51 protein-coding genes, 1 tRNA gene and 1 pseudogene are annotated in these 42,120 nt (G+C 57.6%); 16 read left to right on the forward strand and 37 right to left on the reverse strand.

Features of this window, described 5'->3' with window-relative positions; genetic code table 11:
- The 5 genes and pseudogenes from P1U71_RS04110 to P1U71_RS04130 all read right to left on the reverse strand — a co-directional run.
- A pseudogene (locus tag P1U71_RS04110) lies at positions 1 to 242 on the reverse strand (single-stranded-DNA-specific exonuclease RecJ); the annotation flags it as partial.
- 11 nt (positions 243 to 253) lie between these two features.
- The gene (gene glpX / locus P1U71_RS04115) at positions 254 to 1,213 is read right to left on the reverse strand and encodes a class II fructose-bisphosphatase (protein WP_301104285.1); all 960 of its coding nucleotides are present in this window, start codon (positions 1,211 to 1,213) and stop codon (positions 254 to 256) included.
- 38 nt (positions 1,214 to 1,251) lie between these two features.
- Positions 1,252 to 2,544, reverse strand: coding sequence for a homoserine dehydrogenase (locus tag P1U71_RS04120; protein ID WP_301104286.1), 1,293 nt, complete (start codon positions 2,542 to 2,544; stop codon positions 1,252 to 1,254).
- 2 nt (positions 2,545 to 2,546) lie between these two features.
- Positions 2,547 to 3,755: an LL-diaminopimelate aminotransferase gene (locus P1U71_RS04125; RefSeq protein WP_301104287.1), complete on the reverse strand. Its 1,209-nt coding sequence runs from the start codon at positions 3,753 to 3,755 to the stop codon at positions 2,547 to 2,549.
- A gap of 101 nt (positions 3,756 to 3,856) precedes the next feature.
- On the reverse strand, positions 3,857 to 5,020 hold the full coding sequence (locus P1U71_RS04130; RefSeq protein ID WP_301104288.1) for an OmpA family protein: 1,164 nt from the start codon (positions 5,018 to 5,020) through the stop codon (positions 3,857 to 3,859).
- A gap of 217 nt (positions 5,021 to 5,237) precedes the next feature.
- On the opposite strand from P1U71_RS04130, the gene P1U71_RS04135 reads away from it, so the two are divergent.
- Entirely contained in the window at positions 5,238 to 7,085 is a 1,848-nt protein-coding gene (locus P1U71_RS04135; RefSeq protein WP_301104289.1) for a class I poly(R)-hydroxyalkanoic acid synthase, read from the forward strand.
- Positions 7,086 to 7,112: 27 nt separating this feature from the next.
- Here the strand turns inward: P1U71_RS04135 and P1U71_RS04140 are convergent, their stop codons facing one another.
- The 4 genes from P1U71_RS04140 to P1U71_RS04155 all read right to left on the reverse strand — a co-directional run bounded on the left by P1U71_RS04140 (position 7,113) and on the right by P1U71_RS04155 (position 9,481).
- Positions 7,113 to 7,652 carry a DapH/DapD/GlmU-related protein gene (locus P1U71_RS04140; protein ID WP_301104290.1) on the reverse strand — a complete coding sequence of 180 codons (540 nt, stop codon included), beginning with the start codon at positions 7,650 to 7,652 and terminating at the stop codon, positions 7,113 to 7,115.
- A gap of 25 nt (positions 7,653 to 7,677) precedes the next feature.
- Positions 7,678 to 8,739 carry an N-acetyl-gamma-glutamyl-phosphate reductase gene (gene argC, locus P1U71_RS04145; RefSeq protein WP_301104291.1) on the reverse strand — a complete coding sequence of 354 codons (1,062 nt, stop codon included), beginning with the start codon at positions 8,737 to 8,739 and terminating at the stop codon, positions 7,678 to 7,680.
- A gap of 43 nt (positions 8,740 to 8,782) precedes the next feature.
- Positions 8,783 to 9,115 carry a hypothetical protein gene (locus P1U71_RS04150; protein ID WP_301104292.1) on the reverse strand — a complete coding sequence of 111 codons (333 nt, stop codon included), beginning with the start codon at positions 9,113 to 9,115 and terminating at the stop codon, positions 8,783 to 8,785.
- Positions 9,116 to 9,271: 156 nt separating this feature from the next.
- Positions 9,272 to 9,481, reverse strand: a complete 210-nt coding sequence (locus tag P1U71_RS04155; protein WP_227950108.1) for a cold-shock protein — start codon at positions 9,479 to 9,481, stop codon at positions 9,272 to 9,274.
- Between the two features lie 397 nt (positions 9,482 to 9,878).
- On the opposite strand from P1U71_RS04155, the gene P1U71_RS04160 reads away from it, so the two are divergent.
- From P1U71_RS04160 to P1U71_RS04175, 4 genes are all read left to right on the forward strand, one after another.
- Positions 9,879 to 10,298: a GFA family protein gene (locus P1U71_RS04160; protein ID WP_301104293.1), complete on the forward strand. Its 420-nt coding sequence runs from the start codon at positions 9,879 to 9,881 to the stop codon at positions 10,296 to 10,298.
- A gap of 30 nt (positions 10,299 to 10,328) precedes the next feature.
- Positions 10,329 to 10,805, forward strand: a complete 477-nt coding sequence (locus P1U71_RS04165) for a GFA family protein (RefSeq protein ID WP_301104294.1) — start codon at positions 10,329 to 10,331, stop codon at positions 10,803 to 10,805.
- Positions 10,806 to 10,891: 86 nt separating this feature from the next.
- Complete coding sequence (locus tag P1U71_RS04170; RefSeq protein ID WP_301104295.1) at positions 10,892 to 11,431, forward strand: histidine phosphatase family protein; 540 nt, start codon at positions 10,892 to 10,894, stop codon at positions 11,429 to 11,431.
- Positions 11,432 to 11,433: 2 nt separating this feature from the next.
- Positions 11,434 to 12,075 carry a chloramphenicol acetyltransferase gene (locus P1U71_RS04175; RefSeq protein ID WP_301104296.1) on the forward strand — a complete coding sequence of 214 codons (642 nt, stop codon included), beginning with the start codon at positions 11,434 to 11,436 and terminating at the stop codon, positions 12,073 to 12,075.
- On the opposite strand, the gene P1U71_RS04180 is transcribed toward P1U71_RS04175, so the two are convergent.
- Both P1U71_RS04180 and P1U71_RS04185 read right to left on the reverse strand, forming a co-directional pair.
- On the reverse strand, positions 12,060 to 12,593 hold the full coding sequence (locus tag P1U71_RS04180) for a PAS domain-containing protein (RefSeq protein ID WP_301104297.1): 534 nt from the start codon (positions 12,591 to 12,593) through the stop codon (positions 12,060 to 12,062). The genes P1U71_RS04175 and P1U71_RS04180 overlap by 16 nt on opposite strands.
- Before the next feature lie 198 nt (positions 12,594 to 12,791).
- Complete coding sequence (locus P1U71_RS04185; RefSeq protein ID WP_301104298.1) at positions 12,792 to 13,577, reverse strand: DUF169 domain-containing protein; 786 nt, start codon at positions 13,575 to 13,577, stop codon at positions 12,792 to 12,794.
- 295 nt (positions 13,578 to 13,872) lie between these two features.
- Here P1U71_RS04185 and P1U71_RS04190 point away from each other — a divergent pair, with 295 nt between their 5' ends.
- Complete coding sequence (locus P1U71_RS04190; RefSeq protein ID WP_301104299.1) at positions 13,873 to 14,853, forward strand: MBL fold metallo-hydrolase; 981 nt, start codon at positions 13,873 to 13,875, stop codon at positions 14,851 to 14,853.
- Positions 14,854 to 14,855: 2 nt separating this feature from the next.
- Here P1U71_RS04190 and P1U71_RS04195 read toward each other — a convergent pair whose 3' ends face one another.
- Positions 14,856 to 15,749 (reverse strand): fatty acid desaturase, encoded by an 894-nt coding sequence (locus P1U71_RS04195; protein WP_301104300.1) that lies wholly within the window; start codon positions 15,747 to 15,749, stop codon positions 14,856 to 14,858.
- Between the two features lie 77 nt (positions 15,750 to 15,826).
- Here P1U71_RS04195 and P1U71_RS04200 point away from each other — a divergent pair, with 77 nt between their 5' ends.
- A complete protein-coding gene (locus P1U71_RS04200; protein ID WP_301104301.1) occupies positions 15,827 to 16,177 on the forward strand; it encodes a type II toxin-antitoxin system RelE/ParE family toxin in 351 nt (116 codons plus the stop codon).
- A gap of 4 nt (positions 16,178 to 16,181) precedes the next feature.
- On the forward strand, positions 16,182 to 16,547 hold the full coding sequence (locus tag P1U71_RS04205; RefSeq protein ID WP_301104302.1) for an XRE family transcriptional regulator: 366 nt from the start codon (positions 16,182 to 16,184) through the stop codon (positions 16,545 to 16,547).
- Positions 16,548 to 16,632: 85 nt separating this feature from the next.
- On the opposite strand, the gene rpsI is transcribed toward P1U71_RS04205, so the two are convergent.
- From rpsI to P1U71_RS04220, 3 genes are all read right to left on the reverse strand, one after another.
- Positions 16,633 to 17,172 carry a 30S ribosomal protein S9 gene (gene rpsI / locus P1U71_RS04210; protein ID WP_367281119.1) on the reverse strand — a complete coding sequence of 180 codons (540 nt, stop codon included), beginning with the start codon at positions 17,170 to 17,172 and terminating at the stop codon, positions 16,633 to 16,635.
- A gap of 2 nt (positions 17,173 to 17,174) precedes the next feature.
- Entirely contained in the window at positions 17,175 to 17,639 is a 465-nt protein-coding gene (gene rplM, locus P1U71_RS04215) for a 50S ribosomal protein L13 (protein WP_301104303.1), read from the reverse strand.
- 188 nt (positions 17,640 to 17,827) lie between these two features.
- Positions 17,828 to 18,247, reverse strand: coding sequence for a PaaI family thioesterase (locus P1U71_RS04220; RefSeq protein WP_301104304.1), 420 nt, complete (start codon positions 18,245 to 18,247; stop codon positions 17,828 to 17,830).
- Between the two features lie 159 nt (positions 18,248 to 18,406).
- Between P1U71_RS04220 and P1U71_RS04225 the strand changes: the two genes are divergently transcribed.
- Genes P1U71_RS04225 through P1U71_RS04235 form a run of 3 tightly spaced genes read left to right on the forward strand, consistent with a single transcriptional unit; the run spans position 18,407 to position 20,989 of the window.
- Positions 18,407 to 19,213 (forward strand): enoyl-CoA hydratase, encoded by an 807-nt coding sequence (locus P1U71_RS04225; RefSeq protein ID WP_301104305.1) that lies wholly within the window; start codon positions 18,407 to 18,409, stop codon positions 19,211 to 19,213.
- Between the two features lie 5 nt (positions 19,214 to 19,218).
- The gene (locus tag P1U71_RS04230; RefSeq protein ID WP_301104306.1) at positions 19,219 to 19,710 is read left to right on the forward strand and encodes a CoA-binding protein; all 492 of its coding nucleotides are present in this window, start codon (positions 19,219 to 19,221) and stop codon (positions 19,708 to 19,710) included.
- A gap of 1 nt (position 19,711) precedes the next feature.
- Positions 19,712 to 20,989, forward strand: coding sequence for an O-acetylhomoserine aminocarboxypropyltransferase (locus P1U71_RS04235; protein WP_301104307.1), 1,278 nt, complete (start codon positions 19,712 to 19,714; stop codon positions 20,987 to 20,989).
- A gap of 3 nt (positions 20,990 to 20,992) precedes the next feature.
- Here the strand turns inward: P1U71_RS04235 and P1U71_RS04240 are convergent, their stop codons facing one another.
- Positions 20,993 to 21,373 (reverse strand): VOC family protein, encoded by a 381-nt coding sequence (locus tag P1U71_RS04240; protein ID WP_301104308.1) that lies wholly within the window; start codon positions 21,371 to 21,373, stop codon positions 20,993 to 20,995.
- A 90-nt stretch (positions 21,374 to 21,463) separates the two neighbouring features.
- On the opposite strand from P1U71_RS04240, the gene P1U71_RS04245 reads away from it, so the two are divergent.
- The 3 genes from P1U71_RS04245 to P1U71_RS04255 all read left to right on the forward strand — a co-directional run bounded on the left by P1U71_RS04245 (position 21,464) and on the right by P1U71_RS04255 (position 23,367).
- Positions 21,464 to 21,892, forward strand: coding sequence for a hypothetical protein (locus tag P1U71_RS04245; protein ID WP_301104309.1), 429 nt, complete (start codon positions 21,464 to 21,466; stop codon positions 21,890 to 21,892).
- On the forward strand, positions 21,876 to 22,664 hold the full coding sequence (locus tag P1U71_RS04250; protein WP_301104310.1) for a CsgG/HfaB family protein: 789 nt from the start codon (positions 21,876 to 21,878) through the stop codon (positions 22,662 to 22,664). Before P1U71_RS04245 ends, P1U71_RS04250 begins: the two co-directional genes overlap by 17 nt.
- Before the next feature lie 73 nt (positions 22,665 to 22,737).
- A complete protein-coding gene (locus P1U71_RS04255) occupies positions 22,738 to 23,367 on the forward strand; it encodes a hypothetical protein (protein WP_301104311.1) in 630 nt (209 codons plus the stop codon).
- Positions 23,368 to 23,443: 76 nt separating this feature from the next.
- Here the strand turns inward: P1U71_RS04255 and P1U71_RS04260 are convergent, their stop codons facing one another.
- From P1U71_RS04260 to P1U71_RS04310, 11 genes are all read right to left on the reverse strand, one after another.
- Positions 23,444 to 24,511, reverse strand: coding sequence for a COX15/CtaA family protein (locus P1U71_RS04260; RefSeq protein ID WP_301104312.1), 1,068 nt, complete (start codon positions 24,509 to 24,511; stop codon positions 23,444 to 23,446).
- Between the two features lie 187 nt (positions 24,512 to 24,698).
- The gene (locus tag P1U71_RS04265; RefSeq protein ID WP_301104313.1) at positions 24,699 to 25,214 is read right to left on the reverse strand and encodes a hypothetical protein; all 516 of its coding nucleotides are present in this window, start codon (positions 25,212 to 25,214) and stop codon (positions 24,699 to 24,701) included.
- Positions 25,214 to 26,341 carry a hypothetical protein gene (locus P1U71_RS04270; protein WP_301104314.1) on the reverse strand — a complete coding sequence of 376 codons (1,128 nt, stop codon included), beginning with the start codon at positions 26,339 to 26,341 and terminating at the stop codon, positions 25,214 to 25,216. Before P1U71_RS04270 ends, P1U71_RS04265 begins: the two co-directional genes overlap by 1 nt.
- Positions 26,342 to 26,500: 159 nt before the next feature.
- Positions 26,501 to 26,577 (reverse strand) — tRNA-Pro (locus P1U71_RS04275).
- 134 nt (positions 26,578 to 26,711) lie between these two features.
- On the reverse strand, positions 26,712 to 27,125 hold the full coding sequence (locus P1U71_RS04280; RefSeq protein WP_367281120.1) for a MerR family transcriptional regulator: 414 nt from the start codon (positions 27,123 to 27,125) through the stop codon (positions 26,712 to 26,714).
- Positions 27,126 to 27,147: 22 nt separating this feature from the next.
- On the reverse strand, positions 27,148 to 27,453 hold the full coding sequence (locus P1U71_RS04285) for an integration host factor subunit alpha (RefSeq protein ID WP_227950059.1): 306 nt from the start codon (positions 27,451 to 27,453) through the stop codon (positions 27,148 to 27,150).
- Between the two features lie 185 nt (positions 27,454 to 27,638).
- Positions 27,639 to 28,610, reverse strand: a complete 972-nt coding sequence (locus P1U71_RS04290; protein ID WP_301104316.1) for a beta-ketoacyl-ACP synthase III — start codon at positions 28,608 to 28,610, stop codon at positions 27,639 to 27,641.
- A 12-nt stretch (positions 28,611 to 28,622) separates the two neighbouring features.
- On the reverse strand, positions 28,623 to 29,768 hold the full coding sequence (gene plsX, locus P1U71_RS04295; protein WP_301104317.1) for a phosphate acyltransferase PlsX: 1,146 nt from the start codon (positions 29,766 to 29,768) through the stop codon (positions 28,623 to 28,625).
- Positions 29,769 to 29,809: 41 nt separating this feature from the next.
- Positions 29,810 to 29,995, reverse strand: a complete 186-nt coding sequence (gene rpmF / locus P1U71_RS04300) for a 50S ribosomal protein L32 (RefSeq protein ID WP_227950053.1) — start codon at positions 29,993 to 29,995, stop codon at positions 29,810 to 29,812.
- 84 nt (positions 29,996 to 30,079) lie between these two features.
- The gene (locus P1U71_RS04305; protein ID WP_301104318.1) at positions 30,080 to 30,637 is read right to left on the reverse strand and encodes a DUF177 domain-containing protein; all 558 of its coding nucleotides are present in this window, start codon (positions 30,635 to 30,637) and stop codon (positions 30,080 to 30,082) included.
- A 182-nt stretch (positions 30,638 to 30,819) separates the two neighbouring features.
- Positions 30,820 to 31,365 (reverse strand): ubiquinol-cytochrome C chaperone family protein, encoded by a 546-nt coding sequence (locus P1U71_RS04310; RefSeq protein WP_301104319.1) that lies wholly within the window; start codon positions 31,363 to 31,365, stop codon positions 30,820 to 30,822.
- Positions 31,366 to 31,528: 163 nt separating this feature from the next.
- On the opposite strand from P1U71_RS04310, the gene P1U71_RS04315 reads away from it, so the two are divergent.
- Complete coding sequence (locus tag P1U71_RS04315; protein ID WP_301104320.1) at positions 31,529 to 31,978, forward strand: outer membrane protein assembly factor BamE; 450 nt, start codon at positions 31,529 to 31,531, stop codon at positions 31,976 to 31,978.
- Positions 31,979 to 32,066: 88 nt separating this feature from the next.
- On the opposite strand, the gene P1U71_RS04320 is transcribed toward P1U71_RS04315, so the two are convergent.
- Positions 32,067 to 34,172 (reverse strand): sodium-translocating pyrophosphatase, encoded by a 2,106-nt coding sequence (locus P1U71_RS04320; protein WP_301104321.1) that lies wholly within the window; start codon positions 34,170 to 34,172, stop codon positions 32,067 to 32,069.
- A gap of 295 nt (positions 34,173 to 34,467) precedes the next feature.
- Between P1U71_RS04320 and ppa the strand changes: the two genes are divergently transcribed.
- On the forward strand, positions 34,468 to 34,983 hold the full coding sequence (gene ppa / locus P1U71_RS04325; RefSeq protein ID WP_301104322.1) for an inorganic diphosphatase: 516 nt from the start codon (positions 34,468 to 34,470) through the stop codon (positions 34,981 to 34,983).
- A 44-nt stretch (positions 34,984 to 35,027) separates the two neighbouring features.
- Here the strand turns inward: ppa and P1U71_RS04330 are convergent, their stop codons facing one another.
- The 9 genes from P1U71_RS04330 to nrdR all read right to left on the reverse strand — a co-directional run.
- Complete coding sequence (locus P1U71_RS04330) at positions 35,028 to 36,221, reverse strand: MFS transporter (RefSeq protein WP_301104323.1); 1,194 nt, start codon at positions 36,219 to 36,221, stop codon at positions 35,028 to 35,030.
- A 40-nt stretch (positions 36,222 to 36,261) separates the two neighbouring features.
- Positions 36,262 to 36,822, reverse strand: coding sequence for a DUF4865 family protein (locus P1U71_RS04335; RefSeq protein ID WP_301104324.1), 561 nt, complete (start codon positions 36,820 to 36,822; stop codon positions 36,262 to 36,264).
- Between the two features lie 106 nt (positions 36,823 to 36,928).
- Positions 36,929 to 37,927 (reverse strand): thiamine-phosphate kinase, encoded by a 999-nt coding sequence (gene thiL / locus P1U71_RS04340; protein ID WP_301104325.1) that lies wholly within the window; start codon positions 37,925 to 37,927, stop codon positions 36,929 to 36,931.
- 1 nt (position 37,928) lies between these two features.
- Positions 37,929 to 38,408: a transcription antitermination factor NusB gene (gene nusB / locus P1U71_RS04345; protein ID WP_301104326.1), complete on the reverse strand. Its 480-nt coding sequence runs from the start codon at positions 38,406 to 38,408 to the stop codon at positions 37,929 to 37,931.
- Positions 38,405 to 38,869: a 6,7-dimethyl-8-ribityllumazine synthase gene (locus tag P1U71_RS04350; protein ID WP_301104327.1), complete on the reverse strand. Its 465-nt coding sequence runs from the start codon at positions 38,867 to 38,869 to the stop codon at positions 38,405 to 38,407. Before P1U71_RS04350 ends, nusB begins: the two co-directional genes overlap by 4 nt.
- Positions 38,870 to 38,872: 3 nt before the next feature.
- Positions 38,873 to 39,985: a 3,4-dihydroxy-2-butanone-4-phosphate synthase gene (ribB, locus tag P1U71_RS04355; RefSeq protein WP_301104328.1), complete on the reverse strand. Its 1,113-nt coding sequence runs from the start codon at positions 39,983 to 39,985 to the stop codon at positions 38,873 to 38,875.
- A complete protein-coding gene (locus P1U71_RS04360) occupies positions 39,982 to 40,578 on the reverse strand; it encodes a riboflavin synthase (RefSeq protein WP_301104329.1) in 597 nt (198 codons plus the stop codon). Before P1U71_RS04360 ends, ribB begins: the two co-directional genes overlap by 4 nt.
- Before the next feature lie 5 nt (positions 40,579 to 40,583).
- Positions 40,584 to 41,699, reverse strand: coding sequence for a bifunctional diaminohydroxyphosphoribosylaminopyrimidine deaminase/5-amino-6-(5-phosphoribosylamino)uracil reductase RibD (gene ribD, locus P1U71_RS04365; protein WP_301104330.1), 1,116 nt, complete (start codon positions 41,697 to 41,699; stop codon positions 40,584 to 40,586).
- 33 nt (positions 41,700 to 41,732) lie between these two features.
- The coding region (nrdR, locus tag P1U71_RS04370) for a transcriptional regulator NrdR (protein ID WP_301104331.1) at positions 41,733 to 42,120 on the reverse strand (388 nt) is incomplete at its 5' end.

The following is a 42,120-nucleotide window of genomic DNA, read 5'->3' on the forward strand; positions in this document are numbered from 1 at the left end:
GCCGCGCCCGCATCCATATCCTTGAAGCTGGACGGATCGGGCAGCAGATGGCGAAGCTGCGGGGTGAGATATTGCTCCGCCTCCTCCAGCGGAACGCCGCGCCCGGCCATGACCCGGCCAACGATTTCCGGCACGTCGAGACGCTGCGCGATGGCGAGGCCGAGACGCTCATTCTCGGAGCGCAGCCGCCAGCGCCGGGACGTCAGCGAATTTTCAACATCCAGAAAGGCCGGCGCATCCATATCGGGTCTGCCTATTTGACTTTGTGATCGCCCCGGATATAGCGCACGGTGCCGGAATAGGACCGCATCACGATGGTTTCCGTATAGACCCGGTCGCCCTTCTGGCGCACGCCTTTCAGCATGGAGCCGTCGGTCACGCCGGTGGCGGCGAAGATGACTTCCCCGGCGGCGAGTTCCTCAAGGTTATAGACACGGGAGAGGTCGGTGATGCCCCATTTGGCGGCGCGCGCCCTCTCGTCATCATTGCGGAAGACAAGACGGCCTTGCATCTGCCCGCCGATACAACGGAGCGCGGCCGCGGCGAGAACGCCTTCCGGTGCGCCGCCGGTGCCGACATACATGTCGATCCCGGTATCGGGGTTTGCCGTCGCCATCACACCGGCGACGTCACCGTCGGAGATCAGCTGGATACGGGCGCCGGTTTTACGGATATCGGCGATGATGTCCGCATGGCGCGGCCGATCAAGAACGCAGGCCATGGTCTGGTTGACTGGCACGCCCTTGGCTTTGGCAATCGCGCGGAGATTTTCGCCCGCCCCCTTGTTGATATCGATAATCCCGTCCGGATAGCCACCGCCGACGGCGATCTTTTCCATATAGGTGTCCGGGGCGTTCAGGAAGTTACCGGATTCGGCGAAGGCAATCACGGCCAGCGCATTCGGCCCGCCCTTCGCGGTGAGTGTCGTGCCTTCCAGCGGATCGAGCGCGATATCGATCTTCGGGCCCTTGCCCGTGCCGACTTCCTCGCCGATATAGAGCATCGGGGCCTCGTCCCGCTCCCCTTCGCCGATGACGATCCGGCCCTCGATATTGAGCAGGTTGAGCGCGGTGCGCATGGCGTCCACGGCGGCCTGATCGGCGGCCTTCTCATCACCGAGGCCGACCAGGTTACAGGCGGCGCGCGCGGCGGCTTCGGTCACACGGACGATTTCGAGGGTGAGATTTCTATCCAGACGTGAGGATTTAGTCATGTTTTCTCTTCCATTACTTTAATAAAGCTTACTGTTTTTTAAAGCGAGACGATGCGAATCATACGCGGTTTCGCCACACTATGGGTGAATTTTTCGATTTTTCCAAGGGCGCGCAGCAGGGCCGCCTCCTGCACCTCATGGGTGACGAGGATGACGGAAACCGCCTCCTGCCGGGAGCGGCCGCGCTGCAGCAGGCTCTCGATGGAAATATTCTCATCGCGGAACACCGCCGACACATCGGCGATCACGCCGGGTTCATCATAGACCGTCAGGCAGACATAATAGGCGCCCACATGATCGGCGACGGGGACTTTCGGAATCTCCGTCATTTTCGAGACCGGGATGCCGAAGGTCGGCGTATGGCGACCGAGCGCGATATCGACGATATCGGCAACCACGGCGGAGGCCGTCGGCCCCTCGCCCGCGCCGCGCCCGACATAGGACGTCTCATCGACAAAATCACCATCGACGACAACCGCGTTAAAAACGCCGTTCACATTGGCGATAGTGGTATCGCGCCGGACCATGCAGGGATGGACCCGCTGCTCAATGCCCTTCTCGGTCCGCCGGGCCACGCCGAGCAGACGAATACGATAGCCAAGCTCGCTCGCCGCCTTGATATCGGCGGCGGTCACGTTGCGGATGCCCTCAATATAGACGCTGGCGAAATCAACCGGGGTGCCGAAGGCGACACTGGTCAGGATGGCGAGCTTATGCGCCGCATCGACGCCATCGATATCGAAACCGGGATCAGCCTCGGCATAGCCAAGGTCTTGCGCGTCCTTCAGGATCGCCTCGAACTCGCCGCCGGTCTCCTCCATCTCGGTGAGGATATAGTTGCAGGTGCCGTTCAAGATGCCATAGACGCGGGAGATCGCATTGCCCGCCAGCCCTTCGCGGAGCGCCTTGATAATCGGGATACCGCCGGCAACTGCCGCCTCATAGGCAAGCTGGGCGTTGTTTTCCTCGGCGAGTTTGGCAAGCGCGTTGCCATGCTCGGCCAGCAGCGCCTTGTTCGCGGTCACGACCGGCTTGCCGTTCAGGAGGGATTTCACGCAGAGGTCCTTCGCGACGCCATCGCTCCCGCCGATAAGTTCGAGCACGATATCCACATCCGGATCATCGGCGAGGCTGCGCGCGTCGTCATGCCATGTCAGCCCCTCAAGCGAGACACCCCGGTCTTTGGATTTATCGCGCCCGGAAACGGCGGTGACAGTCAGATGCGCGCCGGAGCGCGCCTCCAGCAGATCGCCATGCTCCCGGATAATCTTCAATACGCCCGCGCCGACAGTGCCCAGCCCGGCAATCCCTATTTTCACGTTGGTACTCACTTTCAGGACGCCTCTTTCCGTCCGAGATGCGCCTCGGCATTGGACATGAATTTCTTGATATTGCGGCTTGCCTGACGGATCCGCTGCTCATTCTCAACCATGGCGACACGGACGAAATCGTCCCCATGCTCCCCAAAGCCAAGGCCCGGCGCAACAGCGACTTTCGCTTCCTGCAGGAGGAGTTTGGAGAATTCCAGACTGCCCAGATGCCTGAAGGGTTCCGGGATCGGCGCCCAGGCGAACATGGTCGCATCCGGTGACGGCACGTCCCAGCCCGCCGCGGCAAAGCCGGAGATCAGCACATCGCGGCGCTGTTTATAAAGCTGGCGGAATTCCTCAACGCAATCCTGCGGACCGTTCAAGGCCGCCGTCGCCGCCACCTGGATCGGCGTGAAGGCCCCGTAATCGAGATAGGACTTGATCCGCGCGAGCGCGCCGACAAGCCGCTTGTTCCCCGTCGCAAAGCCCATGCGCCAGCCGGGCATGGAATAGGTTTTCGAGAGCGAGGTGAACTCGACCGCGATATCGCGCGCGCCCTCCACCTGCAGGATCGACGGCGGCTTCACATCACCGAAGTAAATCTCCGCATAGGCAAGATCGGAGAGGATATACATCCCGTGATCCTTGGCGAATTTCACGACCTCCTTATAGAAATCGAGATCGACCGTCATCGCCGTCGGGTTGGACGGGAAGTTGAGGATCAGGCAGGTCGGCGTCGGGATGCAATGGCGCACCGCGCGTTCCAGACCGGCGAAGAAATCAATGCCGGGCCCGACCTCAAAATGGCGGACGACCGCGCCCGCGATGATAAAACCGTACGGGTGGATCGGGTAGCTCGGGTTCGGCGACAGGATCACATCGCCCGGCGTGGTGATCGCCATGGCGAGGTTGGCAAGCCCCTCTTTCGAGCCCAAGGTCGCGATGGTTTCCGTCTCCGGGTCGATCTCGACATCGAAGCGGCGCTTGTAATAGGCGGCGTTGGCGCGGCGCAGGCCCGGGATGCCCCGGCTGGTCGAATAACGATGGGTGCGGCCGTCGCGGGCGGTTTCCACCAGCTTATCGACAATATGCTGCGGCGTCGGGCTGTCCGGGTTGCCCATGCCGAGATCGATGATATCCTCTCCGGCCGCTCGCGCCGCTGCCTTCATCCGATTGACTTCTTCGAAGACATAGGGTGGCAAGCGTTTTATGCGGTGAAAATCCGGATCCATCGGCCTCTTCCTGTTACGTTAATAGGGCGGCTCCCGGCGCGCATTTCGGGCGATCCGGGTTCCTGGGTTAAATTCTATGCGGGTATTTAAACGACTTTTGGTTAATTTAGAAGAAAGATTTCGGCGCGGCGATTCTTTGCTTCCGCGCTCGGCATCGGCTCGGTGATCATCGGCTTCGTATCGCTGACGGATTCAACCAGCAGATTGGAGGGCTCCACCCCCGCCTTGATGAAATACTCCGCAATCGTCGAGGCCCGCGCCTGCGAGGCATTGAGATTGACGATCATATGCTTTTCCTCCGCCATCTGCCGTGTCCGGCTGGAGGCATGGCCCACGATTTTAAGCGTCCCGCCCGCCGCCATCTGGGTCCGGGCGATGCGGTCGAGCTTGGCTTTATCCGCGGCATTGATCCGGTGGGACCCTTGCGCGAAATAAATTGTCTCGATCGGCGAGCTGCCGTCGGAGGCGGCGTAATTCGGAATGACGCGCCCGCCATCATCGGACGGCGGCGTCAGGGTGACCGACCCGTTCGAAGAAGCGGAGGCGGAGGAAGAAGATGAGGGGGACGGCGCGGCGGTGTCCGTCGCACTGCCTGAAGATCCGCCCGAACTCATCGTATCCGGCAGACGGGTCGCGCTGGAGGCGGCGAGCTGCTGCTCAAACACGCTTTCAATTGCGGGCTTCCGGGCGGCCTCCCCGCTGATAACCTGTTCGCGGAGGGGGGCTGGCGCCGGCGTTGTGTCCGGTGCGGCCTCGGCGACAGACGGCGCGGGCAGCGGCGTTTCCGTCACCTCTTCCTGCGCCACCGTGGCAACGACGGGGGCCTCTGCCTCCGCGGTCTTTTCTTCAACAACTTCCGTGACAGTCTCGGTAACGGTTTCAGACCCCTCTGCCGTCGCCGTTTCGGTCACTTCGGTGACAGTCTCGGTCTTGACTTCGGTCACTTCCTCGGCCACCGGTTTTGGCGGCGCGGGGAGCGGCGGCTGCAAGGAGGTATCGGCGCGCAGGGTTTCATCGGTATAGCGGGCATTGTCGCGATCGGCGCGCAACCCTTCCTCGATCTTCTCCGCCTCCGCCAGTGTCGCGACCGTTTCCGGCGCCTCCGGCAGCTTGTTCACATTCGGATATTCCGCCGCCTCCTGTTCCTCGGTGTTATCCGTGGAGCAGGCGGTTCCCGCCAGCAGCGCGACCAGAAGAACACCTCCCAACAGAAGTCGGGCACCCTTTAAGAACCGATTTTCGAAAGCGTTTATCGTCATGGTCATTGAACTGTCCGTTAAGCCCCGTCCCTCCGCCGGCCGGAGCCCTGCGTTGAGATTGGCAAGTTTTTGATATACTCTTATAAAAACAACGCTATCATTAAACATATGAGGGAGATTTTCGCAATGTTTTCTGACGATTTCAAGGCATTTGGGGGGAACTGTACCGCCTGAAATCCGTTGGTTGGCAGAGAAGACAACAACTCAGGGAGAAGAAGCCGATATGTCGAATAAGGAGCCGCTTGACAGCAGCCAGGAAGCCCTTGAGGCCTCCAAGGAGTTCGCCGAGAATTTCGCCAAGATTGCGGCGCAAAGCCAGGAGCTTGTCACCGAATTCCTGAACAGCCAGCAGCAGGCCCATATAGACCCGGACCCGGCCCATGTTGGCAAAACCTTCATGGACTTGATGAACAAGATGATGGCCGATCCCGGCAAGATCATCGAGGCGCAGGCTGCGCTGTGGAAGAATTACATGGATCTCTGGCAGAACGCGGCGCTGCGCGCGCGCGGGGAGGAGACGAAGCCGCTGGTCACGCCGGAATCAGGCGACAAGCGCTTCAAGTCCGAAGAATGGAGCCAGAACCAGATCTTCGACTACATCAAACAATCCTACCTGATGACCGCCAAATGGATCCAGGACACCGTCTCCGATGTCGAGGGGCTGGATAAGCAAACCCAGAAAAAGGCGGATTTCTACACCAAGCTTTATGTCGATGCGCTCTCGCCAACGAATTTTTTCTGGTCGAACCCGGATGTGCTGAAAAAAACCATGGAGAGCAAGGGCGAGAATCTTGTCCACGGGCTTGAGAACATGCTCGACGACCTCAAACATGGCAAGGGCCAACTCACCCCGAAAATGACGGACGACACCGCCTTCGAGGTCGGTCGTAATATTGGCGTGACGCCGGGGAAGGTGATTTTCGAGAATGACCTGATGCAGCTCCTGCAATATGAACCGACCACCGAGATGGTTTATAAAAAGCCGCTGCTGATCACCCCGCCCTGGATCAACAAATTCTATATCCTCGACCTGAAGTCGGAAAACTCCTTCATCAAATGGTGCACCGAGAAGGGCTATACCGTCTTCGTTATTTCCTGGGTTAACCCCGATGAGCGCCATGTCGACAAGACATTCGAGAGTTATATGTCCGAGGGGGTCCTCGCGGCCCTTGACGCCATCGAGAACACCACCGGCGAGAAAGAAGTGACGGCGATCGGCTATTGCATCGGTGGGACACTGATGGCCTCCACCCTCGCCTATCTCGCCGCCATTGGCGAAAAGCGGGTCACCGCCTGCACCTTCTTCGCCGCGCAACTCGATTTCACGGAGGCTGGCGATTTGCTCGTCTTTACCGACGAGGACCATATCAAAATGGTCGAGGAGAAGATGAAGGACAGCGGCTATCTTGAAGGCAAGGAGATGGCAAATACGTTTAACCTTCTGCGCTCCAACGACCTGATCTGGTCGTTCGTGATCAATAACTACCTGCTCGGCAAGTCGCCTTTCCCGTTCGATCTCCTGTACTGGAATTCCGACGCGACCAACATGCCGCACAAGATGCACAGCTTTTACTTACGCAACATGTACCAGAAGAACCTGCTGCGGCAGCCGGGCGCCCTCACTTTCGGCGGCCAGCCCATTGATCTTTCCAAAATCGATATCCCGGTTTTTATCCAGGCAAGCAAGGAAGACCATATTGCGCCATACAAGTCAGTGTTCAAAAACACCGAGTTATTCAGCGGCCCGATCGAATTTATGCTGGCGGGCTCGGGCCATATCGCCGGGGTGATCAACCATCCGGCGGCGAAAAAGTACCAGCACTGGACGAACACGAAGAAAAAGAAATATGCAACGGCGGAGGAATGGCTTGCCGATGCAACCGAGCATGCAGGCTCCTGGTGGCCCCATTGGGACAAGTGGCTCTCCAAAAAATCCGGCCCCAAGGTCCCGGCGCGCGATCCGGCAAAAGGCAAACTCAAACCGATCGAGGATGCCCCGGGCAGCTACGTAAAGATCAAGGCCAAGCCCTATGTCAACGGAAATGGCAAGAACGGCAGCGGCGACAAATAAATTCTCTTGAATGAAGGCGCGCGACGGTTAGTCGTCGCGATCCCTCCCGCTTTCCGCGCGGTAGACTTGCGCAAGCTCGGCATAGTGATCTGCTCCGCCCGTGAGATCCGCCTGCTGTTCGTCGGTCAGCTTGCGAAGGCATTTCGCGGGCGCACCGCCCCAGAGTTCGCCTGACGGCACGCGCTTGCCCGGCGTGACCAGCGCCCCGGCGGCAACCATCGCGCCCGTTTCCACCACCACGCCGTCCAGAATGGTCGCGCCCATGCCAACGAAACTGCCATCTTCCAGCGTGCAGCCATGGATCAGACAGTTATGCCCGACCAGCACATCATCGCCGATCACCGTCGGATGGGTGCCGCCCGAGATATGGATAACCGTGCCGTCCTGAATATTGCTGCGCTTGCCGATCCGGATCGGACCGACATCGCCGCGGACGACGCAGTTAAACCAGATGCTCGATTTCTCCCCGATCCGGACATCGCCGATCACATCGGCGGAGGGGGCGATAAAGGCATCGTCGGCAATCTCGGGCATGGCGCCCTTAAAGGAAATAATATTTTTGGTCATGATTTTCCGTTTCTTTTTGTTGTTGTTACGGGAACAGCGGCGCCTGTTCGAGGCCGAGGGTTTCCTCAAATCCGAACATCAGGTTCATGTTCTGAACCGCCTGCCCGCTGGAGCCTTTCACCAGATTGTCGATGGCCGCGATTACAGTGGCCCGGCCCTTTATCCGGTCCTCGAACACATTGATCACGCAGTTGTTGGAGCCCCGGACCATCTGCGTCTGCGGGATTGCGCCTTCTTTCAGCAGCCGCACGAACGGCTCGCCGTCATAGGTTTTCGCGATTTCAGCGCGCAAATCCTGCGCGGTTTTGCCCTCCGACAGCCGGACATGGGCAGTGATCAGCTCGCCCCGGCTCATGGGGATAAGATGCGGCACGAAATTAACCCGCATATCTGCCGCCGCCCGGCCGATGGCCTTGGCGACTTCCTGCTCGATCTCCGGCGCGTGCCGGTGTTTCGCGATGCTGTAGGGGCTGAGACCCTCCCCCGCCTCACTGAAAAGGGTGTTCTGCTTGAGGCCCCGGCCCGCACCCGTGAGGCCGGATTTCGCATCGATCACCAGATCATCCGCATCGATCAGCCTTGCCGCCACCAGCGGGAGCAGCGCCAGAAGCACCGCCGTCGGGTAGCAGCCCGGACAGGCCACCAGCCGCGCCGATTTGATCTTTTCCCGATACAGCTCCGTCAGGCCGTAGACCGCGTCTTTCTGCAGATCCATCGCCCGATGCTCATGGCCGTACCATTCGGCGTAAGTCGCCGCATCCTCAATCCGGAAATCGGCAGACAGATCGACCACCTTTACATTTTTGGGCAGGGTCGCGATAATTTCCTGCGTCGTGCCGTGGGGCAGACCGCAGAAGACCACATCTACGCCGCTCCAGTCCGCGTCCTCCACCGCGATCATGTCAGGCAGGCCATAGCCGCCGAGATGGGGATAGACCTCTTCCACCGCTTGACCGGCCTTCCGGTCGGCGGTCAGCAGCGTCATCTCGACATTCGGATGCCGGAGCAGGAGCCGCATGGCCTCCGCCCCCGTATAGCCGCTCGCGCCGAGAATCCCGGCCTTGATTTTCTGTGTTGAATTCGTCATGTCCATATTCCGGCGAGAATCGTGCCGGACTCCTTGAAAAGCGTTATTTTGTCAGGTAGCTCTGGTGCTCGCCCCTCAGGGCCTTGTCCGCAAACCAGATCAGCATATTCAGATCGAAAGCCTCCCGGGCTTCCTCGCTTAATCGGAGTCGACCTTTTTTCAGGCCCGCCAGAATATCCTTGTTCGCCTTTCTAAGGAGTGCGCTGCGCACGGAACTCCGGACGTCGAGCTGATCGCGCATTTCCGCCGCGAGCTCTTCCCCGGTGAGGCGATGGACATAGTCCTTCACCTTAATCGCGAAACCGCCATCGGCATCGAGAGGGATGCCGAGCGTTTCAATATCGATATCGTCCGCGTTTTTAATCGGATAATTCATTCGCTTAAACCTTATCGCCCGCCATGGCGCGTATCAGCGGCGTTTTTTACATGAAATCCCGCCGATGGCAACGGTTTCTCATAAAGCGTCTTGTTTTCTCGCCACAAAAAAAGGCGACAAACGCCGCCTTTTCTCTATCGTATCGGAACCTTTATCTCAGTCCAGCAGCACGAGTTCTTCAGCAGATGCCTTGCCATTGCGTCCTTCAACAAGTTCAAACTGAACTTTTGCGTTTTCCTGAAGGGTCGTCAAACCGGCTCGTTCAACAGCCGAAATATGCACGAAAGCGTCTGACCCGCCATCCTCTGGAGCAATAAAACCATATCCCTTGGTTGGGTTAAACCACTTTACAGTACCTTTTGCCATGTTTAGTCTCCTGGACACTCATTCTATATAACAGGTCGATAGCGCTGTCGAAGTGCCCAAATAGCAGCGACAGATCAACCTTGGAAGCAATGTCGCCAGCGGTTAGCATAACCGAAAAACAAGGACTCCCGACGACTCGCGTAATTGATAATGTGAGTTTTTGCAAGAAAGATTTCAGGAAAATCAAATTTTTGTGACTCGATTTACAGAACAATGCAACACAGTTAGGCAGAGCGCATATTTTCTAGGCAGAATCCAGCCTAAGCGCCATTTTCCACGAATTTTACGGGTATTTCTCGCAACCGCCCCCCGCCCGCTTTTTTTGAGGCTGACGGACGGCGCAAGGAAGGTTATTCTTTCGCGGCATAATTCATCTGGATAAGGGAGAATTTCGAGGATGGAAAAAAATGCGGTCAAACAGGGCGGCTGCCTCTGCGGCGCGGTCCGGTATGAAATCGATGGGCCGTTGCGCGATATTAGCTCCTGCCATTGCAGTCAGTGCCAGAAATCAAGCGGCCATTATTTCGCCGCCACCGCCACGCCAAAGGAACATTTCCACCTGGTCAAGGATGAGGGCCTTAAATGGTATCGCTCATCTGACTTCGCCGAGCGTGGCTTCTGCGCCGCCTGCGGCGCCAATCTCCTCTGGCGGATGAAGGACGGCAGCCATATCAGCATCCTTGCCGGCAGCCTCGACGGGGATACGGGCCTCAAAACAATCCGGCATATTTTTGTCGCCGACAAGAAGGATTATTACGATATCGCCGACGGCGTGCCCCAATATGACAGCTATCCGGAGGAAATGAAAAACGGATAGGCGCCCCGGACCACAGCAAAGGAAAGACAGATGAAGCTCGACGGTTCCTGCCATTGCGGCGCGGTGACTTTCTCCCTCAACTCCGCCCATCCCTACCCCTTCAACTATTGTTTCTGCTCGATCTGTCGCAAGACGCAGGGTGGCGGCGGCTTCGCGATCAATCTCGGCGGTGACGCGGCCAGCCTGACGGTCGAGGGGGAGGAAAATATCACCGTCTATCAGGCGAAACTTGAAGGGGATGCGGGGTTAAGCCCGGCCGAACGGCATTTTTGCAAATCCTGCGGGAGCGCGCTCTGGGTCTATGATCCGCGCTGGCCCGAATTGATCCACCCCTTCGCCTCCGCCATTGACAGCAAACTTCCCGCCGCGCCCGAGCGGACCTTCCTCATGGTCGGCTCTAAGAAGGCGTGGGTGCCGCTGGAGGCCGGTCCGGACGACAAGGTTTTTGACGAATATCCGGACGAATCCATCGCCGACTGGCACCGGAGACTCGACCTTGAAAGCTAACGCAAAAGCACCACTATCTTGTCATACTAAATCCACGCGCGACTGATACATCGCGGATCTTCAAGGATAATGGGAAAGATATATTCATGCGTAAACTGACATTGCTCCGTCATGCCAAATCAAGCTGGTCCGACCGGGCCAAGGCCGATATTGACCGTCCGCTCACCGCGCGCGGTCGGCGCGGGGCGTTGAAAATCGGCACCTATATCGAGAAGAACAAGATCTTTCCCGACCTCATCCTCTGTTCCCCGTCCCGGCGCACCCGCGAGACATTGGCCCAGATCGACCCGTTCCTGCCCGACGGGACCGAGGTCAAGATTGAAAAATCCATCTATTCCGCGGGCCATGGCGGCGGGCTTGTCTCCTATCTTAAAACCTCCGCGATCGAGGAGGTCCATGTCATGATCATCGGCCATAACCCGACGATGCAGCAAATGGCCCTCGACCTGGCGGAGCGGACGCCGGAGAATGACTACCAGCTGATCGAGCGGAAATACCCCACCGCCGCCCTGACCCAGATCAAATTCGATATCGACGACTGGCGCGATTTGGGCGGGCGCGGCAAGCTGGTTCATTTCATCACGCCGAAAATGCTGCCGGGGCCCGATGACGAGGATGAGGAATAAGCATGGGCGAGACGGTGATCGACCTCGCAACCTGGGACCGGCGGGCGCATTATGAGATGTATCGCGCGGTCGATTTTCCGCATTTCAGCCTGACCGCCCCGCTCATTGTCACGGATCTGCTTGCCACCGCGCGGGAGAAGAAACTCTCCCTCTTTAACGCGATGCTGTTCTGCATCATCCGCGCCGCCAACGCTGTTCCCGAATTTCGCATCCGCTTTCGCGGGGAGACGGTAGTGCGCCATGATATTGTCCATCCCTCCTTCACCGTGCTGATTGAGGGCGACCGCTTCGCCTTCTGTCAGGCAAGCTATCATGCGGACTGGGCCCGCTTCGATGCCACCTGCCGCGCGGCGGTCGAGGTGGCGTCGAAACAGGCCACGCTGGAAAGCGAGACCGAGGGGGAAGACCAGTGGATTTACTTAAGCTGCCTTCCCTGGCTCGATTTCACCTCGATGACCCATCCGCTGGCGGACAAGGATGACTGCATCCCGCGCATCGCCTGGGGCAAAATCGTCGAGGAGGAGGCACGCGCCCGGGTTTCCGTCAACCTGCAGGCGCATCACGCCATCATGGACGGCCTGCATGCGGCCCGTTTCTTTCAGGAATTACAGAAAAATCTCGATGAATTTCAGTCGTCGAGCTGAATGAAGATGGTCTGTTCGGCCTCCAGGGATTTGATCTGGTCTTCCGCAGGCACGCGGAAATTCACATTGTTAAATCCGGAGGAATAAAACACCAGGCGATTGCAGGTTTCGTCCTGATCCAGCAGCGGGAAGCCAACGGCCACGCTGGTTTCCACCCGCCCGGTCTGGGTAACGCCCATCAGCTTGGAAAACATGCCGCAGGGTTTGGAAACGCATTGATACATCGCGTTTGCCGCCTGTTCGCGCCGCTCTCCTTTCCAGAAATCCAGAAAGTTCTTTCCCGTTACTTCCATGCCAAACTTATCGACCAGCGCCGTCCCGGCCAGCCGGTAGATAATCTCGTCCCGCGACATGACCTCATATATGGCAATGCCGGACAGCAACGGCGAAATCCGGGTCGGGTCAAAACTGCTGCGGTGGGGAACGGCATGGTCCCGGTCCAGACTGCGCCAGTAATATGCGAATTCTTTTGCGTCCGGCGTCACCCAGTCAATATCATCGAACTTTTCATAGACCATATTTTCACAAATCCCTGTAGTCCCTGATTATTATATGACCAGTTCCGGCAAAACGAACCAATTATTATTTATCTTTCGTTATAGGCGGCGGGCAATATACTCATTTATTTGGTGCATGCCAATACTCATTCTTCACGCCCCACGAGTTTTATAAATTTTGAACAAAAACCGGCCTTTGCTTCCCCCTTTTCATCACTATTATTTCGACGTGCTGCTGTAGCTCACGCCCATGCCGGCGCGGACATCATTCTGGATGCCATATTGCGCGATCGGATAGCGCAAGCCATTCTTCGAGAGCGCCGCCAGCCCCTCGACCACCTTGGGCAGGTACGCGGGCGGAATGGCCATCAAGAGTTCATCCTCCAGCACGCCCCCATAGCGCCGCTCGGCAAAACAGGGCAGCGACAGGCTCGGTTCCCCCGTGGAGAGCGCGCGCCCCCAGCTATCGGCGCAGGAGGATTCGCCCACAACCGAGAAATCGAGCTTCTTATAGCCCGCCCATTGCAGGCCATTGATGAAGATGATCATCTGCGCCGGGGTCGCGTAAATCAGGCAGATATCCGGCGGGTTCAGCCGTTTTGAGGCGAGCGGAGAGACCGCCATCGCCTGGAACTGCCCGGACGGCACGACGGTCATGGCCGACTGATGATTGCGCGCATCCTCCGGCGTTTCATACCAGACGCCGGCATAGCGTTCGCCCTTGTGCCATTCCTCATCCTGCGGGTGCAGCCCCATCACCGCGCCGCATTGCGCACCGACGAAATCATCCGCCGTCGCCCCCACGGTCCAGCCAAGGCGGGCGGCCTGCCCGACGATCTGATCCGCCGTATGGATGGAACCGGGCCGCCGGATCTTCTCCACCGCCTCCATCTCCTCTTTCGTCTCGAACAGCTTCATGCCGATCGGCGTCGCACGGATACGCAGATATTTATTCAGGCCATCGAGAATGGCATCCCAGTCGTAATATTCGTCGAGCTTTGTCAATTTTTCTCTCCCGTTCTTTTTCCCAAGCGTGATATGAAAGCCAAAGGCCGCCATTCACTCCGTCATTTGCGGAATTGGAGCCCGAATAACGGCCGCCGTAATTATTTTGTATATTTTGGCGCCCGTCAGGCTCTAATATCGACTACAATACCGGCAAGATGTGGAATGATCCAGATCAATAACGCAGGGCCGAGTCGATGCGGCGGCGGCGAAATTCGCGGCGGACCCCCTATTGAATTCCCGACGCAATGCGCAATCTAGTTAAAGATGCTCCTGCCCCTTAAGAGACATATAAATGACGACAAAACCCTATCACCACGACCCGGACGGCGGCTTTCGCAACCCGGAGGGAAGCCCCAACCGCCGCATCGGCAAGCGCGGAATGCTCAGCTTTATCACCCGGCAGCTCCGACCGAGAGCCGCGCCCGAAGTGCCGGACGGCCATGTGCTGGACCGCACCGCCGTCGATGCGGGAATTCTCGCGGGCGGGAACCCGAGCGTGACCTGGCTCGGCCATGCGGCCTTTATTGTGCGGACCGGCGGCAAGGTCATCCTGACCGATCCGTATCTGTCGGAGCGGGCGGGCCCCGCGCCTCTCGGCCCGAAGCGGTATGTTCCGCCTGCGCTTGCCGCACATGAGCTGCCGAAGGCCGATGTGATGCTGGTCAGCCATAATCATTATGACCATCTCGACGCCGGTGTGCTCGCCGCCTATCCGCACAAGGACCATACGCAGGTTGTCGTCCCCCTCGGCCTCAAGCGTTTTTTCACCCGGCGCGGCTTCAAAAAGGTGGTCGAGATGGACTGGTGGCAAAGCTGGTCCGAAGACGGCCTCACCATCACGACGCTGCCCGCCGTGCATTCGTCGGGGCGCGGCCTGCATGACCAGAAGAAGACGCTCTGGGCGAGCTTCGGCATCAAGACGGCGGCGGAGAATGTCTGGTTTTCGGGCGATACCGCCCATGGCGACATCTTCAGGGAGATCGGCACACGGCACGCGCCGTTCGATCTCGCCCTCGTCGGCATCGGTGCCTATGAGCCGCGGGAGATTATGAAGGCGGTCCATGCGACGCCGGAAGACGCCATCCAGATCGCCCGGGATATCGGCGCAAAACGCGCGCTTGGCATGCATTGGGGCACGATCATGCTCACGCCGGAGGACCCGTTCGAGGCCCCGGCCCGCTTCCGCCAGGCCGCCATCGACCAGGGCTACGGCGCGGAGAACGCCCTGATCCTCAAAATCGGCGAGACGCGATCCTTAACCGACGCCGCGTAAGCTCAGCGCGCGAGATGCCGCAAATATTTGCGGTGAAAGGCGATATAGCCCGTTTCCGTCACTTTAAGGTGCGGCCGCGTCAGGAAATGCAGATTTTCGAGGGCGTGAAACGGCACCGCCGGAAAGGCATGATGCTCCGCATGGAAGGGCATGTTCCAGGCGAGTTTGCGCACGAGGCGGTTGGTGAGCGTCGTGCGGGTATTCTCGAAAATATTCGGGACCGAAGGGCAGTTCCCATGCTCGGCGAGTAGAAAGAGCCGCAAGAAAGGCTGGCCGAGAACCGAAGGGATTATCCAGACATAGAGAAGAAGCGCGGAGCCCGCCGCGACCGACCCGACAAACAGCGCCGCGTAAATCAGGAGCATCCCTTGCGCCTCCCGCCGGATCGCCGCCCGGCCATGGGCGGGCACGAAGGCGTCCTCGATGCGGCCCGTCGCGTTCTTGACAAGGGTTTTCACATGCGACACCCAGATCGGGAGGCCGGACACATGCCAGAGATATTGCGGCAGCGTCGTGATTTGCGGCGCGTGCAGCTCCGGGTCGCGCGTCGGGTCCTGCGTGAAGCGGTGATGCTCGATATGAAAATAGCGGAACCACTCCGCCGGCAGGACAGTCGCGACGCCGCAAATCGAACTCACCGCCTTGTTGAGCCACAGGCTTTTGAACGCCGTGCGGTGGGAGGTTTCATGTAGCGCCGGGAACAGAAAGACAATGAGTATCCCCTGCGGCAGCATCAACAACGGCCAGCCCGGCCCCTTGAGGGCGATCAGCCCGCCGATCAGCAATATCAGCCCCACATGCCCCGCGAGATGCAGGAGGCCCCGCGCGTCCGAGCGCCGCGTCAGCATTTCCCGCTGCCCCCTTGTCAGGGATTTGATAAAATCACGACTTTCCATGGGGAGAGTTTAGGGGAGATAGTGATATTTTGAAACATTCGCTTGACATATTCCTTCAAAGGAATAATATTCCCTTCATGGCATGGGATGTTGAATACACTGATGAGTTCGGTGACTGGTGGGACAACATTAATGGGTCAGAGCAAGAAGATATCGCCGCCAGTGTAAGACTTCTTGAAGAACGCGGGCCGCAATTGCCTCACCCCTACTCCAGCGGGATTGAAGGATCAAGGCACAGTCATATGCGTGAGCTTCGCATTCAGAGCCACGGACATCCGATTAGGGTGTTCTATGCCTTCAACCCCGAACGTACGGCAATCTTGCTGATAGGGGGCGACAAAACCGGAGATGATCGTTTCTACGAAAAGATGATCCCGATTGCAGATGATCTCTATGATGTGCATCTGCAGGAATTGAAAGGAGAATAAACCAATGGCTGGACGACACAAGTTTTCAGAGCTGCGTGCCCGCATGAGCCCGGAGTCGCAAGCGCGCGCTGACGAAAAATCCGCAAAACTCGAGATGGAAATGAACCTCTCAGAGCTTCGTAGAGCGATGCAGCTTTCCCAGGAGGAAATTGCCGCGATCCTGCATGTTGGCCAAGGCTCTGTCGCGAAGATGGAGAAACGCGCGGACATGCTGGTAGGTACACTTCGCCGATTTATTCAAGCCATGGGCGGTGATCTTGAACTGATTGCCCGTTTTCCGAACCACTCTGTAAAGATCGAGAATTTTTCCAGTTTGTCTAAGCCAGCAAATGAAGTTGAGCCTTCCAACGCCCATCAAGCCGCTTCCTGATAAAATCGCTCGGCGCCATGCTCGATCCAACAAAAAAGGGCCCGCCGAAGCGAGCCCTTTTCTTTCTCGTATATAGCTCTCGCGATTAACGCTTGGAGAACTGGAAGCTCCGGCGGGCTTTCGCGCGGCCGTATTTTTTCCGTTCCACAACGCGGCTGTCGCGGGTGAGGAAGCCTTCGGCTTTCAGTGCCGCGCGCAAGGCCGGCTCATAAGCGGTCAATGCTTTCGAGATACCGTGGCGCACCGCACCGGCCTGGCCGGAGAGACCCCCGCCCTTTACCGTGCAGATCACGTCGAACTGGCCAACGCGGTCGGTCACCTCGAACGGCTGCAGCAGGATCATGCGGAGCACGGGGCGCGCAAAATAGACTTCCTGATCGCGGCCGTTGACGGTGAACTTGCCGGAGCCGGGTTTGATCCAGACGCGGGCAATGGCGTTTTTCCGCTTGCCGGTCGCGTAGGAACGGCCGAGGCTGTCAATCACCGGATCGGCGTGGACAACTTCGATAACCTCGGCGGCCTCGATCACTTCGACGCCGTCTTCGGCGGCCGGGGCACCGGCATCCTTGGCGGCGCCTTCCGTCAGGTCTTTCAAATCTTCAAGGGAGTTTGCTTCATCGGCCATACTCAGGCGCTCCTTACGTTCTTGGCGTTCATCGACGCAACATCAACCACTTCGGGGTTCTGCGCCGCATGCGGATGTTCGGAACCGGCATAGACGCGCAGGTTGCTGAACTGCTCCCGCCCCAATGCGCCGCGCGGGATCATCCGCTCAACGGCCTTCAGGATCAGCCGTTCCGGATGCGCGCTTCCCAGCGTTTTTTCCGCTGTCCGGCTCTTGATGCCGCCCGGATAACCGGTATGCCAGTAGAACACCTTGTCGGTCAGCTTCTTGCCGGTCAGGGCGACTTTTTCCGCATTGATGACAATGACATTGTCGCCGCAATCGATATGGGGCGTGTACATGGGTTTATGCTTGCCGCGCAGGCGGGTCGCAATAATCGAGGCAAGACGACCGAGAACGAGCCCTTCAGCATCGATCAGCAGCCATTTCTTCTCCACCTCGGATGGTTTCGCAGAATAGGTTTTCATTTTAACTCAAGCCTTCGCATAAAAGCGTGCCACAACAAATAAAGGGAGCGTTTGCTCCCGATCTGGTGGCGGGTATATGCTCACTTTCACCCCAAGTCAACCGAAATAGCGTTGTATTTTCATTAATTTATGTTTGTGGTATTATAATACCGCAAAATCAGCCCCATGTCTGCAGAACCGGTTCAAGATCACCTTTTCGGCGGAATGGCATAGGTCGCGGTGACATGGGCGACGGGATCATCGGGATCGCCCGCATAGAGGCTGAATTCCCCGACAGCCAAGGTTTTACCAAGCTTGAGCAGCCGCCCCTTCGCCACCATCTCCCCCGGTTCGGGCTTGCGCAGGAAGTTGATATTGAGGCTGGTGGTCACCGCGAGCGCGACCGGCCCGATCTGGGCGAGCAGCAGCAGATACATCCCCGCATCGGCCAGTTCCATCATCGTCGGGCCCGAAACCGTGCCGCCCGGGCGCAGATGCCGCTCCCGCGTTGTCATGCGGATCTCGATCGTTTCATCATCCACATGCGCGACCTTCAGCCCGAGATGATCGACCTGCGGGAAATGTTCCCGGTTGAAGGTTTCCAGCATTTCGGCGGTCATAACAGGCATGGGCGGTTTCTCCTCCTTGTGATGCGGGCAAGATAATCGCCCTCCCCCGCCGCCGCAAGCCCTTCGCGAAACGGTCAGAAAATTACCGCTATGGCATTGATCCGCCGCGAGAAAGGATTATGGTATCTGTCAAAAGACGAATTTACGAGGAATGACCGAATGTCTGGCAGAGAAATAACGAACAAGGACAATGAAGACATCATCCGGTTCAATGTGGCGGATCATATCGCCACGATAACGCTCAACGATCCGACGAGCCGCAACTCCCTGTCGCGCAAGATGATGGGACGGATGCAGGAGTTGCTGGACGAGATTGCGGCGTCAACGGACATTCATGTCGTCATTATCGAGGCAACGGGCCCGGTTTTCAGTTCCGGGCATAACCTGAAGGAAGTCATCGCCTCCCATGACGAGGGGACGGTCGGCGATCTCCTAAAACAATGCAGCACCATGATGCAGGGCGTCGTGACCCTGCCGCAGCCGGTGATCGCCCGCATCGATGGCGCGGTGACGGCGGCGGGGACGCAGCTTGTCGCCTCCTGCGATTTGGCCTACGCATCGGAAACATCGAAATTCGCCACCTCGGGCGTTAACTTCGGGCTGTTCTGCTCCACCCCCATGGTCGCCCTCAGCCGTAATGTCGCGCCGAAACAGGCGATGGAAATGCTGGTCAGCGGAGACTTTATCGACGCGGCGCGTGCGGTGGAAATCGGCCTGATCAATGCCGCCCTGCCCGACGGCGAACTGGACAATCATCTGCAGGCCATGGCGAAGAATATCGCCTCGAAATCGCCGCTGGTCCTGAAACTCGGTAAATCGGCCTTTTACAAACAGCTCAACATGCCCCTTGATGAAGCCTATAAATTCACCTCCGGTGTTATGCAGGAAAACATCGCCTCCGAGGATGGGCAGGAAGGCATGACCGCCTTCAAGGAGAAGCGCGCGCCGGTCTGGCGGGGAAAATAGGCTCCATGGATCACGATGCTTACGCCGATGAGTATATCGCCGGCATCCTCAATGACGTGAAGACCATCGCCGTGGTCGGCGCGAGCAGCAACCCCGCGCGCCCGAGCTACTACGTCATGAAATATCTGAAGCGCAAAGGATATCGCTGTATCCCGGTCAATCCCGGCATTGCGGGGCAGGAACTGCTGGGCGAGATGGCCTATGCCTCCCTCTCCGATATCCCCGTGCCCATCGATATGGTCGATTGCTTCCGCGCCAGCGAGGCCATTCCGCCGATTGTGGACGAGGCGATCAAGATCGGCGCGAAGGTCATCTGGATGCAGCTGGGTGTCCGCCACGACGACGCGGCGAAGGTGGCGGAGGCCGCCGGGCTTAAAGTCGTGATGAACCGCTGCCCCAAAATAGAATTCGGCCGCCTGTCCGGGGAAATCGCCTTTATGGGCGGCCGATCCGGCGTTATTTCATCAAAAAGATCAAAACTAGTAGGGAAAAAATAACATGAGCACCCCAAAATTCGAGACTCTCTCCATTCATGCCGGCGCGGCACCGGACCCGACCACCGGCGCGCGGGTGACCCCCATCTACCAGACCGCATCCTATGTGTTCGATGATGTCGATCACGCGGCGGAGCTTTTCAATCTTCAGGCGTTTGGCAATATCTATACCCGCCTGACCAACCCGACCACCGCCGTATTGGAAGAGCGGGTGGCAACGCTGGAAGGCGGCGCGACGGGCCTTGCGGTGGCGTCCGGCCATGCGGCGCAGATGATCGTCTTTCACACGCTGATGGAAAATGGCGATGATTTCCTCGCGTCCACCAAGCTCTATGGCGGCTCGATCACCCAGTTCGGCCAGTCCTTCAAGAAGTTCGGCTGGAACGCCATCTTCGTCGATCCGACGGATCCGGAGGATTTCAAAAAGGCGCTGACGCCGAAATGCAAGGGCATCTTTATCGAGAGCCTTGCCAATCCCGGCGGCGTGATGACGGATATCGAGGCCATCGCCAAGATCGCCCATGACGCGGGCATCCCGCTCATCGTTGATAACACGCTGGCGACGCCCTACCATTGCCGCCCGTTCGAATGGGGCGCGGATATCGTTGTCCATTCGGCGACGAAATTCCTCGGTGGGCACGGCAACTCCATCGGCGGGCTGATCATCGATAGCGGCAAGTTCGACTGGAGCGCATCGGACAAATTCCCGACCCTGAGCCAGCCGAACCCGTCCTATCACGGCCTCAAATTCCATGAGACCTTCGGCGAGCTTGGCTTCGGTATTGCCTGCCGGGCCCTGGGCCTGCGCGATCTTGGCCCTGCCCTCTCCCCGTTTAATGCCTTCCTCATCCAGACCGGGATTGAGACCCTGCCGCTCCGCATGGAACGGCATAGCGCCAACGCACTCAAGGTCGCGGAGTATTTAAAGGGCCATGACAAGGTGAGCTGGGTGTCCTACGCGGGCCTCAAGGGCGATCCCTATTATGATCTCGGCCAGAAATATCTGAATGGCGGTGCCGGTGCGGTGCTGACCTTCGGCATCAAGGGCGGCTATGACGCAGGCGTCAAGATGGTCGAAAAGGTGGAGCTGTTCTCGCATCTCGCCAATATCGGCGATACGCGGAGCCTGATCATCCATCCGAGTTCCACCACCCATCGCCAGCTCGATGAGAAACAGCAGGTCGCCGCGGGCGCCGGGCCGGACGTTGTCCGCCTCTCCGTCGGGATCGAGAATGTTAGCGATATCATCGCCGATCTGGAACAGGCCCTCGCCGCCAGCTAACCGCTATCCCTCATAAACGGATAGCTCTATCAGGTTGAGATCGGGGTCGCGCACGTAAAGAGACGTGATCGACCCCCTCGCCCCTGTCCGCGTGACCGGACCTTCCAGAATATCGATGCCCGCCGCGTCCAGCCGGGCCTGCATGTCGCCGAGTTCCCCCTCGATAATAAAGCACAGATCCGCCGTGCCGGGTTTCGCCAGATGCGCCTTCGGCTCGAACTCGTGACCGGCCAGATGCAGGTTGATTTTGGACGACCCGAACGTCACTGCGCGCCGCCCTTCACCAAATTCCTCATAAGTCATTCCCAATATTTTACAGTAAAATACCTTCGTTCGCTCAATATCTGCGACAGTTAAAACTAAATGATCCAGATTTTTAATCATATTTATTTCTCTATTTATAGTATTTTTATTATTGAAACAGACTTAATTCGGCACCAGTTAAGTAAATAATTTATTTATTAAGGAAAAACTATGAAGTATTCATTCATCGCTGCCTCAATTCTATTATTTACTTTACCGGCAATCGCAACCGCCAGGGACGGCACGGCCACGGCGGCGGCGAACTGGAACGACAGCACCCACTTCCAGACATCCTATGACATCCTGACCAAGTCTGCCATCGCCGAACTGATCGAGAAGAAGGAAGGCGGCTTCTACGACGGCTGGAACCAGTACAACAGCTACATCACCAATATCGGCGCGCAGACGACCACCATCGGTTCGCAGACGGTTTTCACCGACAGTAACCTGGACAATGTCTTTGTCACCCCGGTCAACTGCGGGGAGATCGTCAGCTCTACGTCGGTCGATTCACCGGCGACAAACGAAGATTCCACCAATATATCCTCCACCATAGGTGCGCCATGCCAGGTACAGGTGAATAATGCAAGCAATCCTTAAATCCCTATTATTACTGCCGGTTTTTTTGACCGGCTGCATCGCGACAAGCAGTGAGAATGTGGCGTTGCCCAGCGGGCCTCCGGTTCAGACCTTGAGAACGCCCTATGACACACTTGTCGCCTGCGTCGCGGAGAAGAGCAAATTGCGCGGCGTCTGGGCCGTCGGCGAAATTACCGACGCCACCGGCAAGTTCAGCGCGGAATTTTCCGGCACGGGACGATATGTCACGCAAGGCGCCGGGGACATGATGCTGACCACGCTGGTTCAGGCGAAGGCGGAATCCATCGTCAACCGCCGCGATCCCCGACCGATCATCACCGAAATCCAGCTTGGCCTTCGCGATGCGCGGCAGTTTGTCCTGATGGATTACTATATTACCGGTTCCATCAATACGCTTGATTTCATTCCCGGCGCGGCGGCGGAACTGACCATTGCCGGGATCGGCCCGCGCTATCGGCAGAACCGCGCCATTGTCGGGCTGGATCTGCATCTGACCAATGCGCGCACCTCCGAAGTGCTGGCGGCGGTCAATATCTCGAAGCAGATCTTCGCCGATGAGGCCGGCTTCGGGATCGGGCGCTTCTTCGGGGATACGCTGGTCGATCTCGATATCAGCGGCCAGAACCGCGAGCCGCTCCAACTCTCCTTGCGGTCCATGCTCCAGTTTGGTCTCTATGAAATGCTGTCGGAGCTCAATCCCGACCTGCGGAAGAACTGCCAGCAAATCGTCGACAGCGTTGAAGGCGTCGAAGACATTCCATCAAACAGCTAAATAGAAAAACTGAATGTCACCAACAGGCGATGCGTCCATTTCTTTCAATCCATTTCAGACAAAGGATATTATCATGAAAAAACTTACCGTAAGCGCGATTGCCCTGGCCATGCTCGCCACACCGGCGATGGCGGGCTGGAACGGCCCCTCCTCCGGTGGCGGCGGGGGCGGCGCAGGCGCAGGCAACCCCGATCTATCGGTCGACAGCAATGGAGTTTTCTCGAGCGTCAGTGGCAATGGCGGCACCGTCACCGTTGGGGGCAGCAACTCCGTTAATCTGGCAAGCATCAATACTGGAAATGCTCTTTCGGTACAGAATATCAATGATTCCCTGCTTCTTGTGAATCCGTTGAAGGCCGATCCGGACGGTGGAGCCTCTAACCCGTTCAACGTTTCCAATATTATGGCATACAGCCACTTCCAGACGACGAGCTTCAACTTTAATAAATTGAGCGGAGACGACACCAATCCCGATGCACCCGCTGTTAATGTCGAAGTTATCGCCATCGCTGCCGCTGGAGCCGGTGCCGATACGGGGTCGTCATCTCCCATCAGTGGACATTTTAACCCGGGGCCTGTCCTGCCCAGCTCCCCCTCTGCTGAAGCAGGTGCGGTCGCGGGCGTGGGCGTGGGCGTCTCAATCAACAGCTCGCCCGTAGAGGTCGTTCCGGACGACACGCCTCCCCCCAGCCCTGAGAATTAAGGCGGGCATGCGCCCCCCGTGATCCGTCTGGTGCGGGAGCAGCCTCTATCGCCGGTCAGCTTATTGCTGGCCGGTTTTATCCTGCCCGCTCCGCCCGGAGTTCATGCAAGGTGAAGAGCGCGGCAGCGAGGACCAGCATGCCGCCCGCCTGATGCGCCGCGCCGAGGGCGACCGGCACCACATGGAGCAGCGTGACAATGCCAAGGAATACCTGCGCAAGGACGAGGCTGACCGTCCAGGAAATGCCGAGACGGAGGCGACGAGAGAGCCCCCCGCTCCGGCTCACCAGATAGAGCCAGATGGCGGCGAGCGCGATGGCATAGCCGACCATCCGATGGACAAACTGCACCGTCCCCGGATTTTCAAGAAAGTTGTGATAGAGCGGCTGCAGATAGAGGAAATCCTCGGGCACGAACCGCCCGCCCATCAGCGGCCAGTCCGTATAGACAAAGCCCGCGTTGAGCCCGGCAACAAAGCCGCCGATGATAATCTGCAGCGCGATCAGGAACAGGAGTGCATATCCCGTCCGCCGCAGCATCGCGGTCGCCGGCATGGCCCTTTGCAGGGCGGGTCGGGTGAGATCGAAGATTGTCCAGAGCAGCACCGAGAAAATCAGGCTGGCAAGCGCGAGATGCGCCGTCAGGCGGTAATGGCTGACGTCCGGCTGATCGACCAGGCCGCTTTTGACCATAAACCAGCCCATGCCGCCCTGCGCCGCGCCGAGCAGGAAGAGAACTCCAAGCCGGGGCGCCATTTGCCTCGGAATTTTTCGGAACAACAGCAGCAGCACGAAGGGCACAAAGAACGCGAGGCCGATAATGCGGCCCAGCACCCGATGGGCAAACTCGAAGGCGTAAATCCCCTGAAATTCGGAAAGGGTCATGCCGTGATTGATTTTCTGATATTCGGGGAACGCCTTGTAGCGCTCAAACTCGGCCATCCAGGCCTCACCACTCAGCGGCGGTAGCCAGCCCGTCACCGGCTTCCAGTCGGTCATCGACAGGCCCGAATTGGTCAGCCGCGTGACCCCGCCCAGCACGATCATCGCAAACACCAGCAGCGCCACCAGCGCCAGCCAGCCAATCACCAGTTTGCGGCCATCGCGCGCGCCCACGGCCCCGTTATCCTGAATATCCGTTATCATGGCCGCAACATAGCCCAATTCCGACCAAAAGCAATATAGTGCAAGGGGTGTTGCGGCACTCCGCCGCAGGGGGCAGGCCGGTCGCCTGCGGGATTAATTGACTCGCGAAATTAGCAGCCTAAACTTCTCTTAATAAAGTTGTAAGAATTCTCAATTGGTGAAAATATAACTTTCAACTAGATAGAACTTAGTCCACCCAACTTAAGAAATAGGATTTGGTTAGCTGGCTATACTTCTCGTCAAATTTCTCTTGGGCATCAAAAAACTCTGACGTTGCTTCGACGAATTTCTTCGCATCTCCAGGATTCAAAAATCGGTTTATTGCATCATTAAGTGATGTAATGGCATTAGAATATCTATCATACTCAGGCTTTAACCCCGGAACATCATCGGCAACTTTCTGAGCATATGAAAACAAAGCTTTAAGTGTTTTTTGTAAATCTTCAACTTGTCTAGTTGTATATTCCGGTTTCTTGCCGACCGCAACATCGGCAAAGGGCTGCAATTTCTGAAAAGCATCGATCGCCGTTTCTTTCGCCTTTTCATATCTTGCTGAAATTTCGGTCTTGTTATCAGATCTAAAAGAACTGAAATCGGCAACAAAAAATCCAATAATTGAACCTATAACGGCACCTGCGATAGTTAAAACTATTGCATACCTCTCCCATATAGGCCGTGATTTTTCAATGTTGCCGATCGACATCATTTAACCTTAGTAACGGTGACATTTGTTTCAAGTCCGGTTTCTTCAGCAGCGCTTTTAAAAATCTCGCATGCTTCTTGCCACCTATCTAACCCAAGAAGGTTTAATTGTTCTATAACAGAAGTATGAACCTCAGCAACGCATTCATTATCAGCTGGACCCGAACTATTAATAACTGCAAGGTTGCCATTTTCTGCTAAAGACACCGCATCAGGCCCAACACTCATTGCTAAGCCCAGCAAAGCTACGGTTGTGAGAGGTATTATATAGGAAGAAGATAAGCTTATCCAACCCGGAGAGTTAATATTAGACTTAAAATTTGGCGAAAAATCTCCCAAATCTGCGAATGCCGCCTCTTTAATAGAAGCAACGTTACCTGTTTTGCTAATACTGATATTTCCCGTATTTAACGCAACAAAGTTAAGGAATGCGATTATCCTTAAATCATCTGTCGTATCATAGCTTTCGGAAGTCACTCTTAATTTTGCGTGATTATTTCCGCCAACAGTGTAATTCCCATAAGCTAGTCTATAGAAAAATTCAGCTTCTGATTTTCCAAGAAGAACCAACATATTCGGCTTGGCAATTATATCTTGAACATGACTGGGAAGCGCTCGTTTTTCAATTTCGCTAAGCACTTTAATTTTTCTTGTCGGTATACTGTATTTTTCAAAATACTTCTCAAATTTTTCATTTTGAAAGTCTTCTGGATCTCCAATTGGTTCCGCTATTAAAGTTTGTTTAGCAAAAGCACCTGGAGGAATAACAAGCAAATCTGTTTGCTGCATTTCTTCAAAGTAACCTTTCAAAACAGCGAGCAGTTGGCCTTTACTCCTAGCATTTCCAAAGCTTTTATAGCTGTTAATTGAGTCGCTTGGTCGATCTTTATTTTTACGACCCTCATTTAGCCACTTTCTTATTGCGATAGATTTTTTTAATCGTAAATCCAGATTTGGCTGATTAGAGATTACCCTTCCTGGTATTAGGTCCACTCCCGGCATTTCGGGGCCAACAACAAAATTCGCTAAAAATTCATCATATAGCCTGTATCCTTTGCCGGGCCTTGCTAGATAAACTTTATGGTCATTTTCCAATATTCGCGTATTTAAATCGACCTTACAAACCATCTTTCACCCTCAAATTTATCCGCCCTCAAAGCAACTGCTATCGTACATTAGAAAAAAAGAAACTCAAAACAAACGAGAATAAAAATTTAGATAAATCACCTATGCTATGCACTTAACACTAAAAAAGCCCCGAAACCGTGTGGTTTCGAGGCTTCTCATTGGTCGGGCAGAGAGGATTCGAACCTCCGACCCCTTCGCCCCCAGCGAAGTGCGCTACCAGGCTGCGCTACTGCCCGCCAGATCCTGGCGACCGGGCCGTATTTCGAGCCCAAGGCTGGCGCACTATACTGACGCCCGCGCGCGATGGCAACGCCCGTTATGGCACCAAACCCACTTTTTTCAGGCCCGCAAAATTCCTCAAAGAGAATGCCTAGGTGAGCATCTCTTTCAGCTCTTTCAGATCGCTCAACACCCCGCGCAGCTGCGCCTTCGCATCGCCCGAGAGAGGCGCGCTCCCGCCGCCATCGCTTCCCGCCTGGGCAAGCGCCGGGTTCCCCTCGGCGCGCGCGGCGGAGACCATGGCGTCCACATTATCGATGCGACCGCCCTGCTCCTTGAGAAGTTTCTGCGCGCCGCGAATCGTAAAGCCATGCTTGTAGAGAAGATCGCGGATGCCCCGGATCAGCTCCACATCGGAGGGCCGGTAATAGCGCCGCCCGCCGCCGCGTTTCAGCGGCTTGACAACCTTGAACTTCGTCTCCCAGAAGCGCAGGACATGCTGCGGTACTTCCAGCTCCGCCGAGACTTCGCTGATGGTACGGAAAGCGTCGGGCGATTTTTGCAGTTTCTGTGCTTCTCTCGCCACCTTATGCGCCACCGTTGCCCTTATTGATCTTGTCCTTCAGCACGTGGGACGCGCGAAAGACGAGCACCCGGCGCGGGTTGATCGGCACTTCCTCCCCCGTTTTCGGGTTGCGGCCGATCCGTCCGGTTTTCTGCCGCACCTGCAGGCTGCCGAAGGAAGAAATCTTTACAGTCTCGCCGGCGACAAGCCGGTCTGAAATTTCCGACAGAATAGCCTCGACATGATCCGCGGATTCATTGCGCGACAGGCCGACCTGCTGATAAACAGCTTCTGCTAAATTTGCTCTGGTTAAAGTATTTTTCGTCATGATATCACCCCATTAGACTATACAGGATTATCAATGCGGCGGGTCTCGTCAATCATAAAGGTGTAATTTTCGGCTGTTATCCGCCGAAAAGCCCTATTTTTGGCAAAAAGACGCGATAACTGATTGAAATTGATCGCGGTTTTGACGGTCTGAGGAAGTTGCCGGAAAAGAGATTCGCGCGCAGCTTACCAGCGCACCAGCGCCGAACCCCAGGTAAAGCCGCCGCCCATGGCCTCCAGCAAGAGCAGGTCGCCCCGCTTGATGCGCCCGTCGCGCACCGCCTCGTCCAGGGCGAGCGGAACAGATGCGGCGGAAGTATTGCCGTGTTTATCGACAGTTAGGACAACTTTCTCAGGATCGAGTTTAAGTTTACGCCCCGTCCCGTCGATAATCCGCTTGTTCGCCTGATGCGGCACCAGCCAGTCAATATCGTCCGTCGTCAGGCCGGTCGCCGCCATCGCCTCATGAACGACGCTGGCAAGATTGTTGACCGCATGGCGGAACACCTCCCGCCCCTCCATCCGGAGATAGCCGGTCGTCTGGGTCGAGGACGGGCCGCCATCGACATAGAGAAGATCGTGTTTTTCGCCGTCCGAATGCAGATGGCTGGTAAGAATACCGCGATCGTCGGATGTGCCCGCGCCCTCTTCCGCCTCCAGGATAACGGCGCCCGCGCCGTCGGCAAAAAGCACGCAGGTCGTGCGGTCTTCCCAGTCGAGAATGCGCGAGAAAGTCTCCGCGCCGATGACCAGCGCGCGGGACACCTGGCCCGATTTCACAAAATTATCCGCCGTCGCCAACGCGTAGAGGAAACCTGTACAGACAGCCTGGATATCAAAGGCAAAGCCCCCGGTCATACCGAGGTTCTTCTGCACCACCGTCGCGGTCGCGGGGAAGGTTTCGTCCGGCGTCGCGGTGGCAAGCACGATCAGGTCAATGTCGTCGGGTTTGAGCCCCGCCATCTCCAGCGCCGCCTTCGCCGCATGGGTCGCGAGATCGGAGGTTAGCTCCCCCTCCGCCGCGATATGCCGTTGCCTGATGCCGGACCGGGCGACAATCCATTCATCCGTCGTGTCCACCATCTGGGAAAGTTCGTCATTCGTAAGAATACGTTTGGGAAGGTAGGACCCGGTGGCGGTAATAACTGAGCGACGCATGTACTTCCTGTTCTATCCGGCATCTTCAACGGTGCCGGAGGCTTGATCTGTGTTCTTGATGGGCCGGGATGCCGAAGTGGCGGATTGCTGTTCTTCCTCATCCTCGTCAGGCGTGGCTGTATTATTACTCATTTTTGCAGCCATATCAAAGGTCTCGAAATTATTGCGCATTTTATCGATCATGTCATCGGAAACCATCTCAACGGCCACCCCGATGGCATTGGCGAAGCCCATCGCGTCGGTGCCGCCATGGCTTTTCACGCAAAGACCGTTGAGGCCGAGAAGAACGCCGCCGTTATACATGCGCGGATCCAGCCGCTCTTTCAGGACATTCAGGCCGCCGCGCGAGAATATATAGCCGATGCGGGCGAGAAGGGAGCTTCGAAAGCCCGCGCGGAGGAAATCGGTAAACAGCCGCACCACCCCTTCGGCAGTCTTCAGCGCCACATTGCCGGTAAATCCGTCGGTGACAATCACATCGACGACACCGCGGGTAATATCGTCGCCTTCGACAAAACCCTGATATTCAAAGGGCGGATGCTCGATGGATTTAAGGCGCTCCCCCGCTTCCTTGATGGTATCGTTACCTTTAAGTTCCTCGATCCCGACATTGAGAAGGGCAACGCGCGGCGGCACACGGCCCAGCACGGCGCGAGCAAACTCGGCCCCCATAAAGGCGAATTGCACGAGGTTATCGGCGTCGCATTCGACATTGGCGCCGAGGTCGAGCATGACCGTCTCCCCCCGAGGAGAGGGCAGCACGGACGCAATCGCCGGCCGGTCGATCCCCGCCATCATCCGGAGCGAGACTTTCGCCATCGCCATCAGCGCGCCGGTATTGCCCGCCGAGACAATCGCCCCGGCCTCGCCCGAACGCACGGAATCGATCGCAAGACGCATGCTGCTCTTGCGGCCCTTGCGCAGCGCCTGACTTGGTTTGTCTTCGGATTTGACAGCCTCATCCGTGTGGCGCAGCTCGCAAGCGGCGCGCACCCCGGGATAGGCCTTCAGGAGCGGTTCCAGCCGCGCCTCATCGCCGAACAGAAGGAAACGGGCCTTGGGAAACTGCACACGGACAATGTCGATGCCCTTAATCACGATGTCGGGAGCATCATCCCCCCCCATCGCATCAAGAGCAATGACAATATTCTCAGGCATATTTCTGTCCGGTCCCGGCCATCCTAATCAGCAAACGCCGATTAGAGGATGTCGCTCGTTTCCAGAATTTCGCGGTCGCCATAATGGCCACAAGAACCGCAAATATGGTGGGCGCGCTTCATTTCGCCGCAATTCGGGCATTCCTGTGTCTGCGTGCCGACAAGCGCATCATGCGACCGGCGCATGTTACGTTTGGATTTGGTGGTCTTTCTCTTTGGTACTGCCATTTTTCCAGTCTCTCACTTCAGATGCCCTTACGTCAGGGCGACAATATAAATTACATCGATATGAGATAGCGTTATGCCTTCATATCACTTCTTGCTCATCAAGTCCTTCAAATTTGCAAAGGGTTGGTGTGTCCCCTGCTCCTTCTTCACCTGATCCATGTCTAAATCTTCTTCTTCCACCGGCTCCGGCAGGCCCGCCCGCCGCGGATAGGGCTCCAGCGCCAGCGCAACCTGTTCCGACACCATGGCCAGCAGATCAATCCGGCCCCCGACGATCAATTCCGGCGGGTCCGGCTCTTCCAGCCCGACAACCTTGTCCAGATCCTCAATCTCGAGATCTTCCGGATCGAAGGTGTAGAACACCGTAAATTCCTCGTCAATCGCCTGCTCCACCGGGTCCAGCGACACGACACAGGCCTGAACCGCCGTCGCCCGAAGCCGCCCGGTCACCACCACCTGGCCATTTTTACCCTGGCGAACCAGCGATCCGCTTGCCTTAACACCGGAAAGCGCCAGAATATCCAGCGACGTTACAATCGCCTCGCACTCCGCCTCGGTCACCTGAATATCGAAGTTCATGGGCTCCCGCCCGAGACGCTCGACATTGATCAACCGAGCGGTTTTACCCCCGGCACCCTTCATGGCGACATTTCCTTCCAAAACCAGCCCATGCATAACCGACCGGCGTCATTCCGTCGGGCATGTGATTCGAAGGCGCGAAAATACTGGTTTCGATGCATATGGTCAACGGATTTTGTTATTTCCCGAAAATGGCGTGTTCCCGCCCGCGAAACAAGAAGAAAATTCAATAAAATCAATGCCGGCTACCGGGGCAAAAACCCGCCGAAATCCGCGCGTCCCTGCATCAGCGCATCGACCCCCTGCCCTTTGAGTCGCATATCCGCGGCGCGCATATAGCCCGCGAGCGCCGCCACGGCCTCCGCCGGGACATCCTCAACCGTGCCGTAATGGTTCCGGAGGAGTGCCTCCTCCAGCGTTTCCGCCCCCTCCCCGTCGAGGGCAGAATCATACGCCGCGACACGGCCATAGAAGGCCTTGGCCATTTTCTTGATATGCTTGCCGACGCTGAGATCGCCGATACCGATTTCGCGCAAAGATTGGTCCATATCCGCGAACATCTCGTCGAACAGCGCCTGGGAGAGCTTTTGCGCCTGCTTTCCCTCCCCCTTCAACTGACGCATGATCAGGAAGGCATGAAGCGAAATCATCTCAAACCGGCCGTCAACCGTGTCAGGGACCGCCGCCACCTCGTAAAAGGCGGGGATGCGCGACTGGCGGACGATTTCCGCATAAAGATCCGCCGCCGGACCTTCCAGCGGATTGCGGCGAAAGAAATTTGCTAGCCCCACGCGATTCCTCCCGCTAATCCGGCATATATTCGCTTTTTCATCACCATCGCCGCCGCGCCCTCAAGAAAATTTGACATTTGCCGAGCGGCAAGCCATTTATTACCCTTGAGTTACGCATTTCACGGCGTTTAGTCAACTGAAAGCCACGCCGGAGCAAGGAACCATGAAACGATTGAAGACCGGGCTTTCCATTGCCGTTGTCGGCCTCGCGCTCACCGCCTGTGAGCCGATCAAGACAAATCAGGGCTATCGCCTCGACCCTGAACAGCTCGCCCAGATCGAAGCGGGCGTGACCAACAAGGATTCGGTGCAGGCCATCATGGGCTCCCCCTCCAGCATCGCCACCTTCCAGACCGAAGGCGATGCCTGGTACTATATCAGCAGCAAGACGGAACATCTCGCCTTCTTCGCCAAGGAAGTGACCGAACGCGACATTGTGATCGTCAAGTTCGACATCAATGACGTGGTCGCCGAGGTCAAGGACCTGAATAAGGAAGACGGGCAGGAGATTGAGGTTGTCGAGCGGGAAACCCCGACCGGCGGACGCAAGCTTGGCCTGCTGGAACAGCTGTTTGGCAACCTTGGCCGGTTCAACAGCTCTGGCGAGCAATAACGCCGCCCGTCCCGCTTTTACCTTTACGCGCATGAAAAAACCCCCGGCCGGAACCGGGGGTTTTCTTTTGGGCTTTGACTGCTCTGGCTTAGTGCGCCATCGCCGCCAGCAACAGAAGCGCGATGATGTTCGTGATCTTGATCATCGGGTTGACCGCCGGACCGGCCGTATCCTTGTAGGGATCGCCAACCGTATCGCCGGTCACCGCCGCCGCATGGGCATCCGTGCCCTTGCCGCCGTGATTGCCATCTTCAATATATTTCTTGGCGTTATCCCAGGCACCGCCGCCCGCCGTCATGGAGACAGCGACGAAGAGACCGGTGATAATCACGCCCAGAAGCATGGCGCCAAGGGTTGCGAACGCGGCTGATTTATCCGCAATAAGCAGTATCACGAAGAAGACAACGATCGGCGCCAGAAGCGGCAGCAAGGACGGAATGATCATTTCCTTGATCGCCGCCTTGGTCAGCAAGTCCACCGCGCGCCCGTAATCGGGCTTGCCGGTGCCTTCCATGATGCCGGGGATTTCCTTGAACTGCCGACGCACTTCACGCACGACGGAACCCGCCGCACGGCCCACGGCCATCATGCCCATGGCCCCGAACAGATAGGGCAATAATCCACCCAGGATCAGGCCAACAACGATATAGGGGTTTTGCAGGCTGAAATTGAGGGTGACGCCCTGGAAGAACGGAAACTCAGTCGGGGTCGCCAGACTGATGAAATGCTTGAGATCCTCCGTATAGGCGGCAAACAGCACCAGCGCGCCAAGACCGGCGGAACCGATTGCATAGCCCTTGGTGACAGCCTTCGTCGTATTGCCAACGGCATCAAGCGCGTCCGTGGTTTTGCGGACTTCCTCGTCCATCTCCGCCATTTCCGCGATACCGCCGGCGTTGTCCGTGACTGGACCATAGGCATCGAGCGCGACGATCATCCCGGCCAGCGCCAGCATCGTTGTCACCGCAATGGCAATGCCAAACAGCGCCGCCAGATTATAGGACACGATGATACCGGCACAGATGATAATTGCCGGAACCGCCGTCGCTTCCATCGAGACCGCAAGGCCCTGAATGACGTTGGTGCCGTGACCGGTTTCAGACGCGGCCGCAATGCTGCGCACCGGACGGTATTCGGTCGAGGTGTAATATTCCGTGATCCAGATCAACAGACCCGTCACCACGAGACCAACCAGACCGCAGAAGAACAGGCTCATTCCCGTGAACTCTTTCTCACCAATCGTATAGACAGTGTCCATGCCGATGGTAAAGGAAGTGACTGGCCAAAGCGCGATCGCGGAGAGGACTGTCGTCACCAGGAAGCCCTTGTACAGCGCCCCCATGATGCTGTTATTGGCCCCAAGCTTGACGAAGAACGTCCCGACGATGGACGTCAGGATACAAACCGCACCGATCATCAGCGGATAGCTCATCAAGGCGACATCATTCGCGAAATAGATGGAGCCCAGAACCATGGTCGCAACCACGGTCACCGCATAGGTTTCAAAGAGGTCGGCGGCCATACCGGCGCAGTCACCGACATTGTCGCCCACGTTATCGGCGATAACCGCCGGGTTGCGAGGATCATCCTCGGGGATACCCGCCTCGACCTTACCGACGAGGTCGGCGCCGACATCGGCGCCCTTGGTGAAGATACCACCGCCCAGCCGGGCGAAGATGGAAATCAGGGAGGCGCCCAGGCTGAGGGCGACAAGGCTGTTGACCATATCCCGGCCGTCAACGCCGGTGCTTGTCAGATAAGCGTAGTAGCCGGCAACCGCCAGCAAGGCGAGGCCGACAACCAACATACCCGTGATCGCGCCCGCCTTGAAGGAAACGTCAAGACCGTCGCTCAGGCTCTTGGAGGCGGCAGCGGCGGTGCGGACGTTGGCCCGGACAGACACATGCATGCCAATAAAGCCCGCCGCGCCGGACAGAACCGCGCCGATGAGGAAGCCAATGGCGACCTTGAGGCCAAAAATAAAGAACAGGATAACAAATATGACGATCCCCACGAGACCGATGGTCATATACTGGCGGTTCAGATAGGCAGACGCCCCTTCCTGAATCGCGGCCGAAATCTGCTGCATTTTCTCCGTTCCGGCATCACGCGAAAGAACCGACCTGCCGGCATACACACCGTAGCCCAAGGCTATCAGTCCGCAGACAATCGGAATCCATAATTCTACTGACATTCTTTCATCCCCATCAAAGTTACGAAAAGGCCATCAACGGGATGGCCTCATTTTATTGTTCATTGTTGCGCTAAGCTTCCCCCCAAGTATAAAACCTGGCTATCTCAAGCTTCAGTCGGGCCGTAGAATGCCAGATTAGCTTATTTTTCGCAAGCTATTGGAATTGCCTAATTTAGCGCACCCTTTCCAAGCATTTTTTCATATGCATTTTGAACGAATTTTTTTGATTAGCCGGTGGCAAAATCTTCCGGAACATGCTATCGCAGCGCCAGTATTTCCCAGGAGACGATGAGTCATGGATCTTTCAAAAATTCCGGCGGGCAAGGATGTGCCGTGGGACGTCAATGTCGTGATTGAAATCCCTCTTGGCGGTGTCCCCGTCAAATATGAGGTGGACAAGGAAAGCGGCGCCATGTTCGTCGACCGGTTCCTGCATACGGCGATGTTCTATCCGTGCAACTACGGCTTCATTCCGCAGACCCTCGCCGATGATGGCGATCCGGTGGATGTTCTGGTGGCCGGGCCCATTCCGGTCATGCCCGGCGCCGTCATCCGCGCCCGTCCCGTTGGCGTGCTGATCATGGAGGACGAGGCCGGGCAGGACGAGAAAATCCTGAGCGTGCCGGTGGATGAGCTGCACCCCTATTATTCCAATATCAACGACTACACCGATCTGCGCGGCATCCTGCTCGACCAGATTTCCCACTTCTTTGAGCATTACAAGGATCTGGAAGAAGATAAATGGGTCCGCATCAAGCGCTGGGGCGACGCCGAGGAAGCCGCGGAGATGATCCGCAAATCCATCGTCTGAGTTGGCAGCCAGGAGAATGCAAGGCGGGTTTCGGCCCGCCTTTTTTATGCCGCAGGCGCCCGCCGCCGCTGGCTGCGCATGCTCCAGAGCGCGAGCAGGATGACGAAACCGAGCAGCGGCAGAGCGCCGAGATTGACTACGTCCCAGCCGAAACGCTCCTGCAGCTGACCGCTCATCAAGGACGCGGTCGCCACGGTGCCGAACACCAGAAAATCATTCAACCCCTGCACCTTCGCCGTCTCGGACGGGCGGTAGGTCGTCGCGACCAGCGTCGTGCCCCCGATAAACATGAAGTTCCACGAGAGGCCGAGCAGGACCAGCGCGATATAGAAATTCGCAAGCTCCAGCCCCATAAGAGAGACGGTCACGCTTCCCAAGCCCAGCAGCGCGCCCAAAATGATGATCTTATACTCCCCATAGCGGGAGATCAGCGAGCCGGTAAAAAAGCTCGGGCCGAACATGGCGACCACATGCCAGCTGATGACGTTGAAGGAATCGCTCGGCTGATGGCCGCAGCCGACCATGGCAAGCGGCGTCGCCGTCATCACCAGGCTCATCACGCCATAGCCGATCATGGCGCTCAATACGGCGACGATGAAAGTCGGCTGCCGGACAATCTCCGACAAGGGGCGCTGCGCCGTCTCATGATCGGGGATAACCATCTTCGGGATCTTGACGAAGCTCAGGAAAATCAGCGCGAGGAGGCCCAGAATGATAATCGAGAGGTAAGAGCCGAGATACAGGAACGGCGCAAACAAATCCTTGCTGTGGCTGGCGATCTGGGGCCCGAGAAATCCGGCGATCACGCCGCCCGCCAGCACATAGGAAACGGCCTTGCTTCTGTTCTTGTTGCCCGCGATATCGATCGCGGCAAAGCGATAATAATTGCCGAAGGCCGTTGACATGCCGACAAAGATCGCGCCGAACGCAAACAGCCAGAAGCTGGCAACCCAGATCGCGTAGCTGCAGATCGCCGCGCCGGAGATGCCGATCAACACGCCAGCGAGAAAGCCCGGCTTGCGGCCGACCCGCCGCATAAAGAGGGAGGCCGGAATGGTGGCAAGCGCCGTTCCCGTCACCACCGCCGTCACCGGCAGGGTCGCGAGCGACTTATCGTCACCGAGCAGGACGAGGCTGGCAAGCGCCGCCGAGGATATCATGATGGAGGTGGTGCTGTTCATCAGCGCCTGACACCCGGACATCAATAAAATACTCAGTTTGGTCCGGCGGTCCATCATGTTCCCGTCCTTCTTGTTGAATATGTGTTAGGCGCGTTGCTTATGCGGCGCCCCGCATTTGCCGATAGCTTTCCAGAACCTCATAATCACTGACGCAATCCGCCTTGACGGGCACTGCCTGCTCCCGCGACTGCCAGAGGCTGTAGAGGCCCTTCTCCCATCGATCCGGATCCAGCAGGACCATATGCGCATAAAGCCCCGGCGTCTTCAGAAGACTTTGGTGATCCGCCTTCTCCTTCTCCATCAGCGCGCCGACCGGATGGGCGGAAGACACCTTGTCCACGGCGCTGCACATATAGGTCGGGTTTTCCCTGGCCGGGCCATAGTCAAACGCGACCACCTGCCAGCTGCGGACACGCGGACGGCCGAAAGTGGCGGTCACGCCATTGAACAGATTGTTGAGAAGGAATTCCTGGGCGAACTGGGCGTTCTCCCAGATGTAGAAGGGCGCATAGACACGCTCTTCGGAATCATACAGGTAAAATTTGTGGCGCAGCCCCGGACAACCATCGAACAGCTGACTTCTGGACGCCACATGCTGATGTATTTGCGTATCGTCAAAGTCCTGTGGCAAGCGCACCATATATTGCATCGCCAGCATACATCTCTCCCGAATGTACATAAAAATTTCGTGGAATATGTCAAGAATATGACACAAAGACAACCCACACAAATGCATAGCTATTATGCATTGTCACCAAAACAGTTCAAAAATGCTGCCATCCGCGCGCGGTGAGCGGCATATCCGAGCCGTCTTCCCGTTTCACCCGCACCCCTTCGCCCGCGACCATTTCCCCGACGATGGTAAGTTTCACCCCGCCCTCTTTCGCGAGTTTGACCAGATCATCACGCCGCGCCGATGGCAGGGTGAAGGCAAGCTCATAGTCATCGCCGCCGGTCAAGATAGCCTCGATCAGGTTTTTACCGGATTGCAGCGCCGCCTCCGCCGCATCGGAAAGCGGGACTTTTTCCCAGTCGATCACCGCGCCCAATCCCGATTCCTCCGTAAGATGGCCGATATCGGCGATCAGCCCGTCAGAGATATCGATACAGCTTGTCGCCCGGCCGACCAGTGCCTGCCCAAGCGCAAGGCGCGGCTCCGGCAGCTGATAGCGGTCGATCAAATATTCCTCATCCGTCGTATCGAGATCGGAGAGTTCCTCCCGCGCCGCGAGAAGGCCGAGGGCCCCGTCGCCAATCGTGCCGGAGACCACGATCAAATCTCCCTCCTCTGCCCCATTCCGGCGGAGCGCTTTATCCGTCGCCACCTCCCCAATGGCGGTCAGCGACAGCGACAGCGGCCCCGGCGTGCGCACCGTATCCCCGCCCATCAGCCCGATCGCGAACTCCACCTGATCCAGGGCAAGACCATCGGCGAAGTCCTCTATCCAGGATCGCGGGAGATCTTCCGGCCAGAACGTCGCGAGGAAGTAGCCGACCGGGGCCGCCCCCATCGCCGCAAGGTCGGAAAGATTGACCCGGAGCAGCTTGCGCGCGATATCACCGGGCAGGTCTGAATCAAAAAAATGCACGCCCGCGACCATCGCGTCCTTGGTCAGCACAAGGTCCTTTCCCTTGGACGGGGTGAGGACCGCCGCATCGTCGGTCAGGCCGAGCGCGGCGGGTGTATCCGCGGCAAGGGGTTTCAATATCCTGTCGATCAGCGCGAATTCACCTTCCCCGGTATCTCGCGTATCGTTTGACATGTCAGTCGAATTCGCCGGCGCGCAGCTCTTTCGCGATCTTGTCCAGCACGCCGTTGACCAGCGCCGGTTCCTTGCCCGTGAAGAAGGTCCGCGCGATGCCGATATATTCCTTGATCAGCACTTTCGCGGGCATATCGACGCGGGCGAGAAATTCATAGGTCGCGGCGCGCAACAGGCAGAGCAGCACAACCTCCAGCCGGGCCGTCGTCCGGTCTTTCTCAAGACGATCGCCGATCAGCTTGTCGATCTCTTCCTGCCGGTCCTTGGTGTTGAGCACGATATCCTCAAAGAGCGGCTTGTCGCTGTCCTTGAACTGGTCGCCATCAAGCTCCGCCCCGACGCGATGCTGCAGGAATTCCTCCACCACCTCGCGGGCGGTACGGTTGTCATGCTCCATCTGGTAAAGCGCCTGCACCGCATTCAGCCGGGCAAGGGTGCGTCGGCTGTGCTTATCGCCGCGTTTTTCACTGCGCGCGTTCATCGAGGGAACATTCCGAATTTTTCCTTGATTTTGAGCATCTGAAGCGCCGCTTCCGCCGCGCCGCCGCCTTTGTTCTTGTCACTTTTGCGGGCGCGGGCCCAGGCCTGCTCGTCATTCTCGCATGTGATGATACCATTGCCAACGGCGATGCAATAATCCGTCGAGATATCCATCAGCGCCCGCGCGCTTTCCTCCGACACCGTATCATAATGGGAGGTCTCCCCTCGGATCACACAGCCGAGTGCGACATAGGCATCATAGCGCCGCCGTCCACCCATAAACTCCATCGACTTGATGGCGAAGCGGATCGCCGCCGGAATCTCAAGGCAGCCCGGCACCTGCACGGTTTCATAAGTCGCGCCCGCCGCGTCCAGCACCTCTTTCGCCCCATTGAGCAGCGCATCGGAGATATCGCGGTAAAAATCCGCCTCGACGATCAGCACATGTATATCACTGCTCATGGCTTAACCCTTCTGCTCGATCAGGCGGGTTTCCGTGATCGCGAGGCCATAGCCATCAAGGCCGACAACCGTCCGCGTATGATTGGAGAGCAGGATCATGTTCTTGATCCCGAGATCGATGAGGATCTGCGCGCCAATGCCGTAATCGCGGAGCTCATGCTGCTCTTTCAGCGGCTCGCCAAGCTTGCGGCGCACCCGGTCGGAAAGCGCCATCGCCCGCGGCTCGCGGATGAGGACGACAACGCCCTTGCCCGCCGCGTTAATCTGTTCCATCGCGCTATGCAGGGTATCGGGGTTTTCGTCAATCTCACCGAGGACATCGCCGAGCAGGTTCAGCGCATGCATCCGCACCAGCACCGGATCGTCGCCAGCGACATCGCCTTTGACCAGCGCCACATGCTCCGCATATTCAGGCCGGTTGGAGAAGACAATCATCTTCCAGTCGCCGCCATATTTGCTGGAGATATCGGCCTCGACCTCCCGTGTGATCAGGCTGTCATGGCGGCGGCGATAGGCGATCAGGTCCGCAATCGTGCCGACTTTAAGCCCGTGGAACTGCGCGAATTTCACCAGGTCCGGCAGGCGCGCCATGGTTCCGTCGTCATTCATGATCTCGCAGATGACCCCGGCGGGCTGTAGCCCGGCAAGACGGGAAATATCAACCGCCGCCTCCGTATGACCGGCGCGGCGCAAGACCCCGCCTTCGCGGGCGACCAGCGGAAAGACATGGCCCGGCGAGACAATATCCTGCGCGTTCTTGGTCGGATCGATGGCAACGGCGACCGTATGAGCGCGATCGGCGGCGGAAATACCGGTGGTGACGCCTTCCCTCGCCTCGATCGAAACCGTGAAATTGGTTGTCAGGCGGGAGGCGTTATCCTGCGCCATCAGCGGCAGGCCGAGATGGTTGATCCGCTCTTCCGACATGGAAAGACAGATCAGGCCCCGACCGAACTTGGCCATGAAATTGATCACATCCGGGGTCGCCATCTGCGCCGGGATCACCAGATCGCCTTCATTCTCCCGGTCCTCCGCATCGACAAGCACGAACATCTTGCCATTGCGGGCATCTTCAATGATTTCCTCTGTTGAGGAGAGGTATTCTTTATAGCTCATTTTTTCTTGTTTACCTCAGTCATGCGGGCGACATAGCGCGCCAGTACATCGATTTCGAAATTGATCCGTCGCCCCACGGACAGCGCGCCAAAGGTGGTATGTTCCTGCGTGTGCGGGATGATATTCACGGTGAAATGATCGTCACCGACCTCATTCACGGTGAGGGAGACGCCATCAAGACAGATGGAGCCTTTCGCCGCGACGAGCCCCGCGAATTTTTCCGGCAGGGAGAAAACCAGCTTCGTTGAATCGCCGACGCTTTCCATAAACAGCAGCGAGACCACGGCATCGACATGACCCGTGACCACATGACCGCCGAGTTCATCGCCGATTTTGAGCGCCCGCTCCAGATTGACCGCCGTGCCCTCTATCCAGTCGCCAAGATTGGTGCAGGAGAGAGTCTCGTCGGACGCATCGACGGCGAACCATCCCTCCCCCTTCTCGACCACCGTGAGGCACGGGCCGGAGCAGGCGATGGACGCACCAATATCAATCGTATCCGTGTCGTAGGAGGTGTCGATTTCAAATCGGGTGTCGCCGAGTTTCTCGATGGCGCGAACCCGTCCGACATCTGTAATTATGCCTGTAAACATACCGTTCAGTTCCGAAGAAAATAACTTTCCAATAAATCATCGCCCAGCCGACGTTCCTCGATCAGGTGAAGTTCCGGCGCCTCGCTGATCCGTTCCAGCCCGATGGATTCAAGGGCGGGAATACCATCCCCGCCGATAATCCGGCCCGCGCGAAACCACATCAGGCGATCCGCCAACTCATCTTTTATCAGCGTTGCCAGAAGATGGGAACCACCCTCGACAAGTATTCGCGTTATTCCGCGTTTCGCGAGCATCTCAAGACCGAGCGTCATGTCGGGAAGGCCCGAGGCATTGGCCGTCACCTCGATCACCTGAACGCCGAGGTCCTCGAATGCCTGCAAGCGATCCTTGTCATTGCCCGGCACGGTCAGAATCCAGAGCGGCACTTCTTTCGCCTTCGCCACCAGCTTGGAGGTAAGCGGCAACCGCAGGCGCGAATCCGCGACGATGCGAATGGGGGACTGTTTTTCGAGGCCGTCAATGCGGCAGGTGAGATCCGGGTTATCGACCAGCGCCGTGCCGACACCGATTAGAATCGCATCATTCTGGGCGCGCAGCATATGTCCATAGCGTCGCGCCGCCGGTCCCGTGATCCATTTGCTGTCGCCGGTGGTGGTAGCGATCCGGCCATCCAAACTCGTCGCCATTTTCAGGGTGACGAGTGGACGACCGTGCAGCCGCGTGGTGAGAAAGCCCGCGTTCAGCTCCGCCGCTTCATTGGCGAGCAGGCCTTCGACAACCTCGATCCCGGCCTTCTGTAAAATATCGATGCCGCCGCCGTTGACCCGTTCATCCGGATCGCGCAGCGCAACGACAACGCGCCCCACGCCCGCCTCGACCAGCGCCTCCGCACAGGGGCCGGTCTGGCCGTGATGCGCGCAAGGCTCCAGCGTGACATAAACGATTGCGCCCTTGGCCTCCACCCCGGCCATCTCCAGCGCCATGGTCTCCGCATGGGGACGGCCGCCATCCTGGGTCCAGCCGCGACCCACGACCTTCCCGCCCTGGACAATCACGCAGCCGACCGCCGGATTGGGCGCGACCCGGCCAAGGCCGCGCGCGGCAAGGCGCAGGGCCGCCCGCATATGAAATTCATCGCGTTGGGGGCTAGAGGCTGTCATGGGGTCCGGCGTTTCTGGAGGCGGAGTTCAGCGTCAGCTTGTGACGTTGGTGCTGAGCTCGCCGATAAATTCTTCAAAATCCTTCGCCTCCCGGAAGTCCTTATAAACGGAGGCGAAGCGCACATAGGAGACACTATCGAGGGCCGCCAGCCCTTCCATCACCAGCTCGCCGATCTTGTCCGACGGGATTTCCTGATCGCCGCTGCTTTCCAGCTGTCGGACGATGCCGTTGATCATGCGATCAATGCGGTCCGGATCGACGGGGCGCTTGCGGGTCGCGATACTGACAGAGCGTTCCAGCTTCTCGCGCTCGAACGGCGTTCGCTGACCGTCCTTTTTAACCACCGTCAGTTCGCGCAGTTGCACCCGCTCAAACGTGGTGAAACGGGCACCGCAAGTTGCACAGGCCCGCCGCCGCCGG

This window comes from Sneathiella sp. (genome assembly GCF_029233945.1).
Lineage (GTDB): Bacteria > Pseudomonadota > Alphaproteobacteria > Sneathiellales > Sneathiellaceae > Sneathiella.

Bases quoted from the DNA above. Each gene is read 5' to 3' on its own strand.
- glpX (WP_301104285.1), bottom strand. From the start codon at position 1,213: ATGACTAAATCCTCACGTCTGGATAGAAATCTCACCCTCGAAATCGTC.
- P1U71_RS04125 (WP_301104287.1), bottom strand. From the start codon at position 3,755: ATGGATCCGGATTTTCACCGCATAAAACGCTTGCCACCCTATGTCTTC.
- P1U71_RS04130 (WP_301104288.1), bottom strand. From the start codon at position 5,020: ATGACCATGACGATAAACGCTTTCGAAAATCGGTTCTTAAAGGGTGCC.
- P1U71_RS04135 (WP_301104289.1), top strand. From the start codon at position 5,238: ATGTCGAATAAGGAGCCGCTTGACAGCAGCCAGGAAGCCCTTGAGGCC.
- P1U71_RS04140 (WP_301104290.1), bottom strand. From the start codon at position 7,652: ATGACCAAAAATATTATTTCCTTTAAGGGCGCCATGCCCGAGATTGCC.
- argC (WP_301104291.1), bottom strand. From the start codon at position 8,739: ATGACGAATTCAACACAGAAAATCAAGGCCGGGATTCTCGGCGCGAGC.
- P1U71_RS04150 (WP_301104292.1), bottom strand. From the start codon at position 9,115: ATGAATTATCCGATTAAAAACGCGGACGATATCGATATTGAAACGCTC.
- P1U71_RS04155 (WP_227950108.1), bottom strand. From the start codon at position 9,481: ATGGCAAAAGGTACTGTAAAGTGGTTTAACCCAACCAAGGGATATGGT.
- P1U71_RS04160 (WP_301104293.1), top strand. From the start codon at position 9,879: ATGGAAAAAAATGCGGTCAAACAGGGCGGCTGCCTCTGCGGCGCGGTC.
- P1U71_RS04165 (WP_301104294.1), top strand. From the start codon at position 10,329: ATGAAGCTCGACGGTTCCTGCCATTGCGGCGCGGTGACTTTCTCCCTC.
- P1U71_RS04170 (WP_301104295.1), top strand. From the start codon at position 10,892: ATGCGTAAACTGACATTGCTCCGTCATGCCAAATCAAGCTGGTCCGAC.
- P1U71_RS04175 (WP_301104296.1), top strand. From the start codon at position 11,434: ATGGGCGAGACGGTGATCGACCTCGCAACCTGGGACCGGCGGGCGCAT.
- P1U71_RS04180 (WP_301104297.1), bottom strand. From the start codon at position 12,593: ATGGTCTATGAAAAGTTCGATGATATTGACTGGGTGACGCCGGACGCA.
- P1U71_RS04190 (WP_301104299.1), top strand. From the start codon at position 13,873: ATGACGACAAAACCCTATCACCACGACCCGGACGGCGGCTTTCGCAAC.
- P1U71_RS04195 (WP_301104300.1), bottom strand. From the start codon at position 15,749: ATGGAAAGTCGTGATTTTATCAAATCCCTGACAAGGGGGCAGCGGGAA.
- P1U71_RS04200 (WP_301104301.1), top strand. From the start codon at position 15,827: ATGGCATGGGATGTTGAATACACTGATGAGTTCGGTGACTGGTGGGAC.
- P1U71_RS04205 (WP_301104302.1), top strand. From the start codon at position 16,182: ATGGCTGGACGACACAAGTTTTCAGAGCTGCGTGCCCGCATGAGCCCG.
- rpsI (WP_367281119.1), bottom strand. From the start codon at position 17,172: ATGGCCGATGAAGCAAACTCCCTTGAAGATTTGAAAGACCTGACGGAA.
- rplM (WP_301104303.1), bottom strand. From the start codon at position 17,639: ATGAAAACCTATTCTGCGAAACCATCCGAGGTGGAGAAGAAATGGCTG.
- P1U71_RS04220 (WP_301104304.1), bottom strand. From the start codon at position 18,247: ATGCCTGTTATGACCGCCGAAATGCTGGAAACCTTCAACCGGGAACAT.
- P1U71_RS04225 (WP_301104305.1), top strand. From the start codon at position 18,407: ATGTCTGGCAGAGAAATAACGAACAAGGACAATGAAGACATCATCCGG.
- P1U71_RS04230 (WP_301104306.1), top strand. From the start codon at position 19,219: ATGGATCACGATGCTTACGCCGATGAGTATATCGCCGGCATCCTCAAT.
- P1U71_RS04235 (WP_301104307.1), top strand. From the start codon at position 19,712: ATGAGCACCCCAAAATTCGAGACTCTCTCCATTCATGCCGGCGCGGCA.
- P1U71_RS04240 (WP_301104308.1), bottom strand. From the start codon at position 21,373: ATGATTAAAAATCTGGATCATTTAGTTTTAACTGTCGCAGATATTGAG.
- P1U71_RS04245 (WP_301104309.1), top strand. From the start codon at position 21,464: ATGAAGTATTCATTCATCGCTGCCTCAATTCTATTATTTACTTTACCG.
- P1U71_RS04250 (WP_301104310.1), top strand. From the start codon at position 21,876: ATGCAAGCAATCCTTAAATCCCTATTATTACTGCCGGTTTTTTTGACC.
- P1U71_RS04255 (WP_301104311.1), top strand. From the start codon at position 22,738: ATGAAAAAACTTACCGTAAGCGCGATTGCCCTGGCCATGCTCGCCACA.
- P1U71_RS04260 (WP_301104312.1), bottom strand. From the start codon at position 24,511: ATGATAACGGATATTCAGGATAACGGGGCCGTGGGCGCGCGCGATGGC.
- P1U71_RS04265 (WP_301104313.1), bottom strand. From the start codon at position 25,214: ATGTCGATCGGCAACATTGAAAAATCACGGCCTATATGGGAGAGGTAT.
- P1U71_RS04270 (WP_301104314.1), bottom strand. From the start codon at position 26,341: ATGGTTTGTAAGGTCGATTTAAATACGCGAATATTGGAAAATGACCAT.
- P1U71_RS04285 (WP_227950059.1), bottom strand. From the start codon at position 27,453: ATGACGAAAAATACTTTAACCAGAGCAAATTTAGCAGAAGCTGTTTAT.
- P1U71_RS04290 (WP_301104316.1), bottom strand. From the start codon at position 28,610: ATGCGTCGCTCAGTTATTACCGCCACCGGGTCCTACCTTCCCAAACGT.
- plsX (WP_301104317.1), bottom strand. From the start codon at position 29,768: ATGCCTGAGAATATTGTCATTGCTCTTGATGCGATGGGGGGGGATGAT.
- rpmF (WP_227950053.1), bottom strand. From the start codon at position 29,995: ATGGCAGTACCAAAGAGAAAGACCACCAAATCCAAACGTAACATGCGC.
- P1U71_RS04305 (WP_301104318.1), bottom strand. From the start codon at position 30,637: ATGAAGGGTGCCGGGGGTAAAACCGCTCGGTTGATCAATGTCGAGCGT.
- P1U71_RS04315 (WP_301104320.1), top strand. From the start codon at position 31,529: ATGAAACGATTGAAGACCGGGCTTTCCATTGCCGTTGTCGGCCTCGCG.
- P1U71_RS04320 (WP_301104321.1), bottom strand. From the start codon at position 34,172: ATGTCAGTAGAATTATGGATTCCGATTGTCTGCGGACTGATAGCCTTG.
- ppa (WP_301104322.1), top strand. From the start codon at position 34,468: ATGGATCTTTCAAAAATTCCGGCGGGCAAGGATGTGCCGTGGGACGTC.
- P1U71_RS04330 (WP_301104323.1), bottom strand. From the start codon at position 36,221: ATGATGGACCGCCGGACCAAACTGAGTATTTTATTGATGTCCGGGTGT.
- P1U71_RS04335 (WP_301104324.1), bottom strand. From the start codon at position 36,822: ATGCTGGCGATGCAATATATGGTGCGCTTGCCACAGGACTTTGACGAT.
- thiL (WP_301104325.1), bottom strand. From the start codon at position 37,927: ATGTCAAACGATACGCGAGATACCGGGGAAGGTGAATTCGCGCTGATC.
- nusB (WP_301104326.1), bottom strand. From the start codon at position 38,408: ATGAACGCGCGCAGTGAAAAACGCGGCGATAAGCACAGCCGACGCACC.
- P1U71_RS04350 (WP_301104327.1), bottom strand. From the start codon at position 38,869: ATGAGCAGTGATATACATGTGCTGATCGTCGAGGCGGATTTTTACCGC.
- ribB (WP_301104328.1), bottom strand. From the start codon at position 39,985: ATGAGCTATAAAGAATACCTCTCCTCAACAGAGGAAATCATTGAAGAT.
- P1U71_RS04360 (WP_301104329.1), bottom strand. From the start codon at position 40,578: ATGTTTACAGGCATAATTACAGATGTCGGACGGGTTCGCGCCATCGAG.
- ribD (WP_301104330.1), bottom strand. From the start codon at position 41,699: ATGACAGCCTCTAGCCCCCAACGCGATGAATTTCATATGCGGGCGGCC.